This window comes from Budvicia aquatica DSM 5075 = ATCC 35567 (assembly GCF_000427805.1).
Classification (GTDB): domain Bacteria; phylum Pseudomonadota; class Gammaproteobacteria; order Enterobacterales; family Enterobacteriaceae; genus Budvicia; species Budvicia aquatica.
In genome coordinates, this window is the sequence record NZ_ATYS01000005.1 from 1 (window position 1) to 57,671 (window position 57,671).

The window sequence follows — 57,671 nt, forward strand, 5'->3', positions numbered from 1 at the left end:
CGTAAAAAAACCTGCTCGAAAGCAGGTTTCTTAAAATTGGTCGGCGAGAGAGGATTCGAACCTCCGACCCACTGGTCCCAAACCAGTTGCGCTACCAAGCTGCGCTACTCGCCGATGAAGCGGGGCGAATGTTACTGCTGCTTTATCTTAACGTCAACCTCTTTCCATATTCCTACTGGCGATCGTAGATAAAACCATCAAGATGGTTATATATAGGTCAAATAAACAATGTATCCCCAGAAAAAATGAGGGTTAGGTCTTGATAACAAAATTATTTTTCACTGTAAATCTCTCAGAATTGTCACGAATAAATGATACTCTTCAGCCTCGGCTCAGCTAAAAACAGAATCTCGAGCCAGTAGTAACAAATAAAAGATAAAGTCCTAAACAAAACGTTCTCTAAGAGGAATAAGTTCATGGCTGATTGGGTTTCAGGTTCCGTAGTACACATCGACAACTGGACAGATGATTTATTTAGCTTACGCATTCATGCACCGGTACGCCCTTTTACCGCCGGGCAATTTGCTAAACTTGCTTTAGATATCAACGGTGAACGTGTACAACGAGCCTATTCTTACGTGAACTCACCGGATAACCCCGATTTGGAATTTTATCTGGTCACCGCATCCGGCGGAAAACTCAGCCCTAAGCTGCATCAACTCAAGGTCGGCGATCAATTATTGATCACTCAAGATGCGGCCGGATTCTTTGTCTTAGAAGAAATTCCTGACTGCGAGACCCTGTGGATGCTATCTACCGGAACAGCCATTGGCCCGTTCTTGTCCATTCTTCAGCAAGGCATTGACCTGGAACGCTTTAAACATATCGTTCTCGTCCATGCCGTCCGCTACAGCAAAGATTTAAGCTATCTGCCGCTAATGCGTGAGCTGGAGAACCGATATAACGGCAAGTTACGCATTCAAACGGTGGTCAGCCGCGAACAGGCAAAGGGTTCACTGGTTGGAAGAGTACCCGCCCTGATTGAAGATGGTCAGCTAGAGTCCAGCATCGGTTTGCCCATCAATGCTGAAAGCAGCCATGTGATGTTGTGCGGTAACCCGCAAATGGTAAAAGATACCCAACAATTGTTGAAAGAACAGCGTCATATGACAAAACACCTGCGCCGGAAGCCCGGGCACATAACCAGTGAGCAATACTGGTAAGTAGCTATCGGATGATGGTGGTCACTAAAATTGAATATTTTATGGCCGTATTTTGACAAGCTACTGACAACCGGTTTTAATCAGTATCAGGTATAACGTTCATTCGATCGGGACAAATCCTTTGGCAAAATCCGTCATCTGTAGTGCATGTAGTGCATGTAGTGCAATTATTCTGGCTGTAACGTTCAGTACTGCCGTGCTGGCGGATAATACTCCCGTGTCCGAAAAGCCTAAAGCAGCCACCAGTGCAGAACAGGTTGTCGCGCCTTATCTCAGAGAGGATGCTCCGGTTTTTAATCTCACTGCCGCCCAATTCAGAGAAAAATTCAATGCGGCTTATCCTCATATGGCACTGGCCGAGTATAAACCAATAAAAACACCGGAAGTGAAGTCCCCCCTGACTCGGGCAGCCAGCAGAATCAATAGCACCCTGTATTCATCAGTGGCACTGGATAAAAATCAACGTACTATTCGTAGTTTACAACTGACCTATATACCCGCAGAGCCGACGGAAGAAAAAACTGAAAAAGCCGAAACATTGGCTAAAACTGAAAAAATCAACAGGGCTACTTTAACAAACTACATTGCGGCATTTATCAATTTGTTTGAACCCACTCTGACCGCAGAAAAAAGCCAGCAGAAAGCAACAGAATTACTGGCAAAAGGCAAAGGTGCGCCCTTTTATCAGCAAACTGAAGGTACCCTACGCTTTGTTATAGCCGATCATAATGAAAAAGGTATAACATTCGCTATTGAACCGATTAAGCTGTCGCTATCTGACAAATAAGTAAGGTAAAGATGCACTAATAAATAAAAGCCAAGCCTTATGCTCTGAGTCGCTCTATACTGTAAAACAGCATGGACACCGTCCTGACAATTAATTTTATATCTGAAACATCTAACCCACTGTAATTTAAGTATTACTGTACAATCTGATTGGAGAAAAAATATGCGTCATCCATTAGTTATGGGCAACTGGAAACTCAACGGCAATAAAAATATGGTCAATGAGTTAATTACCGGTTTGCGCAATGAACTGAGCAGCGTCGATGGCTGTGATGTTGCTATCGCCCCGCCGTTCATTTATCTGGATCAGGCTAAACATCAGTTATCCGGTGGAAGAATTGTACTTGGTGCACAAAACGTTGATATCAATCTGTCTGGCGCATTTACTGGCGAAACCTCTGCCAATATGCTGAAAGATATTGGTGCAAAATTCATCATTATCGGTCACTCAGAGCGCCGGACTTACCACAAAGAAAGTGATGAGCTAATCGCTGAAAAATTTGCCGTAGTAAAAGAAGCGGGCTTAGTTCCGGTTCTGTGTATTGGTGAAACTGAAGCAGAAAATGAAGCAGGCCAGACTGAAGCCGTCTGTGCAAAACAGCTGGATGCGGTATTAAAAACCATGGGTGCTAAAGTATTTGAGAATACTGTTATTGCCTATGAGCCAGTATGGGCTATCGGCACGGGTAAATCAGCAACGCCTGCGCAAGCGCAGGCTGTTCACAAATTTATCCGCGATCATATTGCTAAGCACGATGCGGAGACCGCAGCTAAAGTTATCATTCAATACGGCGGCTCAGTCAACGCAGACAATGCTGCAGAACTTTTCTCTCAGCCAGATATCGATGGCGCATTAGTCGGTGGCGCATCATTAAAAGCTGACGCGTTTGCTGTGATTGTAAAAGCAGCCGCAGCCGCTAAGAAAGCGAAGTAATTCTCTACAATAGTAAAAGCCCCGCAATGTGAATTGCGGGGCTTTTTCATATCTGTTTGATATTAACAGGCCATAAAACGATGGTTTAAAATAGCTTCTTCGCGGTTTTCAGCCAGTCGCCTTTAAACGGACGCTTCATATTTTCAATGGCATCGATAATGTCATGATGAACCATTTTTTCATTCTGGATACCAACACAACGACCACCGTAGCCCTGAAGCAGAAGCTCAATGGAATAAGCCCCCATACGTGAAGCTAAAATCCGGTCATAAGGAACCGGTGAGCCACCGCGCTGAATGTGACCTAATACGGTCGCTCGGGTGTCGCGCTGAGTTTTTTCCTGAATATAACGGGCTAACTCATCGATATCGCAAATATGTTCGGTAATTGCCACGATAGCGTGCTTTTTACCTTTGCTGATTCCTGCCATGATTTCACAAACTAAATCATCGCGATCAAACTCAATTTCAGGCAGAACAATAAACTCACAGCCACCGGCAATAGCCGCAGCTAGAGTTAAATCACCGCAGTGACGCCCCATCACTTCAACAATAGAGATCCGCTGATGCGATGATGAGGTATCCCGTAGACGGTCAATGGCTTCAACCACGGTGCCCAAAGCGGTGAAAAAGCCGATGGTATAATCGGTTCCTGCAACATCATTATCTATTGTTCCCGGCAAACCAATGCACGGAAAGCCTTCTTCTGTCAGAAGTTTTGCGCCCATATAAGAGCCGTCACCACCGATAACGACCAGTGCATCAATTTCTCTCTTGCGTAAATTAGCAATACCTTTTTCACGCACGGCAGGATCACGGAATCCAGGGTAACGAACAGAACCTAAAAAAGTCCCGCCGCGGTTGATTACGTCGGATACGCTATAGCGATCTAACTGTTCCATACGGTCTTCACACAGCCCTTGATAGCCATCATAAATACCGAAAACTTCTAAACCGTCAGACAGCGCAGCTCTTACTACACCACGAATGGCTGCATTCATCCCCGGTGCATCACCACCACTCGTTAAAACGCCGATTCTTTTGATCATGACTACCTCTAAACTAACAGCTGTTATTTTTAGAAATCATTTTACGATAATGCCATGACGTGCATGGCGGAGAGACTGAGTAAACGTAAATCAGGCCTAAATACTGAGGCTCACTGCAACAAGCCAAACATACCGGAACAATTTGTAGGGTAATTCCGGTCAGATAAGCTATCAGGCCTTATTTCAGATAGATACGTTATCACCAACTCTCAAAGAGTATAGCAAAAACCCACTGCTGAATTGATTCAGTTTATGTTAAAAACAGTAATAATTTATACCAGATAATAATAATTAATGCTTTTACTTATCTGGCTATACTTCACTAATAATAGTACAAGACGGAAAAGCGATAGCTCAGCTTATCTTACTGGGCAATAACCGAGTAGGGATCCTGATGGATAATAACTTCGGAATTTGGAAAATGCTTAAGAATGTCCTTCTCAACGTTATCCGCAATCTGATGAGCCTCAATTAAAGGTAACTCATCTGCCATTTCCACATGCATCTGAATAAATCGAGTCGGCCCAGATTGTCGGGTACGCAGATCGTGAGCGCCGATAATTCCGGGCCAGGATAGCGCAATTCTCATAATTTCTTGCCGTTCTTCGTCAGGCAGGGCCCTATCGAGCAAGGTCTGTACCGCATCGTAAGCCATACGAAGTGCGCTATATAAAATATATACGCCAATAGCCAGAGCAAAAATAGCATCTGCATGAAGAAAACCATACATACTCAGGCCTAAAGCAATAAGGATCGCACCGTTCATAAAAATATCAGACTGGTAATGCAACATATCTGCACGAATAGCCTGACTCTCCGTCTTTCTTACTACCCAACGCTGAAATGTCACCAAACAAAGGGTTGTGACTAAAGAAATAAGAGTGACGGCAATACCTACACCGGCGAATTTTATCGGCTGAGGATTAACTAAATGCTGGAAACCGGTTAAAAATAGAAAAATCGCACTACCGCTGATAAACATGCTTTGTGCCAGCGCGGCTAATGATTCAGCCTTACCGTGACCAAAAGTATGCTGATGATCGGCAGGCTGCAAGGAATAGCGCACAACCAGTAAATTTGTTAACGAAGCGGCGATATCAACAAACGAGTCAACTAAGGCCGCCAGTAAACTGACTGAACCGGTTAACCACCAAGCGATAACTTTAACTAATAGCAAAACAGATGCTGTCAGAGTGGCACATATTGCTGCTCGCCTGACTAATCGCCCGTATTGTTCAATCACTACCTAATCCCCAAACCTGACTTATTTAGCCGTTAGTATAGCGATTTTTAGACAAAAAAANCCCCGCCGTCAATGGCGGGGAAGACATGGATGGTGTCTAAGGCAAGGAAAAACATACATCATAGGATACTACATACAACTACATACAATTACTGCGGGTTTGGTTCTTGGTACTTCAGCATTTGGTCTAAATTCTTTTGCATCTTCACCATCATTTCTGCATGGTTTTGATTAAATTTAGCCTTCTGCTCCGGCGTTAATAAGTTATAAAACTGATTATTAACTTTTGCCGATGCTACCTGCCGTTCTATTTGTGCTTTAGCTATGGTCTCAGCCTGTGCACGAACAGCATCTTCATCAAATTTGTCAGCGGTGATAAATTTATGCATCGCTTCTATGTTGTCCATATGCATCTTTGGCATCGCGTCGTGATAATTCTGACGCATCAGGTCACGCATTTGCTGACGTTGTTTTTCGGTTAGATTTAAACCGTCAAACATGCCATGCTTATGCATCACTTTGTGATGCTTCATTGCTTCACCGTTATCCGTAGAAACAGGACTAGAATTTATTAGCTCAGACGGTTTTGCTTCTGCAGCCAACACTGTTGATGTGCTCAGTGCTAACATTGATGCCATAATTAAGGTATTTACTTTACGCATCATACTCTCCGCAAACTTCGCTATGTTGAACCGATGAAGAGAGTCTACTGCACCGGATGAAAACTAGCGTCAGTGCATGTAAATGTGTGTAAAGTCATGGAATACCGCCATCTAATCGAGTAATTTTGCTGCCGGAGGAAACATTATGAGTAAAATATTGCTTGTTGATGACGATCGTGAAATCACGTCATTATTAGAAGAATTGCTAGAGTTAGAAGGATTCGACGTTATTGTTGCTTATGATGGTGAACAAGCAATAAGTATGATGGACGATAGTGTAGACCTACTGTTACTCGATATTATGATGCCAAAGAAAAATGGCATTGATACATTAAAAGAGTTACGCCAAAACTACCAAACTCCGGTCATTATGCTTACGGCCCGCGGCAGTGAATTAGATCGCGTTCTGGGCCTTGAACTGGGTGCCGATGATTACCTGCCAAAACCGTTTAACGATCGTGAATTAATTGCTCGTATTCGTGCAATTCTAAGACGTTCAAACTGGAGTGAGCAGCAACAAGAACCTGAAAACAGTTCTAATACATTACAAGTTGATAAACTGCGTCTGAATCCGGGGCGTCAGGAAGCCAGCTTTGACGGCGTAACGTTGGACCTCACCGGTACAGAATTTACTTTACTCTATCTGTTAGCACAGCGCTTAGGTCAGGTTGTTTCCCGCGAATATTTAAGTCAGGAAGTGCTGGGGAAACGATTAACCCCGTTTGACCGCGCCATTGATATGCATATTTCAAACCTAAGGCGCAAACTCCCTGAACGCCATGACGGGCTACCTTGGTTTAAAACCCTGCGCGGGCGCGGCTATCTGATGGTGACCGTAACATGATAACCCTTAATAGCCTGACAACCCGCATTTTTGCGATTTTCTGGCTGACATTAACGCTGGTGTTAATGGTGGTATTAATGGTGCCTAAACTGGATTCCCGCCAGTTGGCACCAGTGCTTGATAACGAACGCCGCCAGGGAACAATGCTAGAGCAGCACGTTGAAGCTGAACTGGCCAGTACGCCAAACAGCGACCTCATGTGGTGGCGCAGATTACTCCAAACCATTGAAAAGTGGTCTCCACCCGGTCAGCGGATGCTTTTAGTCACCAGTGAAGGCCGGATTGTCGGCGTTCTCAAACGTAATGAAATGCAGATGGTGCGTAACTTCATCGGTCAGGCCGATAACGCTGACTATCCGATGAAGAAAAAATATGGCCTGCTCGAAATGCTGGGCCCGTTCTCTGTCCGCGATAGAGAAGAGCATTATCAGCTTTATTTAATGCGCCCGGCTAACAGCCCTCAGTCCGATTTTATTAACCTGTTATTTGACCGCCCGTTACTTATGCTGGCAGTTACCATGGTAATCAGCATTCCGCTGTTATTGTGGCTGGCATGGAGTCTGGCAAAACCGGCTCGCAAGCTTAAACAGGCCGCCGATGAAGTCGCCAGAGGTAACCTTAAAGAATCGCCCGAGCTGGAGTTTGGCCCGCTGGAATTTCGCGCGGCAGGAGCCAGTTTTAACCAAATGGTCAGCGGTCTTGATCGAATGGTAAAAGCCCAACAGCGTCTGATATCCGATATTTCTCATGAGCTACGCACTCCGTTAACCCGCCTTCAATTAGCCACAGCCTTAATGCGCCGGCGTCATGGCGAATTCAAAGAACTGGCCAGAATAGAAACTGAAGCTCAGCGTCTGGATAACATGATCAATCATCTTTTGGCTCTTTCACGCAATCAGTATAAAAGTGAAATCTCCAGAGAACGCCTGTTAGCTAATGAGCTATGGGCTGATGTACTGGATAATGCAAAATTTGAAGCTGAACACACCGATAAAAAATTGGAAATAGCCGTACCTCCGGGGCCATGGCCAATTTTTGGCAATCGGACTGCGCTAGACAGCGCCCTGGAAAACGTTATTCGCAATGCATTCCGCTACTCGCATAATCATATTGTCGTGACTTTTCACTGTGACGATCAAGGCATTGAGATTCATGTTGATGATGATGGTCCGGGTGTTGCAGAAGAAGACCGCGAGCAGATATTCAGGCCGTTCTACCGCACGGATGAAGCACGGGATCGTAACTCCGGAGGCTCTGGTTTAGGCCTTGCCATTGTCGAATCAGCCATCAGCCAACATGGCGGATGGGCTAAAGCGGATAAGAGCCCCTTGGGCGGCCTGCGTTTGACTATTTGGCTACCACTCTATTCTCGCTAGTTCTAGCGATGCTTAATTTCTGTTATTCTGCGCCTCTCTAATCGGGGGGCGCATGTTAAATATCGTTTTATTCGAACCAGAAATACCACCAAATACCGGTAATATTATCCGCTTATGTGCCAATACTGGCTTTCAGTTGCATCTGATTGAACCACTAGGTTTTACTTGGGATGATAAAAGGCTCCGTCGTGCCGGGCTGGATTACCATGAATTTGCAGCCATCAAGCGCTACAAAAACTATCAGGCATTTATCTTAAATGAAGCCCCTGCACGCCTTTTTGCGCTAACGACTAAAGGAACGCCTGCACACAGTGCGGTTACTTATCAGGCCGGAGATTACCTGCTGTTTGGCCCGGAAACTCGGGGGTTACCGATGGAGATACTGGATAGCCTGCCGAAGAATCAAAAAATTCGTATTCCTATGCAACCGGATAGCCGCAGCATGAATTTATCAAATGCGGTCTCAGTGGTTGTATATGAAGCGTGGAGGCAATTAGGTTACTCAGGCGCCCTGCATAAAGAGTAATGCGTTCTAGATGAATTACAGACGCGTTGGAAGGGAATAACACAACGACGCTTAAGCTAAGCGTCGTTGTCAGATTAGATATCTTCTTTTAGGCCATTGAAGTTCTGGTCCATTTCCATTGATGGTTTATCACTGCCTGATTGACCAACAATGCGCGCAGGAACACCCGCGACGGTAGTATGGGGAGGTACTTCCTGTAAAACCACGGAGCCAGCACCAATCTTAGCTCCGCGACCGACCTCAATGTTACCTAAAATTTTAGCGCCGGCGCCAATCATAACGCCTTCACGAATCTTAGGATGTCGATCTCCGCCTTCTTTACCGGTACCACCTAAAGTCACTGACTGTAAAATCGATACGTCGTTATCAACCACCGCCGTTTCGCCGATAACAATACCGGTGGCATGGTCCAGCATAATGCCGCAGCCAATACGAGCAGCCGGATGGATATCTACGCCAAATACGACAGAAACCTGATTTTGAAGGTAAATAGCCAGGGCTTTACGATTCTGCTGCCAAAGCCAATGACCTACCCGATAGGCCTGTAAAGCATGAAAACCTTTCAGATAAAGCAGCGGGGTGGAATATTTATCAACCGCAGGGTCACGCTGACGCACGGCTAAAATATCGCGTGCCGCAGACTCAATCATATTACTGTCTGACTTAAAAGCGGCTTCGATAATCTCTCTGACGGAGATTGCCGGCATGGTTGCACTGGCCAATTTATTGGCCAAAATATAGCTAAGAGCATTACCCAGAAATTCATGATTCAAGAGCGTCGAATGGAAAAAGCTGGCTAATATTGGTTCACACTCCACCAATTTCCGCGCTTCAACTTTAATTTCATTCCAGACTTGTGTTGATTCTAATGACATTCCGGCTCCTGCTCACACCATTGACGCTGATAAAGTAAAACAGGTCATGATATAAATTAATTTGTTGTTTTTTCGTCTTTACTGGTTCGGCTAAGTAACGCTATCGCCGCTTCACGAGCATCTTTGCCAGCGTAAAGTACTTGATATATTTGTTCTGTAATTGGCATTTCTACGCCGTAGCGTTGAGACAATATCCAGACCTCTTTAGTATTCCTATAACCTTCAACCACTTGCCCGATTTGCTTTTGAGCCTCATCGACGCTTTTACCTTCGCCCAGCATAATACCGAAACGACGGTTACGGGATTGATTATCAGTACAGGTCAACACCAAATCCCCTAAGCCAGCCATGCCCATAAATGTGGCAGGTTTAGCACCTAAGGCTTCTCCCAGACGGCTCATTTCAGCCAATCCACGAGTGATCAATGCAGTACGAGCGTTAGCACCAAAGCCAATACCATCTGACATTCCGGCGCCAATTGCGATCACATTTTTTACCGCACCGCCAAGCTGCACCCCGATAAAGTCAGGATTACTGTACACCCTGAAGCTCTTACCGCAGTGTAAAAGTTTTTGCAGATCGTCAGTAAAAGTAGGATCCGATGAAGACACCGCGATAGCCGTAGGCAAACCTGCAGCCAGTTCTTTGGCAAACGTGGGCCCGGAAATAACGGCGAGCGGGATAGCATCGCCCAAAGCTTCTCTGGCGACCTCTTGCAATAAACGGCCGGTATCCGCCTCCAATCCTTTAGTTGCCCAGACAATACGAGCATCAGATTTTAAATAAGGTTTAATCTGACGAAGAACATTCCCAAACACATGGCTTGGTACAACCACCAAAATGTCACGACTGGCACTAATAGCCAGTTGGAGGTCTGTTTGAAGCTGTAGATTATCGGGGAAGGTTACGTCTGGAAGGAAAGCCTGATTTTTTCTATCTTGTTGTAGCGTATTAATATGTTTGGGATCGTGCCCCCACAACACGACAGAGTGACCATTACGCGCTAGCGTAATGGCTAATGCGGTGCCGTATGAACCGGCACCGATTACAGTCATATCGACCTGTTTCATTACGCGTCCTGACGCGGTGCAGCTGCACCTTGTTCGGCCTCGGCTTGCTGTTGTAAATAATTCATGAACAGCGCATCAAAATTAACCGGAGCTAAATTTAACTGAGGGAAGGTTCCGCGAGAAACTAGGCTAGTAATACATTCACGGGCATAAGGGAACAGAATATTCGGGCAATATGCACCTAAACAATGTGCCATTTGTGAATCATCAAGGCCTGTCACATTGAAAATACCAGCTTGCTGCACTTCACATAGAAAAGCAGTATCGTCGCCCAATGCTGAAGTCACGGTAACGCGAAGAACAACTTCAAATACACCATCAGCCAGCTGATTAGAGGCCGTATCTAAATCCAACTTCACTTCCGGTTCCCACTCTTTTTGGAAAATAAGCGGTGCGCCAGGAGCTTCAAAAGAGACGTCTTTGGTGTAAATACGCTGGATTTGAAAAGCCATTTCTGGGCTACTTTGTTCTGACATATGAATATTACCTTGTAAGTTAAATGTCCTTTTAATGTTGCCGTAAGGCTTTAGCCTAAAGCAACCATCCGGAATGTATTAAAAAAGAACGCTGGACTGCGCCTGCACAAATTTATTATTTACCACGAACTAACGGTAAATTATCTGCGGTCCAGCCAGACAAACCATTCTTCAGTATATAAACCTGTGTAAAACCTTCTTTCACTAACGCATCAGCCGGCGCTCTTGCACTGGTTCCATTAGCACAAAGAACGATAACCGGACGCTCTTTATGTTTATCTAAAACGGCTAACGTACCGTTTTTGATATCCGTTGGCGTTAAGTTAATAGCACCAACAATGTGCCCTTTACGGAACTCATCAATAGTACGGGTATCAACAACCACAGCCTCTTCGGAATTAATAAGGCGGGTAACATCTGAATTACTCACTTCCTTTACTTTTGAAAGTGTAGTCTTAAATGTCGTAAAAATTACGGCGACCAGTAACCCAACCCAAGCAAAGCTCAATATTGGGTGGGCAGTAACAAATTGAATAGCTTGTTCCATCATGGAGGATAACGACTCTCGCTGTTTTGGGATTTATAATTAAGGTTATGGAGTATACCTGCGCACCGCATCAATTACAGCCAAATATACCGACACTATTGTAGAAAATACGGTGCATCTCTAAGAATTTTATCAAGAGTCAGGACTACATACATTGAAAAATAGCAAAAACAGATACCAATGTCTGATTTTTACGCTTATTTTTTTCTGACTGTAGTAAAATTAATGTAAATGACGATGTCTATAGCACCTATCGTTACCTCCTATTTCTTAACGTGGTATAAAGATACTACGAGCCATAAACTTTAATATGATGTTATTTAAGAGGTTATTGTAATGTCGACCGTAAAAAAACCAATAGTACTCGTGATTCTTGATGGTTACGGCCATCGTGAAGAGCAACAAGACAACGCCATTGTTAATGCAAAAAAGCCGGTCATGGACGAATTGTGGAAAAATTATCCACACACTCTCATCGCGGCTTCGGGATTAGACGTTGGTTTACCTGATGGCCAAATGGGTAACTCTGAAGTAGGTCACGTTAACCTTGGCGCCGGTCGTATCGTTTATCAGGATCTGACCCGTTTAGATAAAGAAATTAAAGATGGCGACTTCTTCACCAATGCCACATTAACCTCAGCCGTTGATAAAGCGGTTGCTGCAGGCAAAGCCGTGCACATCATGGGCTTAATGTCACCTGGTGGCGTACATAGCCATGAAGACCATATCTTAGCGATGATTGAACTGGCGTCAAAACGCGGCGCTAAGGCTGTCTACCTGCATGCATTCCTGGATGGTCGCGATACCCCACCCCGTAGTGCGGAATCAACACTGAAACGATTCACTGATGAATTTAAAAAACTGGGTACTGGCCGGGTTGCCACCATCATTGGCCGTTACTACGCAATGGATCGTGATAACCGCTGGGACCGCGTACAGTTAGCCTATGACCTGATGGTTGATGCTAAAGGTGAGTTTACTGCAGATAATGCAGTAAGCGCATTACAAGCAGCTTACGCGCGCGATGAAAATGATGAGTTCGTCAAACCAACGGTAATTCAACAAGCAGGCGAACCTTCTGCAGCAATGCAAGATGGTGACACCTTAATATTTATGAATTTCCGCGCCGACCGAGCACGCCAGATCACCCGTACATTTATTAACCCTGACTTTGACGGTTTTAAACGTAATCGCGTGGTTAACTTTGGCGAATTTGTGATGTTAACTGAATACGCGGCGGATATTAAAGCCTCGTGCGCTTACCCACCGGAATCACTTAACAATACGTTTGGTGAGTGGTTAATGAAGCACGATAAGACCCAATTACGTATCTCTGAAACTGAAAAATACGCTCATGTCACCTTCTTCTATAATGGTGGTGTTGAAGAACCATTTACTGGTGAAGACCGTATTCTGATCAATTCCCCTAAAGTCGCGACTTACGATCTCCAGCCGGAAATGAGTTCAGCTGAGCTGACAGAAAAATTGGTTGGTGCCATTAAGAGTGGTAAGTACGACGCGATTATCTGTAACTACCCAAATGGTGATATGGTCGGACATACCGGTATTTATGATGCGGCAATCAAGGCAGTTGAAACGCTGGATGCATGCGTTGGCCAAGTAGTTCAAGCGGTTAAAGAAGTCGGTGGTCAACTACTAGTAACGGCAGACCATGGTAACGCGGAACAAATGCGCGATCCTGCAACTGGTCAGGCTCATACGGCTCATACCAGCTTGCCAGTTCCGCTTATTTATGTCGGGAAACCGGCTAAAACACTGGAAGGTGGCAAGTTATCAGACCTTGCTCCAACCATGCTAAGCCTGATGGGTATGGAAATTCCACCAGAGATGACTGGTAAGCCGCTATTCATCGTGGAATAATCCTTTCCTATGAAGGAAAAGATTTTTTACTGTCCACAAATGATTTGGGGGTCGATGGTGCAAGTATATAATTGTCACAATGCACTATTCACATCGGCCCTCCATTTTGGTTTTTCGGTTATTTGCGCCAGTGCACTTTATGCTGGCGCGCTTTTATATCCTCAGGCCGCACACGCCGAAGATAATAAGCAACAGCTCAATACCATACTGCAGGACATTGCAGAAAAAGAAAAAAACGTTCAACAACAGCAACAAAAACGAGATTCACTGCAAGAGCAGTTGCGGGAACAAGAAAAATCTATAGCCCAATCCAGCTTAACCCTGCGTAGTACCCAATCCGACCTCACGGCCATTGGCGGTGAAATTGGCTCACTAACGTCAAATATCAAAAAACTTCAGAAACAACAGAATATCCAACAGGATTATCTGGCTAAGCAGTTAGATGCCGCATTCCGCCTTGGGAAAAGCTCCGAGTTTCAGCTCATCCTTGAAGGTGAAGACAGCCATCGCAGTGAGCGAATTCTGGCTTATTACGGCTATCTGAATGAATCACGTCAAAACGCCATCAATGAACTCAAAGAGACTCAAACCGATTTGGCGCTTGAAAAAAATAAATTACAACAAAAGCAAAGCCAACAGAAAACCTTGCTGGATCAGCAGAAACTGGCGCAAGAAAAACTTGAATCGGCCAGACAGGCACGTAAACAAACGCTGGGAGAACTCGATGTCTCTATACAAGCCGACCGTCAAAAGCTGGCTGAGTTAAAGAAAAATGAGTCCCGCCTGAGAGATCAAATAGCCAAGGCTGAACGTGAAGCAAAAGCCCGAGCAGAAAGAGAACAAAAAGAAGCTGAAAAATTAAGACAAAAACAGCAGCAGGCAGTAAAAAAAGGATCTTCCTACAAACCAACTGAAGAAGAGCGGGCATTAATGTCCCGTACTGGCGGACTAGGTCGACCAGCAGGACAAGCAATATGGCCGGTAAAAGGCCAAGTCAGCCACCGATTTGGTGAAGCATTACAGGGTGAATTACGTTGGAAAGGCATGGTCATCAATGCTCCGGAAGGCAGTGAAGTTCGGGCTATTGCGGACGGACGCGTGCTACTTGCCGATTGGTTACAGGGCTATGGCTTAGTGGTCGTTATCGAACACGGCAAAAGTGATATGAGCCTGTATGGCTATAACCAAAGCGCCATTGTCAGTGTCGGAGCTCAGGTCAAAGCAGGGCAGCCTATTGCGCTGGTCGGTACCAGCGGCGGCCAAGGTGAACCTTCTTTATACTTTGAAATTCGTCGTCAGGGTCAGGCGGTTAATCCTCAACCATGGCTGGGCAAATAGTTATGATTAATATTAGGCTCGCCATCCCTCTGCTATTAGCCATGCTGAGCCCGAATGCACTGGCAACCCCGGCTAAACTGGCTATTGTTATTGATGATTTTGGCTATCGTCGGCATAACGAAGAGCAAATTTTACAGCTCCCGGCGGCAATCTCTGTCGCTATATTGCCCAATGCGCCGTTATCTAAAGAAATGGCTAAGAAAGCGCATCAACAAGGTCATGAAATTTTGATTCATATGCCGATGGAACCCATCAGTAAACAGCCATTGGAACGGGATACTTTACGCCCGACGATGAATAAACAGGAAATTCAGCGAATTATTGCCCAAGCTATCCATAACGTCCCTAATGCAAAGGGCATGAATAACCATATGGGAAGCGCAATGACTTCAGATCTCGCCGCAATGCAGCGAGTAATGGGGACGCTTAGCCATTATCAACTTTACTTTCTTGATAGCATGACGATTGGTAGCAGTAAGGCCACTCAAGCGGCACAGGGTACCGGAGTACAAGTTGTGAAAAGAAAAGTTTTTCTTGATGATGACCAAAGTGATGCGGCAGTGCTAAAGCAGTTTAATCTTGCCGTCAAAATGGCGCAGAAAAATGGTTCAGCCATCGCCATAGGTCACCCACATCCAAGTACTGTACGCGTTTTGCAGAATAGGCTACCCACATTACCGGCTGACGTGGTGCTGGTTCCCGTTAGCGCCCTCTTGCCTTCAGCCCCACCAATCACACTACCTTCGCATGAGAATACACAGCAAAAGCTTCCTGAGCTGACAATGGCTCAACGTTGCCCTAGCCCGGAATCAATCAACACAATTAATCCTACGGCTACCTATGCGACGGTAAAAAACACCGTGGGCGCGTCTCCTTTGGCGCTGTCAGTCTATTCTTATTTAGCCTACTGTAGCGCCTCTTATCAAAACCTATCACCATCTAAACCGATGGTAAAAAAGTAACCACTCACCTATTCTTGCATGCCAATTAAGCATGGTTAATTGAACAAAAACAGTCTCTACGTTACTATTCGCTCCTCTCTGTTCAATGGCGGTCTGTCTATGTTTTCTTTATCTGTATGCGTTTTGACGTTTAATTCTGCGCGCTTATTAAAAGACGTCTTATCGCCGTTAGTTGATATCGCTGATGAACTCATCATTGTCGACTCAGGAAGTTCTGACGACACCTTAAGCATATGCCAAGAGTTCAGCATAACCCCAAGCTACCGGGCTTATACTACGCATGGCGAACAGATGAACTTCGCCATCTCACTGACCAACAATTCGTGGGTCCTCTGCATGGACAGCGATGAAATCATTGATAAAAAAAGTAGAGAGATCAAAAAGATAGTTTTCTGTATGTCACTCTGTTGGTTCGTGCTTGATAAGTTATAAAAGAGTTCCCCTTTCTCTTGTTCGTGGATCCTTCAGCACACTTAGCTTGCTCTCGAAATAACATATGTTCAACAGTGGCTGAAGAGATGGCAAAGTTGATATAATCACAGGTACTTATGCCGTTGCCTATAGCTTAATGAAATACTTGAAAGCCTGGTATCAACATGACGGCAAGCGTAAGTAATTAACTGAAATTTATCATATTCAATAGAACTACTCATTCTAGCCTGGTGTCTATTGCTAGGCGCGTTATGCCATTGAAGTATGGCTAGTAGTATAATAATCGCTCATGAAGGTGTAGTCTCCGGCTACATCAGATAAGTACTTATATCGGAATAAATGGTGAGACCATGATTATCGTTACCGGCGGTGCTGGATTTATTGGCAGCAATATCATTAAAGCATTAAATAAAATGGGCTATCAGGACATTCTGGTTGTCGATAACTTAAAAGATGGAACTAAATTTGCCAATCTGGTTGATTTAGAAATTGCCGACTACATCGACAAAGAAGACTTTATTGCCAATATTATGGCCGGTGATGACCTCGGTGATATCGATGCAGTCTTCCATCAGGGCGCTTGTTCATCAACCACAGAGTGGGATGGCAAGTATATGATGGATAACAACTATCAGTACTCCAAAGATCTGCTCCATTATTGTTTAGATCGTCAAATTCCATTCCTCTATGCTTCTTCAGCAGCAACCTACGGCGGACGTAGCGATAACTTTGTTGAAAATAGAGAGTTTGAACAACCGCTGAACGTTTACGGGTACTCTAAGTTTCTTTTCGATCAATATGTTCGCCAGATTCTGCCACAGGCTGAATCACAAATTTGTGGTTTCCGTTACTTCAACGTTTATGGGCCAAGAGAAAACCACAAAGGCAGCATGGCCAGCGTTGCTTTTCATCTGAATAACCAGATTAACAATGGAGAGAATCCAAAGTTATTCTCAGGAAGCGAAGGCTTTAAGCGCGATTTTATTTACGTCGGTGATGTGGCTGATGTTAATCTTTGGTTCTGGAAGAACGGTGTCTCAGGTATTTACAACTGTGGAACCGGCCGCTCAGAGTCCTTCCAGGCCGTTGCTGATGCTGTTTTAGAATTCCACAAAAAAGGTCACGTCGAATATATTCCATTCCCGGAAAAACTAAAGGGCCGCTACCAGTCCTTTACTCAGGCTGACCTGACTAAGCTAAAAGACGCCGGTTATAACGCGCCGTTCAAAACCGTGGCAGAAGGCGTTGCCGAATATATGATCTGGCTGAATAAAGATAACCTATAAATAATAATTCGTTGCCAGATACTGATACAAAGCCTGAGTTAAAAACTCAGGCTTTGGTTCTAATTTAAAATATTGTTATAAAGAGCTGAGACTGTGTCATCGGAGCAAAACAGAGCATGAAAACGCTGATTATAGGGCCATCCTGGGTCGGTGACATGATGATGTCCCAAAGCCTTTATCGTTCACTGAAAGTTCAAAATCCTGATGTTGTAATAGACGTCATGGCCCCGGCGTGGTGTCGCCCGCTGCTGGCTCGCATGCCGGAAGTTAATCAAGCACTACCCATGCCCCTGGGGCATGGTGCCTTGGCTATTGGACAGCGTTATCAGCTAGGAAAACAGCTTCGCGACCAAAGCTATAAACAGGCTATTGTCTTACCCAATTCATTTAAGTCTGCGCTAGTCCCCTTCTTTGCTCAAATCCCAAAACGAACCGGCTGGCGCGGCGAGATGCGTTATGGCCTGTTAAATGACGTTAGGGTATTAGATAAAATCGCTTTTCCTTTGATGGTTCAGCGCTATGCCGCGTTGGCATACGATAAAAACGATATTCATAGTGCAGAAGATATACCTCAGCCTATTCTTTGGCCTCAGCTACATGTTAATCAACAAGAGATCGTTGATACCACGGCTAAATTCAATCTTTCAGGCGACCGTTTAACCATTGGCTTTTGCCCTGGAGCGGAATTCGGCCCGGCTAAACGCTGGCCGCACTATCACTACGCGGAGTTAGCCAAAAACTTAATCGACCAAGGTTATCAAATCGCCCTGTTTGGTTCGGCAAAGGATAAAGAGGCCGGAGAGCAGATTCGAAGCGCCCTTCCGCAGGATTTACAGCCACATTGTTATAATCTTGCTGGAGATACTCAGCTAGAACAGGCGGTTATTCTTATTGCGGGCTGCGCTGCTGTGATAAGTAATGATTCAGGTCTGATGCATATTGCTGCCGCACTCAATAAGCCACTGATTGCGCTATATGGCCCAAGCAGCCCAGACTTCACGCCACCATTGTCACATCAGGCAAAAGTTATTCGCCTTATCGAAGGCTACTTTAAAATTCGTAAAGGTGATGCCCAGCAAGGTTATCACCAAAGCCTGATAGATATCCTGCCTGAACGGGTTTTGGTTGAACTCAATATGTTATTAGCCAATGAAGGTCCTAAATAATGCGGGTTCTGATCGTCAAAACTTCATCTATGGGTGATGTCCTGCATACGCTACCCGCACTGACGGATGCCCGGCTGGCAATACCTGATATACAATTTGACTGGGTAGTTGAGGAAGGCTTTTCTCAAATACCTGGCTGGCATTCTGCCGTTGACCGTACGATTCCTGTAGCCATAAGGCGCTGGAGAAAATCGTGGTTTCATTCAGATACCCGTAAAGAAAGAAAGGCGTTTATTACCAGCCTGCAACAATATCAATACGATGCCGTTATTGATGCTCAAGGTTTGATTAAGAGTGCAATATTAGTCACGCGTAAAGCCAGAGGCGTAAAACATGGGCCAGACTGGAACAGTGCCAGAGAGGCGGTAGCCAGTTGGTTTTACGATATTAAACATTCAGTGGCTAAAAACCAACATGCGGTAGAGCGAACTCGGCAACTATTTGCAATGAGCTTGGGCTATGAGATACCAACCCAAAAAGGTGATTACGGTATTGCCTCGCGTTTTAACGCAACGCCTTGTGAAGATGCTAATCAATACTTAGTTTTCCTGCATGCGACAACCCGTGACAATAAACACTGGCCGGAGCAGCACTGGCGAGAGCTAATCGCTCTGACAGCGGTATCAGGACTAAAGATTAAGCTTCCATGGGGAGCTCCCCATGAACACGAAAGAGCAATACGTTTAGCCGAAGGCTTTCAACATGTCGAAGTTTTGCCTAAACTATCCCTTGGAGAAATAGCTCAGGTCTTAGCTGGCGCAAAAGCCGTGGTTTCCGTGGATACCGGCCTAAGCCACCTAACCGCCGCTCTGGATCGTCCGAATATTACGTTATACGGGCCGACAGATCCGGGGTTGATTGGGGGGTATGGGGAGAATCAGGCTGAAGTACGGGCGCCTGATAATAATTTATCATTGCTGGAAGCTCCAGCAGTTGAAACAAAGTTGAGAAAATTCATACAATGAAAACACTACATGTTATCAACTTAGGTAAGCTCGGTGGCGTTGAGAGACTTTTTCTTGAATATATCAATGGTGAAAATGCAAAGAATGACCAAATACTTTGTATTGGCGATCATATTGGTGAAGAAATATTCAGTCAGTTAAAAAATAAAAACATCCGTTTCGCGAATCGAATTTGTTCTACTTTAAAAATTAAATACCCTTCGTTTATTAGAAAGTATGTTCTAAAAAGAAAAATTGAGCAGGCCAATGCAGATTTGGTTATTGTATGGGATCTCGTTCTCAGCCTTCCGGCCAAACCTTCAAAAGGCAAAATAGTATATTATGACCATGGATGTTCATGGCGGTATAAGCATAATAAAAAGACGTTACAATTTTTTGCTATGTTAGATGGCTGCCTTGCTGCATCAATCGCATCAAAAAGAGTGATGCAATTAAGATTTAACTTACCTTGTGATATATACGTTATTGCCAATAGAATTGTCGTTCCACAAAATATTGATCATTCACCGAGAAATATTGGGCACCAAATAAGGCTAGGAACGGCATCCAGACTGGTTGGATTAAAAGGTATAAGCGTATCTATTCTTACAATCAAGGAATTAGTTGAACGAGGTGTGGATATTTCATTGGTTATTGCTGGGAAAGGTCCTGACCAAGAACATCTAGAAGAGCTAGTAAATAAACTTAACTTACAAAATCATGTTAAATTCTTAGGTTTTCAGAGTGACCTATCTGATTTTTTTAATAATATTGATATATACATGAGCACGCCTATAACGGAACCCTTTGGTTTATCCTGTATGGAGGCTCTATATTATGGTGTTCCAGTTATATTCCCGATGATAGATGGGCAGCCAGAAGTTATACTCGATAAATATTGTGGCATTGGGTTAATCCCTAAAGTTACACCTGAAGAACATTATGCAGATACAGGTATTAATGTTGATTTCCCACATGAAATCTATGATCCAATTAATGACTGTTTATCTGAAGCACTCGTTCTTTCTCATATTGAATGTGCAGATGCCATTGAAAATATAATTAACAATCATTATAAAGAATATAGAAAAAATGCATTTAATTATGTAGATGAATCTTTTCAACATAACAAATTCAAAGATGAATTACGCACTGCATTAATTACTATAAATCAGAAAAAAGAAAAAAGAAAACAAATATAATGATTATTAACATTAGTAGAGTTAGATCTATTTTATACACAACTACTATAATCTGTTGTTTATTAGCTTTAGTACTAGCCCCATTAGGCATATCTATCGGGCGAAAAATATTTTACTGGTCCTTTTATATTTCTCTAGCTGGTCTTTTAATAAATATCAATAAATCTTTTTATGAAATAAAAAAAGAAGATATTATCATTAGCATTTCCATACTATTATTTGGTCTAGTAAATATTTTATGGGTTTTTATCTATAAACCTATAGATGGCAATAGTCCAATTTATCCTATTCTTATAAGGATAGGGAAAATACTAGTTATGTCATCTTTTTTATATTTGTTCTTATCTAGTGAAAAGTTAAAGTTTAATATAAAAAACTATATATTATTAATAAGTGTTATTATAAATTTGTATGTTTTTTATGAGCATTTTTCCTTAGGAATTAGACGAGCTGAATTAGGAACCGAACGAGCTACAATTGCAGCCTATATAATTAGCATTATAAGCTCACTAACACTTTCAATTATATTTAAATTAAAAATAAGCTTCAAACCTTATATTGCGTTATGTTATTTTATTTTTAGCCTTTCTGCAATAACACTAACACAGACTCGAGCTGCTATTATTACATTTCCATTATTATCTTTATTAATGATAATAATGGACAAGGACATATCTAAAAAAAATCTAGCAAAAACCTTATGTATTTGTCTAATCCCATTAATAGGGCTATGTTTTTTATTTAAATCAACACTAGAATCCCGTTATAATGAAATGAAAAATGACATTTTTTTATATCAACAATCAAACAGTAATTCTTCAATCGGAGCTCGATTTGCAATGGTCATTTCAGGATTAAAAACTGGCCATGATAATATATATGGGCAATCGGCAGAAAATAGAACCAAAGAAATTAATCAATTAATCACCAATGATGGTTCTTTATTTGGAGCGGGAATATACACAAACGTTCATTTACATAATGAAATAGTAGATAATTTATCTATTAAAGGTATCTTTGGCGTTATCTCATTATTGCTTATCTATATGTCTTTATTATACTCTTCATTAAGAAATGGCATGAACATATCAACATTCATTATAACGTTAAGTATCATAATATATGGACTAAGTGATGTATTGTTTTTTAGTAAAGAATTCACATTTACATTTATATTATGCCTAATAATAAGTAATCTATTGGGTAACAAAAAGCCAAAGATTAATTATAATGAGAAATAACTTCTCACTTAGCATTATAATAGCGAGAGAGATATAATATCATACTTAAACTCGATAGTTTCTCAAGTGAATCATCATGTTCAAATTGTTATTGATGATGATTCCACTGGTAATTATGATGATATGTTAGAAAATAATTATTGGTCTGTTCTTGAGCCAATAATAGACTCAAGAAAACATGACCTTATTGATTTCAATTACCATCGTTTTTTTGATAAAAATGGGAAATTTAATATATTAAAAAAAATAAAATAACCAAGCAAGTAGATTCATTATCTGAGTGGCATGTATGGACTCAAATAATAAGAAAAGATAGAGCTAATTTTAAATAGAGAAGCGTTATGAAGATATGCTTTATACTCCTTATGCATATCTGCGTTCTGAGAGAACATTACCTCTAAATAAGGTGTTTTATTTATATCGAGATATCCCTGATAGTATTACTAGTAATGTTAAAGAAAGTAATATCCATAATGTTGTTTTTTCTGTACAAAAAATGATTAATTACATCAAGAAGACTGTTCAAGGGGATAGTCAGTATCTAAAAAACTAACAATACATATGTTAATTAATTATTTCAAAGAAGTAAGAAAGATGTAAAATAAGTTATATGGTCACTATAATTATAAAGAAGAAACCAGTAAAGATATAAGTAGATCACTATCACACTATGATATGAAATATATTAATTTCAAGACATATTTACAAATGAAATATAACCGCATAGATAAATTTACATCATGGATAAGATATATTTTAAAGACACACTAAACTCACAGTATATACATATACGATTGGGAGTTTAACTTAGCCCATTAATTTATACTGATAAAACTCAGCCATCGTCATCCCAATACAACGCTGGCTTAACCACTCGAATAATTCATCAAGATCTTGATAAAGCTGCTCTATAGCAGCCTGATCTTTAAACGTCGGGCTTCCTCCCGGCATAAACTCGGATGAGTGAAGCATAAACTCGACATAATCTTTGCCTTCATCAAGACACTGCTGGGCAACGAGTTTCATATCCGTGACGTTATTTCCACTAGGCCGAAGCCAGCGTGTAGAAGGCGGGCGCTTTTTTCCACGTAAACGATCGTAAATCAGCTTAAAGCCGTTATGAAATGCGCCATACTTTAGACGAGTACTCATCGGCACCTGTAGGAGAGTTGATGAACCGGGCTTAGCAATGTTATCCAAATCCATAAAATAGGCACCATCAGGAAACTGGCTGTAGTCCGTTCCACCATTCCCTTGTGGATTACCTTTAACACCACTCCAATCGACATAAGGTGTCACCGAGCAGTCAACCAGATAACCAAGCTGATGCAACAACTTGGCGTAATAAGCATTAAATGCCCAGCGCCCAGCCCGATGACTTAACATTTTTATACCAAATGTATTTTCCAATAACTCAGTCATAAAGGTGACTTTTTCCAGAATGACATTTTCAGGATACTCTATCAAATAGGGTTTATGGCGATTATCATCAGGAGTTAATGGATATATTGGCGGGCTATTCCATGCATGTAAGTGCATACCGACTTCTCCCTGATTGCGTTCAATAACACCTTTAGCAAAAGAGATATACTCGGGAGAAACGGCCATTTCATAGTTAGTCAAATAGGTTGGTTTGAATCCGTACTTTTCACAGATATCCTGAAAACGCTGAAGATATTTAGCATTCTCAGTAGAGATAACCTCAGGGGATCCCCATAAGTTATCACCTTCAGTATCGATTGAGATAAGAAAAGCCGGTTTTTTCATGAGAGTAATCGTTCACTATATCTAAAAAATAATGGGTTCCATGCTACGCATACCGACCATCCTATGCAATAACCATAAAATGGGGAATATTTGTCTACATGCTTATTTGTTATGACCAAGCATATACTTATAAGCTAGATTATGTATGAATATAGCTAAACCATTTTGCTACCATACATAATGTAATGGTTAAAAATACTCTGTCTATTCCCAAAAGGAGCTGCGCTTAATGAGCCAAATTCGCCTCGCTATTGTTCGCCAAAAATATCGCCCGGACGGCGGAGCTGAGCGATTCATTTCCCGCGCGCTGTCGGCACTCAATCAGCATAATTTATCCCTCAACGTCATCACTCGTGAGTGGCAAGGTGAAAAGAGCCCTGACTGGAATATCCTTACATGTAACCCGATAAAATGGGGACGCATTAGCCGCGAAAGGGGATTCGCTTTCGCCGCCAGAGCGATATGGGAACGAGAAAAATTTGACTTAGTACAAAGCCACGAACGCATTGCAGGTTGTGACATTTATAGAGCCGGAGATGGTGTTCACCGACAGTGGTTACAACAGCGGGCAAGAATTTTACCGAACTGGAAACAAAAATTGTTGTTTACCGATCGTTACCATAGATATGTCATGAACGCTGAACAAGAGATGTATACAGCGCCAGAGCTAAAAGCTGTTATCTGTAATGCTGAGATGGTCAAACAAGAGATCATCCAAAATTTTAACCTGCCAGAAGATAAAATAACGGTCATATACAACTCAATAGACCACAATCATTTTACTCCAGGTTCTGAGATTAATCGAATAGAGGTCCGGAATAAGTTATCGATCCCCTTAACAGCATCCTGTCTGATTTTTGTCGGTTCCGGCTTCGAAAGAAAGGGGCTATCCGCAGCAATTCAAGCTATCGCTAAGACAGATCATTATCTGATAGTCATCGGCAAAGATAAGAAAAGCAGTCAATATGAAGCTCAAGCGAAAACCCTTGGATGCCATAATAGAGTCCGGTTCTTAGGCATGAAAAATGAAACCCTGCCCTATTATCAGGCGTGCGATGGGCTCTTATTGCCGACACTTTACGATCCTTTCCCTAACGTTATTCTCGAAGCTCTGTCATGTGGACTACCCGTCGTAACCAGTACGACCTGTGGCGGTGCTGAGTTTATTAATCAAGGACATGAAGGCTACGTTTGTGATGCCCTTGATATTAATGCATTAAAAGATGCAATTACCGCTTTACCTAAAGCCGCCGATGCCGAAAAAATGTCACAAGCTGCGAGATGCCGAATTATGGATTATACGCCAGAAAATCTATCGCGCAGTTTGATTAATCTTTATGAAAAAGTACTACAAAAATGAAGCAACATATTTTATTTATTATTGACGGTCTCCCCGGTGGCGGAGCCGAAAACGTTACCTTAACCCTTGCTGCAGGACTGAGCAGTAAAGACTTCAATGTTTCATTAATATCCTTACAAAATAAATTGGATTATGTGATTCCCGATAAGGTTAACTACCAGCTTGTACCAGACGATTATCGAGGTCCGTTTAGAAAATTAACTGAGCTATCTCGCCGAGCAAAACAGCTTGATAAGGCGCTGGAATTAATAGAACTTAAGTATGGAAAACCAAGTTTGGTTGTTTCAAGCTTACACAAAACCGATCGTATTGTTATCAAATCACAAAAGTTAGCGACCTATAATGTCTGGCATTGTATACATGGGATGCTATCTAATTCTTATCTTGCTAATAGAAATAAATTTAGCTATTTACTCAAGAAATCAAAAATAAAACGCGTTTACAATAACCGGAATATTATTACTGTTTCATCCTCCGTTGCTGAAGATCTAATCAATAAATTTGACATTAAGCCTAAGTCAATAAAAGTAATATATAACCCGTTTGATATAGAAAAAATCAGAAAACTATCATTAGAAAATAATCCATTTGAGTCCGAAAACTATATTATTCATGTAGGTAGATTTCATTCAGTTAAGCGTCATGACAGATTATTAGAAGCCTATAGCCTGACAGATATTGCTGCAAAACTGATCATTCTTGGTAAAGGGGACTCTAGGGCTGAGGAATCGATTAAACGTAAAATTACTGAGCTAGGTTTAACCGACAGAGTCATTCTAGCTGGTTTTCACAGTAATCCATTGCCGATTATTCGTGGTGCTAAAGTCACAATAATCAGTTCAGATAGTGAAGGATTACCGACCGTTTTAATCGAATCACTAATATGTAATACCCCGATTGTTAGTACTAACTGCCCTGGAGGGGTCAGTGAAATCATGGTTGGTAATCTTAGCTACTATTTATCAGATATGAATGCGAAAAGCCTCGCCGAGAAAATATCTTTAGCCTATAACAACCCACCGGTTATTGAGGATAATATGATAGAAAAGTTTAGTTATGATAAAATACTCAACCAGTATATTTCCTTAATAAAATAATTAGATGCGTCAATTATATTCAGTTCTACTCTACTTGCTCCAACCCCTAATCTGGCTCCGGTTATACCTACGGGGCAGGAAGGCTCCTGCCTATAGAAAGCGCTGGGCTGAGAGATATGGTTTTTGCCGTGGAAAAGTTGAACCGGGCGGCATCATGCTTCACTCCGTTTCCGTGGGCGAAACGTTAACGGCAATTCCATTAGTCAGGGCGCTGCGTTATCGCTATCCGACCCTGCCAATTACAGTGACAACCATGACACCTACGGGCTCAGAGCGCGTAATGTCAGCATTTGGCGATGATGTGCACCATGTCTATTTGCCTTATGATCTCCCCGGTTCAGTCAATCGCTTTTTAAATCAGGTCAGCCCTAAGCTAGTCATCGTTATGGAAACGGAGCTTTGGCCTAATCTGATTCATCAGCTTAATAAGCGTAAAATCCCGTTAGTCATTGCTAATGCCCGACTATCAGAGCGCTCGGCAAAAGGCTACGCGAAGCTGGGCAAGTCCATCCGGACCATGCTACAAAAGATCACGCTGATTGCTGCACAGAATAGCGAAGACGGCGAGCGTTTTATCCAGCTAGGCCTCAAGCGTTCTCACTTAACCGTTACCGGAAGTTTAAAATTTGATATTTCAGTTACGCCGGAACTATCGGCACGGGCATTAACGCTCAGACGCCAATGGGCTTCCCATCGCCCGGTCTGGATTGCGGCCAGCACGCATGATGGTGAAGAAAGTATTTTGCTGGAAGCCCATGCGAAGTTACTGCAACGCTTTCCGGATTTGTTATTGATCTTAGTTCCTCGTCACCCGGAACGTTTTTCAACGGCACAGCAGCTAACAACTCAGGCAGGAATGCGCTATATCACCCGCAGCAGCGGCGAAATTCCTTCAGAGCAAACTCAGGTGATTATTGGTGACACCATGGGCGAGCTCATGTTGCTATATGGAATTGCTGATTTAGCCTTTGTTGGTGGTAGCCTGGTTGAACGTGGAGGCCATAATCCACTGGAGCCGGCAGCTCATGCGGTCCCGGTTCTTATGGGCCCCCATATCTTTAATTTCAAAGATATCTGTAACAAGCTGGAACAGGCTAATGGCCTGATTACCATTAATGATGTTGACTCGCTGGCAGAACAAATTACGCTATTACTGAGTGATGAAGAGTACCGCCAACATCGCGGGCAGCAGGCTGTCAACGTGCTGTTGCAAAATCAGGGGGCTCTGGAAAAGCTATTAGGGCTGCTAGAACCTTACTTACCTGCCCGGAGCCATTAACTCGTGGATAAGAAACGTCTGTCTGTAGTTGTTATTGCTAAAAATGAAGCAGAGCTGATTAGCGATTGTTTAATTTCTGCTGAGTGGGCGGATGAAATAATCCTGCTGGATGGCGGCAGTACTGATGATACAGTGCAAATAGCCCAGCGGCTTGGTGCAAAAGTCTACACAAATACACAATGGCAAGGTTATGGTAAACAGCGCCAGATAGCGCAAAGCTATGCCGGCGGTGACTATATCTTTATGATTGACGCCGATGAACGTATTACGCCGGAGCTACGTCTCTCTATAGAAAAAATCATCACGAGTCCGACACAAGAAAAACAGGTTTACAGCTGCGCCCGCCGCAATTTTTTTCTTGGCAAATTTATGCGCCATAGCGGCTGGTATCCGGATCGAACCATCCGTCTCTATCAAAATAAGCTGTATGGTTATAATGATAACTTAGTCCATGAATCTTTGGATTATTCAGATGCTCAGGTTATTCGCCTTGACGGAGACCTGCTGCATTTAACCTGCCGGGATTACTTTGTTTTCCAACGCAAACAGTTCAGCTATGCTGAAAGCTGGGCGTTTCAGAGCTATCAGCGTGGAAAAAGCGCATCAATGACGTCGGCTGTGGGCCACGGCTTAGGCGCATTCTTCAAAACGCTGGTCATCCGACGCGGCTTTGCTGATGGCAAACATGGATTCCTTCTCGCCTGTATCAACGCCCAATATACATTTAATAAATATGCGGCTCTTTGGACTTTAGGCCAACAAAAGAAGGCTGAAAAATGACCACTCATCAGGCGGAATTTACTAAAGCAATCTACCCGGGTACTTTTGACCCAATGACAAACGGTCATCTGGATATTATTACCCGCAGTGCCCGCATGTTCGATCACCTGATCATTGCTATCGCTAAAAGCCCTAGCAAAAATACCCTGTTTACGCTTGAAGAACGGGTGGCGTTAGCTCAGTCAGTAACGGCCCATTTATCTAACGTTGAAGTTGTTGGTTTCAGTGAGTTAATGGCTCATTTTGCACAAAAACAACGGGCAAACGTATTAATTCGCGGGCTTAGAGCTATATCTGATTTTGAATATGAACTGCAGTTGGCCAGTATGAACCGTCATTTGATGGCCGATCTGGAAAGTATTTTCCTGATGCCGTCAGAGAAGTGGTCATTTGTTTCTTCTTCATTAGTGAAAGAAGTTGCCCGTCATGGCGGCGATGTAACATCATTTTTGCCGCCAATTGTGGCACAGGCGCTGAGTAATAAACTCGCTTAGTCAGCGTTGGCAATGACGGCAAAAAAAGGTTGTCCTTTGCCCGTGCTTCTCACTTTCAATCAGTTCCCCACAAGCATGGCAGGGTTCTCCGGTCCGACCATAGACCTGTAATTCTTGGGCAAAATAACCGGGTTTACCATCAGCCTGAAGAAAATCCCGTAACGTAGTCCCGCCCTGCTCAATTGAACGCTGTAGAACCCGCTTAATCGTAAGCGCCAGATTATCTGCCTCAGACCCTGTCAAGGTACCAGCGGCGCGCAGCGGCGATATTCTGGCTTCAAACAGAGATTCACTGGCGTAAATATTCCCTACCCCAACCACCAGTTTATTATCCATCAGCCAAGGCTTAATTAACGTCTTTTTGCCTTGAGATTTTTTTAGCAGATACGCCCCGCTAAACTCATCGCTCAATGGCTCAGGGCCTAAATGCTTCAAGGCGCTACAAGTCTCTAAATCATCAGCCCATAGCCATGCGCCAAATCGCCTTGGATCGGTATAGCGTAGAACCTTCCCGCCGGAAATCAGAAAATCAACGTGGTCGTGTTTACCCGCCTCCAGAAACTCTGGCAGAATTCTTACGCTACCGGACATGCCTAAGTGGCCAACAAGCCAGCCGTCAGGCAACTCAATAAGTAGATATTTTGCCCGCCGCTGAACGCTTAATACCGGCTGATTTTCCAAAGCAATAATCTGCGGTGAAACCGGCCAGCGTAATTTAGGCTGGCGGACAATAGCCTTAATAATTTTATGGTTAACCAAGTAGGGTTCAATACCACGGCGGCTAGTCTCTATTTCCGGTAATTCTGGCACGAAGAAATATCCTCTGATAATTAAGCTGATAGTTGAATCATACACGCAAAAGACAAAGTGATGGAAGGTATCACCACCAACCGGGCGATCGCTAATTTTAGGCGATAAAAAAACCCGGCCTAAGCCGGGTTTTGGTATCGATTTGTATAAGAAATTAAAATTATTTAATTTTAGCTTCTTTGTACAGAACGTGTTGACGGACCACTGGATCGAATTTCTTCAGTTCCAATTTCTCCGGCTTAGTACGCTTGTTCTTCGTGGTGGTATAGTAGTGACCTGTACCAGCTGAAGAAACCAGCTTGATTTTCTCGCGAATACCTTTAGCCATGGTTCAGTTCCTTAAAACTTCTCACCGCGGGCACGAAGATCGGCTAACACCGCATCGATACCCTTTTTATCAATTACACGCATACCTTTAGCAGATACACGCAAAGTTACAAAGCGCTTTTCACTCTCAATCCAAAAACGATGTGAGTGCAGGTTAGGCAGAAAACGACGCTTAGTCGCATTCATTGCGTGAGAGCGGTTGTTACCACTCACTGGGCGCTTGCCGGTAACTTGGCAGACTCGTGACATGTCAAAATTCTCCAAAAATCAAATCAGCTCGAGCTTCGTTAGGATGTTGGCTGCCTCGTCAGGCTTTTAGAGCCAATCTCAGCAAATTCCGCTGAGATGAGACGCTGAGTCAGGTTGTTGGAACCTGCTGAGATAGGCTCTTAATACCGCACCCGTGATCCTCAAAGGTGGCGTAGTATACGCTCTTAGCCTTTAGGGCTCAAGTGCCGAACGGACAAAGATCCCTCAAGATCGTAAAAAAATCCGTTAAATCCACCCGCGCTCAGCAAATGAGACGTACTCGCCGCGACCAATAACGATATGATCGAGCACCTTAATATCCAATACCGAGCAGGCTTTTAACACTTGATCGGTCACGCTACGGTCTGCCTGACTGGGCTCCACAACGCCGGATGGGTGATTATGCGCTAATATTACCGAAGCTGCATTAGACTTTAGCGCTTCACGTACAATTTCTCGCGGGTGTACTTCAACACAGTTAAATGTTCCGGTAAACATCTCTTTGTGATAAATCACCCTATTTTGGTTATCTAAGAACATCACAATAAACACTTCGCGATCCCGTTGGGCTAATAATCCCTGTAAATACTGACGGGTAATCTGAGGATTTTTAATGGTACATTCCTGCGCTAACTGATGACCTAAGAACCGCCGCGATAGCTCTACTGCCGCATGCAACTGAGTATATTTTGATAGCCCTAACCCCCGTTTCTGGCAGAAAGAGATATAGTCAGCAGACATTAATGCATACAAAGAACCGAACTCTTTTAACAGCTGCCCCGCCATTTCAGACACATTAACTCCCGGCAGGCCTGTTCGTAAAAATATTGCCAACAGCTCTTGGTCAGACAGCGTAATTGCGCCAAGCTTGAGTAATTTCTCCCTCGGGCCCTGCCCCTCCGGCCAGATATCTGCTCCGTTTTTTGCCATAATGTCCTCCTGTTTATCGGATACTGACATCTTGGTGAATAAATTCCGAGGTAACACAACGAGTTGTCTGTTATTCATTAGAAACGTTCCGCAAAAATAATTTTATTAGCTACACCCTGTGCGGTTTTTCTGGCATATAGATCCCCTTTGCTGAGGTTATGATAAAATCCTCACACTCATTTTAAGAATCTGCGTCATCTTCTGTTAAAAAATAGGGCGGTCACATGTCTATGCTAAACGGTAAGAAAATAGTTCTGGGTATCAGCGGTGGCATTGCTGCTTATAAATGCCCCGAGATTGTGCGCCGTTTGCGTGACAGAGGAGCTGAGGTTCGCGTCGTTATGACCGATGCAGCCAAAGCTTTTATTACCCCGTTAACACTACAGGCCGTATCCGGTTATCCGGTTTCTGATGACTTACTAGATCCGGCCGCAGAAGCCTCAATGGGACACATTGAATTAGGTAAATGGGCCGATATGGTATTATTGGCGCCGGCTACTGCAGATTTATTAGCCCGCTTAGCCGCAGGAATGGCAAACGATTTGCTAAGTACCCTCTGTCTGGCAACCAGTGCACCTATTGTGGCTGCGCCAGCGATGAACCAACAAATGTACCAAGCGAAACCAACTCAGCACAATCTCCAGTTACTGGCTTCACGGGGTATTCATCTTTGGGGCCCGGACAGCGGTAATCAGGCCTGTGGAGACGTTGGTCCGGGAAGAATGCTAGAGCCGCTGAATATTGTTGCCCGCTGTGTCGACTTCTTCTCCTATACTCAGGATCTCGCCGGAATAAATATCATGATAACCGCGGGGCCGACCAGAGAAGCATTAGATCCGGTACGATTTATCACTAATCACAGTTCGGGTAAAATGGGCTATGCGATAGCCAAAGCGGCGGCCGATCGCGGAGCGTCTGTCACCTTGGTCAGCGGGCCGGTTGAATTAACAACGCCTGCAGGCGTCGACAGAGTGAACGTCATCAGTGCGCTAGAAATGCGCGCAGCCGTTATGCAGCGAGCGGCTTCACAAAATATTTTTATTGCCTGCGCAGCCGTTGCAGATTACCGTGCAGAGCAAATTGCCAGTGAAAAAATAAAAAAACAGGGCGACGATTTACTGTTAAAAATGGTAAAAAACCCGGATATCGTTGCCGAAGTTGCGGCAATGACTGAAAACCGACCTTTTGTCGTAGGATTTGCCGCCGAAACACAAAATGTGGAAGAATACGCACGGTTGAAATTAGCCCGTAAGAATCTCGATCTCATCTGTGCTAATGATGTATCACTGTCAGGCCAAGGCTTTAACAGCGATACGAATGCCTTACACCTATACTGGCCAAATGGCGAAATGAGTCTGCCGCTGAGCGACAAATCTTTGCTGGGTCAAAAACTGATGGACGAAATAGCCAATCGCTATGATGAAAAAAATTGACGTAAAAATTCTGGATGCCCGTATTGGCAGCACATTTCCTTTGCCAACCTATGCGACTACCGGCTCTGCGGGTCTTGATTTAAGAGCTTGCTTAGATGCTGCAGTAACATTAAATCCGGGTGAAACTCAGCTATTGCCAACCGGCTTAGCTATTCATATTGCCGATGCCAGCCTTGCTGCGGTCATTTTACCGCGTTCAGGCCTGGGGCATAAACACGGCGTCGTGCTGGGTAACCTGGTTGGTCTGATTGACTCAGATTATCAAGGGCAATTAATGGTTTCTGTATGGAACCGTGGCCAGACAGCATTTGTTATCGAACCCGGTGAACGCATTGCTCAAATGGTCTTTGTTCCGGTGGTTCAGGCCGAGTTCAATATTGTTGATGACTTTGAAAGCAGCGATCGTGGTGAAGGTGGTTTTGGTCACTCAGGTCGTCAATAACACGTTTCTTTTCTGAATATATACCCAAAATCATTTATGGTGCAGGAAGGCGGCAAGTGAGTGAATCTCGATGAGCTTGCTTAGGTAAGTGATTCGGGCAAACGAATGCAGCCAACGCACCTGCAACTCGACGAATGACGGGTATAAAAATAAAATAGTGTGAATCAGCACCATCGCTGATTGCTTAGGAATGGGTGAAAGCCTGTTCCTTATTAGGATGTCATTAGGCATGGTAGAAAAAGTAAAGAAAAATCGCAGGGAAGACATACTGCAGGCTCTGGCACAAATGCTGGAGTCAAGTGACGGTAGTCAGCGAATCACTACGGCAAAGCTTGCCGCAAACGTTGGGGTTTCAGAAGCGGCACTTTATCGCCACTTTCCCAGCAAAATGCGCATGTTTGACAGTCTGATCGAGTTTATTGAAGACAGCCTGAATAGCCGTATTAACCTGATCCTGCAGGATGAAAAAGATACGTTTAATCGCGTACGCTTAATCATGCTTCTGGTTCTTGGCTTCGCTGAGAAGAACCCCGGCCTGACCCGCATCATGACCGGCCATGCGTTGATGTTTGAACAAGACCGCCTGCAAAGCCGGATTAATCAGCTGTTTGAGCGTATAGAAACTCAACTTCGCCAGGTATTACGCGAGCGTAAACTGCGCGAAGGACAGGCCTTTGCCTATGATGAAGGATTAATTGCCAGCCAGCTTCTGGCCTTTTGTGAAGGTATGATGTCCCGGTTTGTGCGATCGGAATTTCGCTATCGGCCTACGGAAGAGTTTGAAGCCCGCTGGCCAATGCTTGCCTTACAGTTACAATAACGACGAGTCTGCAAAGCAAGTATTTCCCGAGCAATGAAAAGGCCAACAGGTTTATCCTGCCGGCCTTTTCTATTTTAGCTAGCTAAAGAGAAGAATAGATTACTCCGCTTTAGACACCGCCCCATAAGCAGCGGCTTTCACATCACTACGTACATCCGCAACCTGTTTTTCCGTTACCGGAGAAGCCTGATTCCCCCAGCTATTACGAATAAAGTTAACCACGTCAGCCACTTGTTTATCCGTTAACCGGGTATCAAACGCAGGCATATTATAAGACGTAGGTGCTTTAAAGGTTGAGGGTAACGTATCCCCTTTCAGCACGATGTGGATCAGCGAAGTGGCATCATTACCAAGCAAGACCGGATTACCGGTAAAAGCAGGAAAAACCTCAGCATAACCTTTACCGTCAGTCCGGTGGCAGGCAGCACAGTTATCAACATAGACACTGGCACCAACGGCACTATCATCACCGTTATACAAGGCGTTGTAAGCCGCATCGTCGTATTTAAACGGAGTCTCGTTATATGTTGTTCCCGGCAACGTTTTGAGATAACGGACAATAGCCGTTAAGTCATCATCAGTCATATATTGCATGCTCTGGACGATAACATCACTCATTCCGCCAAACACCGCAGTGTGCTCAGTCCGGCCGGTTGTTAAAAACTGCACCAATTGAGCTTCAGTCCAGCTTCCCAGCCCATCCTTCAGGTCTCCGCGTAAGTTTTTAGGCACCCAACCGTCCATTGGCTCACCGCCGGATAAATACAGTTCCCCGTCTTCAGCCGTTAACGCTTTTTCCTGCATTCCGATACCGCGCGGGCTATGACAGGCACCACAGTGACCAAGCCCTTCAACCAGATAGGCACCGCGTGCAACAACAGGATCTTGATCAACCGGAGCCTTAAACTCTTTCACTTCAGGTGCAAAAGTCCAACGCCAGAAAGAAAGAGGCCAGCGCATTGAAAGCGGCCAGACAATATCGGTCGGTTTATTGGCCTGATTAACCGGTTTTACACCATGCATAAAGTAAGCATAAAGAGCCTGCATATCCGCATCGGTCACTCGGGCATAAGACGGATAAGGCATCGCCGGATACAGCGTAGAATCTTTGCCGATACCGTGACGAACGGCATTATCAAAGTCAGTAAAGCTATAATCTCCGATACCGGTCGACTTATCCGGCGTAATGTTAGTAGAAAAAATGGTTCCTATCGGTGATTCAATCGGTAATCCACCGGCAAACGGCTGACCGCCGGAAGCGGTATGGCAAGCCACACAATCCCCCGCACGCGCAAGATACTCTCCCTGCTTGATAAGATTTTCATCCTGATAGTTTACTGTTTCTGCGGCAAATGCCGGAGCTGCGAGGCCCATCGACAGGCCGGCAGCAAGAAGAAATTTTTTCATTTATCTGTCTCCTGTTATGCCTGCACCATTGGGCCCGGATTTGGGAGGTATTGCTCACGGATTGCTTTAGCTGACCAGTAGGTCAATGCTCCGATAAGACCGGTCGGGTTATACCCAAAGTTCTGAGGAAAAACACAGGCCCCCATAACAAATAGGTTAGGTACATCCCAGCTCTGTAAATACCGATTAACTACGCTGTTTTTAGGATCTGTCCCCATAATCGCCCCTCCGGTAGTATGGGTGGTTTGATAAGGACGAGTGTCGTAAAGTGCGCCGGGCTTTTTAGCATTGACCTTATAAGACTCCGGATTCATTGCCTTGGCTATCTCTCCCGCTTTACCGGTTGTGTACTGGGCCATTTTAATTTCATTATCGTGCCAGTTAAAGGTCATCCTCAACAACGGCTGGCCATTGCTGTCGGTATAGTTAGGGTCTAAATCGAGAAAACTGTCCCGGTAGGCCATCACTGAGCCGGATGAACTGATACTCATTGCTCGCTGGTAGCTATCCTGAACCGCCCCTTTCCACTCAGTTCCCCATGAAGGAGTCCCGGCGGGCACCGTTGCCTGCTTAATTGGTCGGCCTCCCGAGCGGTGGTGGTTAATATTAGCACCGCCGATAAAACCTAATGGACCATGGTCAAAATTATCACCGTTAAACTCATCAATAGCCTGACCGCCGGCACCGGTACCAATAAATGGATTAAGGGTGGTTCCCTTTGGCATCATAACGCTGACGGATGTCAGCATCTGATAGGCATAGTTTTTCCCTACCACGCCTTCATTAGTGATCGGGTTATAAGGTTGACCGATTTTCGATAGCAACAACAGGCGAACGTTATGCATCTGGAAAGCGCTCAAAATAACGATTTTAGCCGGCTGTTCAACTTCACGTCCCTGAGCATCGATATAAGTCACTCCGGTCGCTTGCTTGCCGGTTGAATCTAAATTAACCCGAATAACCTGAGACTGAGTACGTAGCTCAAAGTTAGGTTTTCTTAATAACACCGGCAGGATCGTAGTTTGAGGAGAGGCTTTCGAATACAGGTAACAGGCATAATGCTCACAATAACCGCAATAGTTACACGGACCGAGTCTGACGCCGTAGGGGTTAGTATAAGCTTCTGAAGCATTCGATGCAGGGATAGGGAATGGCTTATACCCTAACTCCGTAGCCGCTTTGGCAAACATCTGGGCGCTATAAACATCTTTTAATGGTGGAAGGGGGTAAGGTTTACTTCGGAAAGCTTCAAACTGATTTCCGCCCTCTTGCTTCTCACCGTTAACATTACCGGCTTTCCCCGATACACCACAGACATACTCGAACTGGGTAAAATAGGGCTCCAACTCTTCATAACTGACACCAAAATCCTGAATTGTCATACCGTCAGGAATAAAGTCTTTACCGTAACGTTCTTCATAGTGGCTACGAATTTTTAGCTCTTCAGGTAATGCCCGCCAGTGGAGACCATTCCAGTGAAGGCCGGCGCCGCCAACGCCCGTTCCCAGCAAAAAGGAACCGTGCTGGCGATAAGGCACGGCCTGTTCGCTCATGGTATGGCGGATAGTCACCGTCTCTTTAGATAAATCCTGAAATAGCTTACCGCGCACTGAGAACTTCAGTTCATCCGCCACGTTAGGGTATTTCCCGGCGGTGGGGGTATCCTGCATTTCACCGCGTTCCAGCGCTAATACATTTAATCCGGCCTCGGTCAGTTCCTGCCCCATAATGGCACCGGTCCAGCCAAAACCAACCAGCACGACATCAACAGCTTCTTTTTTTATTGTCATTTTTATTATCCCCGTTCCCCTGAGATAGATACCGGGCCTAACGGATAAGGCCGGTCAGAATGGTCTACCCAATCCATAAAGTCGGCCCGGGCGCCAGGGAATCCAACCATCTTCCACCCCACCATATGACGATTACCACCATACTGCGGATCGGCAAAAAAGCCTTCTTTAGTATTCGCTAACAGATAGGAAAAGAACGTTTTAGACGGCACTTCGCCCAGTTCGATTTTTCCGCCTTCCAGCTGTTTAAGAACCGAAACCTGCTGTGCTTTATCCAGTTCGGCAAAGGTTTTTTTAAATTGTTGCTGACACCATTTGTCACATCCGGAGATACCAAGGCGGTATAAACTCCTCGGCGCCAGCTTAAGCTGATAACCGAACTCAGGCGCGGACTCCGGGTGGAAAGGCCCCTGCATATACCACAATTCTCCCCGGCCATAAGGGGTATCCATTTGACGATCGATAAATTCAGGCACGCAGGCCTTAATTGCGCCAGCGCCGTATTCATCTTCAGGAATTAATAAATCACAGGCTGACTGAATAAAGGCCCATTCTTCAGTGGTAAAAAATGTGGGATTGTAGTGAGTGGATGAAGTCGATTGAGAGTCTGCCTGTACAACCTGAGTCACTAAGCTACCGCTGGCGATAGCAACAACAGGTATAACTCCCAACCCCTTGCGTAAAAATTCACGTCTTGAGTTGGAGTATTTTTTACCAAACATATGCTTCCTCAATATTATAAATTTTTATTAGCTTATTTTATGAGCTGCAATCATGATAATTAACATGAAATCTCAAATATAATAACGTTTTCATTACAACCCAAAAGAACACATTGTGCGTATTTCAGCAAAATAACCAGATTAATTGCATGGGATTGAAAACGATGAATAAAAAATAGAATTGAGGAAGAGTGAGTATTAAATAATATTTAATACAATAAGTTAAATAAAGATAATGATTTATGAGAGTAAAGAAATAGGCCAGAAAACGCCTCAGCCATCGAGCTTAAAAGCCAAATGGCTGAGAAATTTAAACCTATCTGGCTAGCAATCGCTATCAGGAAGCCTTGCGGGTCATTATCTCAATAATCTGAGTATCAGTCTGACACATACTTCCGCAGGCTAATGCGCCAAGATTAGCAATCGACTTATCCACGTCGCTTTCAACAATACCTTCATTACCGGTGACACAGCACCCGTCCAGCGCCATTAAAACGGCCTTATAGGCCGAAGAGGCACTGGTCGATACTTTCATGGCACAGCTGTTAGAGGCGCCGTCACAGATCATGCCGCTGACATCACCAATCATGCTTGAAATCGCCATTCCTACCGTATCAAAACGATCGCTTAGCAGCCATGCCATACCGGCAGCAGCGCCCATCGAAGCCGTGGTTGCAGCACACAGGGCCGACAGCTTAGGCAACTTAGTATGAATATAGATCGCCATCAGATGAGACAGCATCAGCGCCCGAGCCAGCTTCTCTTTATCTGCACCAACAAATTCAGCCACCACCACCACCGGCATCGTTGCCGCAATCCCCTGATTACCGGAACCGGAATTACTCATGGCCGGTAACAGTGCGCCCCCCATTCGGGCGTCAGAAGCCGATGTAGTCCGGATCATTATCTGAGTTAATAAATCGGGCGAAAGCAGCCCCAGCGACATCTGCTTTTGCAGAGTGGCTCCAATATGCAGTCCATAGCTGGACTTAAGTCCTTCAACCGACAGAGCACTGTTTAAGGCCGCAGCCTGCAGGATAAATTCCAGATCCTCAAACGGAGCATTGATAGCAAATTGATAAACATCATCTGCCCGGGCAGACTCCATACAATATCCCTGCTGATCCAGTGAGGTACCGGTCCGATCGGTTTCAAACAGCAACCGATCATTTTTCTCAATGCGTACGACATGAGTGTGGCTATCAGCAATACACACCCGAACTTTATCACTACCAGCATACAGGGTTGCTTCGGAATAAAGCGTTTGTGAGCACTCAGCAATACACACCGAGACCCGACCTTCTGCCAACATCACTTTCCCTTGGCTGACTGAGTCAGGGCTAAGATGCTTAAGGACTTCCAGACCGGCCTTAGCGTCACCGCCGATTGCACCCACTGCGGCAGCGATTGGCAACCCGACCATTCCGGTACCCGGCACGGTAACACCCATACCGTTTTTCATTAAGTTCATTGAGACTTTGGCCTCAATGCGCTCAGGCTTTTGTTCCAGATAAGAGGCAGCAATTGCAGAAGCCAGCGCCAGTGATATCGGTTCAGTACAACCAATCGCCGGAACAACTTCCTGCTTAACAGCCTTAATAAATTCGGCCCACAGAGCGGGGCTTTGTTGCTGGCTCATAATCTCTACCTTCTACAAACTACTTTTACAAAATCAAACATCGTGGTTAAACACACTCGTTTCCTGCCATCTGCCCCCTCTTAGTTCTTACTGTCAGAACCAAGAGGGAGCCAGAAACTATTTCTAGGTAAAGGCCAGGAATGGCGAGATGCACAACAGCAGGCCAGTGATGATAATCAGCATCAAAGACAGCCCCTTATACTTATGCAACGCCGGAACCCGATACACCAGATAAGCAGGGATGAGACAGCCGACCATACCGAAAATCGGGCTACAGATTGAGGTAAAGCTCAGAACAGGAGCATTCAGTACAATGGCGCTCCAGGCCAGCAATACCGCGAAAATCATGATGCCGTTCTGTACCCATTTTTCACTAATACGCTCTACCGGCATCATGCGCTGCAGAATGTTCATCACAATGCCCTGACAGGCCTCGCGGAAACCAAGATAGACACCAAAGAACGCGGTCATTACGGCGAAAATATTCAGTACTACGCTAACAACCGTAACCCACCCGCCGGGGAAGAACTGGGCAGCAATGGCCAGCGCAGAAATATTTTGCTCATAAGCTTTTACTGCCTCGTCGTGCCCCATAGCTAAGGTGAACGAAACCGCATAGAAAAATACGGTACAGAACAAGATACCGAAGGCGATATTCATCGCTCTCAGTGCCTTATGGCGGGCAACTTCTACCGATTTCTCTCTGGCACGATAGGAGATCACCATCGGGCTAAGAGTTTGAATAAACAGGATTGAAGTGAGGGTAAACGGCAGTGTAATAATGGCATTTTTAATCAGCAAGCCCAGAGGCGGGAGCTCACCGGCATTGTATAAATGCCACATTCCCACCATTGATACACCCAATGCCGCCACCACAAAAAGCTTGGTCAGCACCATAAAACTTGAGACTTTAAACAGCAGCTTTTCACCCCGGGATGAAATCGCTACCAGAATACAGATCAGCACTAAGCCATAGAATGGGTTTTCAGACAGCAGCGAATCAGTAACGCCGAAAGTATGCAGATATGAAGCACTGTCGTTGGTAATTGCGGTGGAATAAACAAACATCCAGATAACTAACATGATGAAATAAAGTGCACCGAGCAAAATTCCCCAGTTCTTACCTAGATATCCGGTAATGACGCTAGGGTAATCTTTACATTCCGGTGACTCCGCCAGCGTATTGATAAATAACCGTTGGAATAAATACATCGCAGGATAGCCAATAACGGATGAAAGCAGGAAAACCCACAGCCCCATCAAACCAACCTGCACCGGTAAAAAGACGATACCGGCACCGATAGCCATACCGATACTCATAATGACCCAACCGGCATCGGTACTGTCAAACTTAATGGCTTCACGCCACTCTTGTTCACTCATTCCTGCTCGACGGGCTGCCGCACAGGGCTCGCCGACAAGAGCATCATTTTGATTTGTTACCGTTTCCATTTCACACTCTCTTATTATTGGTGTTATTAAGATAGCTTCTTCTTAGTTTTGATAACTCTTTCTGCTTATTATCAATAAATTAGTGTTAATTAAAGCAGTCATAGGGGAGATAATAAATTTAGTTCTGTGTCTTACTACCTAATAAATGTTACTCGCCTGCTGATAGAAATTTCTTCCCTAATTAATAACCATGCTAAACATAAGGAGAATATATTTCTCCAATCAGAGCAATATGTCAGAAATATTTTCCATGAATTGGCAGATGAAGAGGTAATGAAGATGTTAAAAGAAGGCCGGTATCGACATCCACTTGAATTATAAAGAATTTATTATTTTCACTATCTACCAGCCGGGCATTAAATAACCTTTGATAACGCCAATATAAAAGATAAACAGGCGAGCTAAAGCAAATAATCAAAATGGGTTAGATGAAATTTACCGATAACTTTTGTCAGACCGATCACACTAAGATAGGTCAAAAATTACGCAACAACAGTTTATCCTGAAGTTTCACTCATCGAGAACGGTTATCAGCATAAAAAACTAGTGCCCGAGAAGTTACCGTCGGCATAGCCATTGTATGCTTTGAATTCCATAATAAAAAAGCCCTGAAGGTGTAATCCTTCAGGGCTTAGGCCAAAATAACTTTTAGCTATAACATCAATCTGTTACTTAAATTTCTGGAAGAAGTCATTGCCTTTATCATCAACCAGAATAAAGGCCGGGAAGTCTTCAACTTCAATTTTCCAGATGGCTTCCATATCCAGTTCAGGATACGCAATACATTCCAACTTCTTGATGCTGTTCTGTGCCAGAATCGCAGCCGGGCCACCGATACTGCCTAAATAGAAACCACCGTGCTTCTTACAAGCATCCGTAACCTGCTGGCTACGATTACCTTTAGACAGCATAATTAAGCTCCCACCGTGTGACTGGAAAGCATCAACGTAAGAATCCATACGACCCGCCGTTGTCGGGCCCAATGAACCGGATGCATAGCCTTCAGGCTTCTTGGCCGGTCCGGCATAATAGATTGGGTGATCTTTAATGTACTGCGGCAGGTCTTCACCTTTATCTAGCATCGCCTGTAACCGGGCATGAGCGATATCACGACCCACAATGATAGTACCGGTTAACAGAACGCGGGTAGAAACCGGATACTTCGACAGGTCTGCCAGAATCTCAGGCATCGGACGATTCAGGTTAATATGCACCGCATCGCCTTCACCAACGTTGCGGTACTCTTCCGGAATATATTTACCCGGATTATCTTCCAGCTTCTCGATCCAGATACCTTCTTTATTAATCTTCGCTTTAATATTACGGTCAGCAGAGCAAGATACTCCCATACCTACCGGGCAAGAAGCTCCGTGGCGCGGCAGACGGATAACGCGAATGTCATGCGCAAAATATTTACCGCCGAACTGAGCACCAATGCCCAGATTATGAGCCGCTTTTAATAGCTTAGCTTCCATATCCAGATCGCGGAATGCCTGACCACCTTCATTACCCTTAGTCGGTAGCGAATCGTAATACTTAGCCGAAGCCAGCTTAACGACCTTCAGGTTAGTTTCAGCAGATGTGCCACCGATAACAAACACCACGTGATAAGGAGGGCAAGCCGCAGTACCCAGGCTCTTCATTTTTTCAATCAGGTATTTTTCTAATTTCTCAGGCGTCAGCAGGGCTTTAGTTTCCTGGAAAAGCGCCGTTTTGTTAGCAGAACCGCCACCTTTAATGACACACAGGAACTTATACTCATCGCCTTCAGTGCTATATAAATCAATCTGTGCCGGCAGGTTGCAGCAGGTGTTGATTTCGTTATACATATCCAGCGCGGCGTTTTGCGAATAACGCAGGTTATCTTCAACAAAGGTATTAAATACGCCTTTAGATAACGCTTCTTCATCATTACCACCGGTCCAGACTTTTTGTCCTTTCTTACCCATAATAATGGCAGTACCGGTATCCTGACAGAAAGGCAAAATACCTTTAGCCGAAATTTCAGCGTTACGCAGGAAAGTCAGCGCTACATACTTATCATTTTCACTGGCTTCCGGATCCGCCAGAATTTGAGCAACCTGTGCCTGATGCGACGGGCGCAGTAAAAAAGAGGCATCGTGTAAAGCATGCTGAGCAACTAACGTCAGCGCTTCGGGATCAACCTTAAGAATTTCATTTCCTTCAAACTCACCGACTGAAACATGATCCTTAGTCAGTAAGTAATATTCTGTGTCGTCTTTTCCTAATGGATAAGTGTCCTGATATTTAAACTCAATCGTTGACATATGCTTCCAGCCTTTTATGTTTTTTGAAAAAATTAACCCGACATTGATCGTTATTTCTGATGTCTGAACGACGCCGACACCATAAGACAAGGTAACTATTTATACAATAATTTAACATTCAGGATGTGACAGGTGTTGTTTGAACAGTCTGAATACTCTGATTATTTTTCCTGACTTTTTCATTATGCGTCTGGCCAAGGCTTGATTCCATGATCCCGAACCAGACAACAACCATATACCCTAAATAATTCGAGTGACTAAGCGCAGATACGGTTTGAAATAGGAAGGGTATAAAAAGCGTGCGCCGGAGCGTCCCTAGCGCACGCTATTTTGCGGTTATAAGAAACCGTACATTCCGGCGAATATCCAACCAAATACGCAAGATACGCCAACCCCGATTAGGCCCGGCAGTATAAAGCTATGGTTGATAACGAAGCGGCCGATTTTAGTCGTTCCTGAACGGTCAAATTGAATCGCCGCCAGATCGCTTGGATAAGTAGGCAGAATATAGTATCCATAACAAGCCGGAGCAGAAGCCACGATATAGGCAGGATCAACGCCAATCGCTAACGCAACCGGAACTATCGCCGCCAAAGCGGCAGCCTGTGAGTTAACAAACTTCGAAACCAGCAGCAGGACAATGGCATAGGCCCACGGGAACTCCTTCACCATATCGCCTAAAACAGCTTTAATCTCTGTCATATGGGCGCCGAACATGGTTTCGGCCATCCATGCAATACCATATACCGCGACGATTGCGATCATGCCTGAACGGAATACTTCATTCTTAGAGATAGAAGCGGCATTCGTTTTAGTAATGATGATAATCAGAGCACCGGCTAACAGCATGAACATCTGAATGACCAGCACCATAGAAAGCGGCTTGTCATCAAAGGTCGGACGTAAGCCTTCAAATGCACCAAGAATAGCAACAACGGCAATTGAACCTAAGAAGATCCACATTGCCACCCAGTTTCTCATGGGTAATTTTCGGTCTAACAGTGTCGCAGTATCACCATAAACGTAATGTTTGTTCTCAGGGACAGCAATAAATGCCTGGAACTCTTCATCCTTATCAAGATCTTTGCCTCTGAACCAGCTAAAAATACCAATCGCCAGAATACCTAACAGCGTAGACGGAATGGTAATTGCCAGCAGGTCTAAAAACTGAAGATGCTTGCCATCAAAGGTGAAGTTACCGAGCATCGCAACCAGCGACACCACGGCAACCGACACCGGACTGGCAATTATCCCCATCTGAGACCCCACGGAACTCGCCGCCATTGGTCGCTCAGGCCGGATATTATTTTTAATTGCAACGTCATAAATAATAGGCAGGATGGTATAAACCACGTGGCCCGTACCACAAAGAATGGTCAAAACACAGGTCACAAAAGGCGCCACAATAGAGACATACTTTGGATTCTTTCTCAGTAATTTCTCTGCAATTTGTAGCATAACATCCAGACCGCCCGAGGCCTGTAAGGTTGCGGAAGCTGCTACCACCGCAATAATCACCAGCATAACGTCGACTGGTGGTTTACCCGGCTTAAGATGGAAAACGAACACCAAAATAACTAAGCCAATACCCCCTAATAAACCGAGAGCGATTCCGCCTTTACGCGCACCGTAAAATAGGCAGATCAATATAATGATAAGTTGTAAAGCAAATTCCATGAATACCCCCGCGAACATCAATAATGATTAAACTAAAAAAGAAAAAGATTTCTTAATACTCAATATTTTATTATTTTATTGTATAAGTGATATCTATCACGTTATTAACTTTCGTTTTCATTTATGGGTTGGTGATATCTTCTATCACTATCATATTAATTATCTAAGCAATGACGCAAAGAATCATTAAATCCAATGATTTACCTAGAGTTTAATAACATTATGACTATATAGCGTTTATTTAAATGTTTTATTGATACAGATAAAGTTTCTGTTATTAATTCTTAAAATATAAATACCATACTATTTTAATGAGATTAATTTAGATTGCAGTCTCAATTAAGGTGGGTTAAGGCGTTGTTAATGGGATGTTTTAATTAAACAGGTGAATAAACATAATAAATAATACAATTGACTGCTGAGAATGATAATTTCCGCAAATAATAGTGAAAGAATTAAATAATAAAATCTATCGAGTTAATTTTCATAAAACAGAACATGTTTCTTTTACATAAAAAGAAACCACCCGAAGGTGGTTGCTAAAAACGTCACGAGTATTAAAACGACCGCTAAATCTTGCAACCTTCACAATCATCTTCGCCGGATGTTATCTCAGGCACTTCATTTACTTTTTGCTCAGCTTTCTTCTCTGCGGCTTCCAGCTCAGCATCGATATCAAAATCGAAAATATCATCACTCATTGTTCATCCTCCCGGCTTGTAGAATTCGAATTATAGCGCACTATGGTGTCCCTACGAATAGCAAAAAGAAGGCAATCCTAGCCTGCTGAAATCGTGGGTAATTTAAACCATTTGTTTATACTCAAAGGGCCATATAGTATGCCCTTTCGACAATATTCATTTTAGAGAGCGCAGCATTTCAACATGGCACTGTTACTAAAATCCCTAATCGGAGCGGTGGTCGTTATCATCATATCTCTGCTGTCTAAATCAAAGTTTTACTATATTGCCGGGCTTGCTCCGCTCTTTCCAACTTTTGCACTTATCGCTCACTACAGCGTAGGGTCTATCCGCCCGACGGCCGACCTGAGAGAAACGATTCTGTTCACCGGGCTCGCCACTCTGCCGATGCTGAGCTATTTAGTTTCACTGTACATTCTGGTCGGCCACTTTCGGTTAATTCCATCATTATTAATGGCCTGCGTAGTTTGGGGCATAGCTGCATGGATATTGGTGACGCTATGGGGTTATGCCCACGCACAGTGATTTTTTTGGAACAAACAAAAGATGAAAGACCTCTCAACGCAAAACCTGCTTAAGCAAGCTTTAGCGTTACTTGCTGAGAAAAAACAGATTGATGTCAATGGATTACTGGTGATGCTTGAGCAAAACAACGCTAAGCATTGCCTTGAGCTATTGATTCTACTCATCGAGGAAAGTGAGTTATATCTGCCCACGCCAATGCGCATATCATTATCTGATATCGCAGCAAAATTGGGTTTAGACGCCAGTTATCGTAGCCTTATCGAGCGAACTGAATATAAAAAACACTTAGCTGAATACAGAAGCCATACTCCTACATATAGTGCTGTAGTCGGCGGCAGGTATTTTCAGGCAGTCTCCCATGCTTACCGCTATTTTTTGGAATACGGGCGACCTGAGGATACGGCTATTTCACTAGAAGACTATGAGCTTCATTATAACGTTTTTGAAAAGTATCACTGGATTGAAATCAGTATCATGCCAAGAATAAAACCGGGTCAAAGTTGGATGGATATCCCACAGGGTGGCCCGGGTATGACGCTACTTCTGTCATTAAAAAATTATCAACTCATCGAATTCTGGGGATTCAAATAATCCCCAGATAATCGGTCAGAACAATTGAATGCTAAACGGTTGCTACAACACCATAACCATCTCATGCCACGACATTCCGCCGTGATCTGACTCAGACTGTTTCACATAGCCGAAGCCGAACTTCTCATACAGTCCAACGTGTCGCTCTTTACACATCAGGTGAATAGTCTGTTTCCCCAGCCCTTTCATATGCTCAATAAAAGCCGTCATCAGCAAACCGGCATAGCCTTTTCCCTGATAGTCAGGATGGACCACAACCGACATAATTACCACGTTAGGTGCATCAGGATCGTGACCGACTAACTGTTTAAATTCTTCATCTGACATCACCACATCGTGGGCACAGCCGCTGTTAATAAAGCCGGCAACGCCATTTTCATTTTCTAAAACGATAAAGCCCTGCGGATAAACCCGGCTTCTTTTAGCTATTTTCTCTTTGGTCGCTGCTTCATCACCTTCATATGAGACAGTTTCTATCTCATAGCATCGGTCTACATCATTTTCTGAAACCGTTCTGATGACAGTTTGTTCCACAATCAATATCTCCCTTAATTTATGGTTTATTGCGCGTTAAACGCGCCATGCGCATTGCATCAACATAGTGCCCGTTTCTAAACGCGTAATCCTTAGCAATACCTTCATCTATAAAGCCAAATTTTCGGTACAGGCCAATCGCCGGTTGATTATCGGCATATACTTCCAACTCAATTCGGGTAACGGCCATCCAATTCTCGGCCAGATCGATCGCCGCAGCAAGCAGCACAGAACCGACACCCTGACCAAAAAAATCTTCGCTGACGCCCATGCCGATAGTCGCCACGTGGCGGCGACGCACCGCCGGTGATGCTGCCAGATAGATATGGCCAACAATCTCCTCGTCAACCAAAGCCACCAGGCTATGGCTGCCAGCGTCGGATGACTCACTCAGACGCTTTTCCCAAACGGCCGTCGCCGGGTATGGCAATTGTAAGGTTGCGGCATAAACTAGTGGCTGGGAATAGATGGCGGCAATGGCCGCGGCATCTCCATACTGAGTATGTCTGACGCTAATATTCAACTCGATACCTCCCGTTTGCTATGCAAACTCCAGCACCGTTCCAACGCCCACTTCATCAATGTCAACTCGTTTGGCTAAGGCCAGTTTAGCGTTCAGATCGGTACAGTGGCAGGGATAAAGGTGCTGAGGATTAATCTGGCTCAAATGGTCTGCCGTTTTAGTTAATACGTTTTCATTGGCATTCAGCAAATGGAAGCCACCAATCACCGCCAACACTCGGCTATCCCCGGTGACGCTGATGGCATAATCGACAATATTACAAATTCCCGAATGTGAGCAGCCGGTAATCACCACAATACCTTCCGCACTGGTATATACAATGGCACTGTCATCCGGTACCCAGTCGCCTACCCGCTCACCGCAGCAGTCAAGCGTTTCTCCCGCCGGCCGCAGGCCTTCAAAATCATTTAACCGCTTAATTTCACGGAGAAAAATCAAATTATCCGCGATGTAATAGGGCTGCTTAGTCTCAACCTTATTCAAATACAGGCTGTAGCAATCGGCAGGGAAATTAGCACCAATCGATTTATTACCGTCAAACTTAGGGGAAAATGCTGCAGGGTGAGCAACAAGATTAATTTTAGGTGCCGGGTTAAAGCTAATGCGATCAAAATGCTGCATCAGGTAGCCTAATCCCCAACTATGGTCATTATGTCCGTGAGATAAAACGATGGTATCAACCGCTTTTAAATCAAGTCCGAGGAATTCTGCATTTTTGATAAAGATATCTGAATATCCGGTATCAAAAAGAATATTACGCCCGCCAATTTCAATGTGATAACACACGCCCGGCTCGCCAATCAGGTACCGATCGATCAGCGTATTATTATCAAGTAAAACCGTTAATTTCATCATATCCCTCAGATTTATCATGACTGACGACAGCAAAAAACGACGCCCGTCTTATGAACCATTTAAGGCAATATAAAAACTATAGCGACTGTGCACAAGCAATAAAAAAGAAAACCCCGCGAGGTATATGCACGGGGTTGGTTTAACGCTTAACCAAAAGAATATCACTACAGCTTAATTTTTCGGCGCAATCTCTTTGCTATCTTTTACGTTAAAGTTTTCATTTTTATATTGCAGCGTAATCACCTGCATTCCCTGACTGTCTTTTAGCTGATAATCAGGAATACGCTTATTAAGAAAGGCTTTTAAGATTAACGGATGGGTAAACACCGCGACTTTACCGTTGCTGAATTCATATTGATAACCGATAGCGGATAAGAATGAATCCAAGCGATATGCGGCAATATCACCGCGCTCACCATCATCCGGTGACACAAATTGAATCACCTTATCTGATGAGAACAGATTAGCTGCCGCAGGCGTGCCGCTGCCTTTAATGGTCGCTACCTTCTCGGCTTCCCAATGGCCCAGAAAAATTTCATTCAGGTTTTTATCTTCAACCAAAGCAACGCCACTTTCCGGCAATACCGCCTTGGCGGTTTTATAACCTCGCCCAAGTTCGCTACTGTAAGCACCGATAAACTGGGTATTCTTTAAGCTGGCTTTCAGCTGTTGATTTGCCTTGTCGCCCGCAGGCGTAAAGTCTGAATCCGAGGTGCCTTCCATCACGCCTGCGCGGTTTAGTATGGTCAACGGATTCACCACTACGGTAATTTCGAGAGGCGGTAATGCCTTCTCTTTGGCATAGCCTGACTTCAGATAGTCACTATTATTAAAGTCCGTTAAGGTAAACTCACCGTCTTTAAGTTCAAGCACTGAAACGCTGGTATTAGACAAACCTGATAATGGCTGACCGGCACGATACTTCTGCAGGTAAAATGCCATGGATGAATGAGCCGTCACTAAAATATTACCGCTCTGCCCTTTATGGCGCTGAGCGATATCCCGCAGCGCGCCGTCAAAACGCTGAGAAAATTTATACATATTCTCGGCGTTAACCGGAGACTTAAAATTCGGGTCATTGTAGTGACCAAAATAGTACTCAAAATCATTACCTGAGTGGCCGAATTTCCCGGTTAGCTCTTCGATTCGTCCGCCTTCGGCATCGCCCCACGAGATATCCTTAAGATCTTCAATTTGGGTTACTTTCATATCCCGCCCACGCAGGATTTGATTAGCCGTCTCATAAGCGCGGCCAAGCGTACTGCTATAACCGGCAATAAAATCAACCTCAGACAAACCCAACCCAAGGCTACTGGCGTCGTAACGCCCTTTTTGGGTCAACTGCGCATTACCACCGCCGCCGATGGTCATCTCTTTGATATTAGAATAAGTCTGACCATGCCTGACTAAATAGAAACGCAGCACCTTTGACTGGTCAGTCGCTGCCTGCCCTTGGCCTGCACTACCAGAAGGTTGAGAAAAAGCAGAAGCCGGAGCCCATGCCACCGTCATAACAAAAATAAGACTAATCAGCGATTTTATTTTATTTTTCACCTGTTACTCCTTTTGATACTCATGATGACCATCAGATTGTTGATCATTTCTTGATTCTGATATTCCCTGCCTTGGTGATAAAAAAGGGTCCTTTAAGCTGACCGACAGGCATATCACCAGAAACGCCTGTCGGCTGAGGTTAACCAAACAGAAAGAGGAGTTACGAAGCCATCCCCATGCCGACAATATTGGCCGCCAAGATAATCACTAAACAGCCAAGACACAGTATTCGCACCGGCTTGCGCCCTACGCCTATCCACTCTTTGAGCAGCAGACCAACGATACCGCCGCACAGCACGTAGAAACTCATATGCAGCATCCAGCTCATATAGCCGTACTGCTCAGGCACGTTGGCGTGGCCCCATGCATAGAAGAAGAACTGGAAGTACCACATAGCGCCGCCGAGAATAGAAAACAGCGCATTGGTGATCAGCAGTTTTTTAGCCACTGAGAGGTCAGCTTTAATCGACAGATTTGATTTCACGGCCAGCCGGACAAAACAGAAACCGAGGTTAACAATCGCACCGCCGCCCATAATCACCACATAGCTAGGCAAGGCGACATAAAGCGGGCTAACGCCTACCTGCTCAGCGGCCTGATGCATGGGTTTAGCCGCATCCATTGCAAACGACATACCGGCAGAGAAAATGCCGCACATCACGGCCAGAATCAGACCCTTCTTTAAGTCGAACTCTTCCGCCTGAATACCCAGTGCACGTTCTTTAAGCAGGCCGGCATAGCTCACAATACCGACACCAACAACCGCTACCGCAACGCCAAGCAGCGTCATCTGGCCGCCGGACGTTGTTAGCAACAAATCGAATTTACCCTGTAGTACCGGCGTCATCAGCGTACCGATAATTAGCGTCACACCAATGGCAATACCGATACCCAAAGACATTCCGAGGTAACGCATGGTCAGGCCATAGTTAATATTACCGATACCCCACATCGCACCGAACAGGAACACCGGCATCAAGGTGGCAAAAGAGAAAGAACCGTAATAGGCCCAGAAGTCAGGCAGTAACAGATAGCTGACCGTCCAGGGCAGAATAATCCATGAGAAAAAACCACCGAGAGACCACATAGTCTCCCATGACCAATTTTTTACCTGTTTAAACGGTGCATAAAAACACGCCGCGCTGGCAGCCCCGACAAAATGCCAGAAAATACCAAGGAGAATAGAACCACTCATACTGGTAACCCTTTATTATTAAATATTATTAACAGCAGGGGCCGTAATCTGAATTACGGCATTATGAGTTCATGAGGAAAGCCCCATAACCACAGTGGTTACAGTTTAAAAATGAATCAATACCCTCAGCCTTTACGTGAGTGCCACTGTCGGTGAGGTGTTGGCAAAAATCAAAAGATAGGGGTGAGCGAAGTCACAAATTAGTGAATTAAAACAATAATTACTCCGAGAAAGGCAATTTCAAGGCTTGGATAAATGAAAAAACGCCATGTCATTTAATTCAGATTCAGCGTAAGTTTCATTTTGGAAAGAGTGTCTAAATATTCTATTTTCAACTGTCAGAAGTGCGGTTCAAGGTACCCGATTAATGGCACCTTGAAGACTGCGTATATTAAGGGTAACCGGGGGATTTACGTTTCACGAGCGAATACTTGACGGCTCCTTATTAAAAACGCTGATGCTAATCCAAATAAAAAACCTGCCTCAGCTCATCGCTGACCGGGCTATTGTCTGCATTCGACGGCATTACGTCCGACATATGTTTCCACCAGCGCTGACACACCTCCGTTTGAGCCACCGCATTCCAGCGCTCTTCTGACTCTATCTCAACGTAACCAAACAGCAGATGGCGTTTTTCATCAATAAAAATACTGTAATGGTGCGCCCCGTGAGACTTCAGCACCTGTGCCAGTTCAGGCCATATCGGGCTATGTCGCTGCTGGTATTCAGCGTGAGCATCCGGATTAACGCTCATCACAAAAGCTTTACGAAACATTTTAACTCTCCCGTTTCAGGCTAATAAAAAGCCGATGGATTCCACCGGCCCGGATTGATGACAAAGTGGTTTAATTTGATTCCATCACAAATTTCGTCCGCATAATCAGCACCGGAATATCAGTTTTTCCTAGCGGCCGAGGGACGACATGTTGAGCCTCATGGGATAAGCCGGTGGACTCCACCGGCCATCTTCACCACTTACAGCGCAACGGCGGCTGCCATCGGCGTAACCCCAAACCGTTTCGCCAAGTCAACCAACTGCTGCGAAGAAATTGTCTGTTTCTTACCGCCCATTGAGCGCACTTTCACCATGATTTCTGCCGACTTCTCGGCAGTATCGATCAGGCCAAAGGCATCATCCAACGTCGGCCCGGTACCAAAAATACCGTGGAACGGCCATAGCACCAGCGGATGATGCGCCATCTGCTCTGCGGTACTGGTGCCGATACCATCGGTGCCCGGCACCATCCAAGGAACAATACCTACGCCGTCCGGGAACACCACCAAACACTCGGTGCTGCCTTCCCAAAGTTCACGGGTCAGGACTTCATTTTTAAGTTCCAGCACATAGCTCAACGCAATCAGGTTGGTGGCATGACAGTGCATAATCACCCGATCGCTGCCATTGCTGAGCTTCATACGCACAATATGTGACTGGAAATGAGCGGCCAGTTCAGACGTCGGTAAACCGCCTTTATCTAAGCCCCATAAAATCTGATAGCCGTTGCCCTGCCCGTTAATCTGTAAAACCACCAGATTTTCAGACGGATTAATCTGCACGTTGCGGAAAAACTTACCCGAACCGGTCACAATAAAATAGGCATTAGCCAGCTCTGGCATCGGTTGAGTCAGCGGCTCCTGACGCGGCTGAGGGTAGAGATCTGACCGATAGGGTGCGACGTCTTCCGGTAATAAACGCAGGCTGATGTTGCCGCCGTTACGTTCATCCCAACCTTTCAGCCACATATCACCGGTGGCTTTAATCATGCCCTGCACAAACCATGAAGAAATAATATTTTGCATAATAAAAAACCTTAACGTTTGCTAAGAACAGATTGTTCGTATTGACGGACGGTCTGTAGCCATTCGCTACCCGCCGGTGTGTTATGGCGTAAACAGTAGGTTTCCCACACTGCCTGCCACGGTAAGCATTTTTGCTCTTCTAACAGGGCCAGACGGGCGGTGTAATCACCGTCAACTTCCAGCTGACGCAACATCTCAGTCGGCTCCAGTAAGGCACGCAGCAGAGCTTTCTTCATATTGCGGGTGCCGATAACCCAGGCCGCAATGCGGTTAATAGAAGCGTCAAAGAAATCCAGGCCAATATGAACGCGGTCAAACAGCTTGTTGCGGATAATTTCGTGGGCAATGGCCTGCGTTTCATCATCCAACAAAATCACGTGGTCGCTGTCCCAACGCACCGGGCGGCTCACGTGCAGCAGCAGATGTTTTACAAACAGCATAACGGTTGAAATTTTATCGGAGATAACTTCAGTCGGGTGGAAGTGACCGGCATCCAGACACAGCGCCGTTTCACGGCTGGCGGCATAGCCAAGGCAGAACTCATTAGAACCCACGGTAAAGCTTTCAGCCCCAATACCGAACAGCTTACTTTCCACGGCATCGATATGGTATTTCTGGTCGATCTTCTCGCTAATCACTTCATCTAACGCGGTCATCAGGCGCTCACGGAAGGCAAAACGGTCGACCGTCAGATCTTTCATTCCGTCCGGAACCCAAATATTCATCACCGATGCAGTACCCAGCTCACGGCCAAAATAGGCAGAAACACGACGGCTGGCCTGACAGTGCTCAATCCAGAACTGGCGAATTTCAGGGTTCGCATGAGACAGCGTAAAACCGTCTGCGCTCAGCGGATGAGAAAAACAGCTAGGGTTGAAATCCAGGCCCAGCCCCTGCTTACGCGCCCAGTCAACCCAGTTGCTAAAATGCTTAGGTTCAATTTCATTACGCGCAACCGGCTCATCGGACTCCAGATAAATAGCGTGCAGGTTAAGGCGCTTCGGCCCCGGAATTAACGCTAGCGCCTGCTCCAGATCGGCCCGGAGTTCCACCGCGCTACGGGCTTTGCCCGGATAGTTACCGGTGGCCTGAATACCGCCGGTCAATGCCCCGCCGGTGTTCTCGAAACCGGCGACATCATCGCCCTGCCAGCAATGCATCGAGACCGGTAGCGTATCAAGCAACTTCAGCACAGACTCCACGTCTACGTTTAGTTCAGCGTAACGCGCCTTGGCCAGATTCCAGGCCTGTTCGGTTGATGTTGTCATAGTAAAAATTCCTCATGAGAGTGGCTAAGCGCCTGAAAACGACGCCAATGTTGAGCAAAATCGGAAGGTTTGTTAGGGAGATAGCAGCAAAGCGGGAAGTTATCAGCCAGCACGCTGCGGTAGCTTTTTACATCGCTGACCTCATTCAGAGCCATAAGCTGACAGCCCAGATTTCCCAGCGTTGAGGCTTCGACCGGGCCGGCAAACACCGTCAGGTCGCACACGTCGGCACATAGCTGATTCAGGAACTCATTCTGGCAACCACCGCCGACAATGTTTAGCCGGCGTACCGGTTTTCCTTGCAGGTCTTCCAGTTCCAGAACCACCTGACGATAAAACATCGCCAGGCTGTCAAAAATACAACGAGCCAGCTCGGCCTGACTTTGAGGAACCGGCTGCTGATGCTCATGACAGGCTTTACGGATTTCATCTACCATCGACGTCGGATTAATAAACCGATCGTCATTCGGGTTGACCAAGTAGGTAAATGCAGGCAGTTCAGCGGCTTCAAGAATTAACGCCGGCAAGTCGGTTATCTGGAGCTCCTGACAAACCCGCTGTAGCAGCCACAGCCCCATAATATTTTTCAGCACCCGGTAAGTGCCGTTGATGCCGCCTTCATTTGTTACGTTGGCGGCCATGGCTCTGGCATCATTAAACGGCTGCGGGCTTTCAATACCCATCAAAGACCAAGTGCCGGAACTGAGGTAAACACAGCCGCTGGCCTTTAACGGTGCGGCAATAACTGCGCTACCGGTATCATGAGTAGCGACTGAGGTCACCGGCACTTTCTGGCCTGAAGGACTGGTCCAATGCCCGAGCTGATGCCCCGGCTGAGACGGTTTGGTAAACCATGAACGGGGAATGCCCAGATATTCCAGCAATTCTTGATCCCAGTCACCGGTCTCCAGATTAAGCAACTGGGTCGTGCTGGCATTGGTATATTCATGATTGAAACTGCCGGTCAGGCGATAGTGAAGATAGTCCGGAATCAGTAATAAATGTTCAACCTGAGGAATTAATTCAGGCTGTTGATCCGCCAGCGCTTTTAACTGATATAGCGTATTAAACGGCAGAAACTGAATTCCGGTTTTGCGGTAAAGGTTTTCCCGCCCGAGCTGATTAATCACCTGAGCCATCACCCCATCAGTGCGGTGGTCACGGTAGGCATAGGGCAACCCGACCCGGCGCCCCTCGCTATCCAGCAGAACGTAATCTACGCCCCAGGTGTCGATACCAATACTGTCGATGCGGATACCGGCACTATCGATAGCCACCAGCCCGTGCAAAATTTCTCGTTCGAGCGTTTCAAGATCCCAAGTGTCGTGCCCGTCTACCGGCGTTAGCCTGTTAACAAAACGGTGAATCTCTTTAAGCGTCAGACCGCGTGACTCAGCCTGCCACGTCGCCAGCATCACTCGCCCGCTGGAAGCCCCTAAATCAATCGCGACGATATTGCGTTCAGTCATAGCAACCTTCCCCTATTTATCTATGGGGGAAAGTCTAAGGAATGTGTTCAATCACCACCTTCCGGTGGTTGCCACTGGGCTACGGGGATTGGCAAAAAGACAAAGGCCTATGTGAAACCGATCACAAAAATAGCAAATGTATGCCACGGTTCGAGGCTGGTGACGTTATGTGACCCCCGCCACAATTCGGCCAAATAATCGCCAAATCTTAGAAAACCGAACGCTTTCGCACGATGTCGCGTCTTAATTTTAAGGCGAAGACAGGTCACTCCCTTCTAAGATGCAGACTCATTACGTTGAAAGGAGTCTCATATGACCTTACTGAAGAGTGATGGTTTTTTTGCGTCAGGAGCTTCAACCATCGCAATAGAAAACCGGGCCCCTCAATGTGTGTTTCCTGAACACAGCCATGACTTTTATGAAATCGTTTTGGTAGAACACGGCTCGGGCGTCCATATCTTTAATGACAGCCCTTACGCCCTGTGCAGCGGCACCGTATGCTTTGTGCGTGACAGCGATTATCATCAGTTCGAAAACGTCGACCAGCTACACCTGACCAATGTGCTTTATCGTTCGCCTAAGTCTTTTCGATTTCTGTCCGATATTGAACAGTTTCTGCCCGGCCATGGTCAGGATGAGAAGCAACAATCCCACTGGCAAATCAACCAGACCGCATTAAAAAAAGCAAAAAGCTGCATTACCTGTCTGGAAGAGAAAGCCGGCAGTACCGAGCTGGATGATATCGCCACCAATGAAGGGGTATTTTTGCAACTTCTGATGTTACTGCGTCAAAGCTGTTTTGAAACCTACAAACACGACAGTCGTGAAGCCTGCGTCGGTTCCCTGCTGAACTGGCTGCGCAATAATTACAGTGAAGAGATTAACTGGGAAGAGCTGGCCGATCGTTTTTCACTGGCATTAAGAACGATGCATCGTCAGGTAAAGCAGTACACCGGTATGACTCCTCAGCGTTACCTTAACCGCCTGCGCCTGTTAGAAGCCAGACACCGCCTATTTCAGACCGACGACAGCATTACCGACATTGCTTACGACTGCGGCTTTAGTGACAGCAATAACTTTTCAGTTCAGTTCCGGCGGGAGTTTTCCCTTTCTCCCCTGCAGTTACGTAACTCTATTCGTTAATCAACAATAACGGTGCCTGTAAACCATCTGCTCTCATAACAACCGGATATTAAAGAACAGATGGTTACCCTGATATTCAGAGCACCGTCAACGTCAGGCGACGGCAAATATGCCACACTGCCGCCTAAGGAGCACTAACAGGAATAATGGATAGCATGTCTCAATTAAAGCTGCATACCAGCGACTTCTTTTTCACTGATAATCATGCAGTTACTGTAGAGGATCGGCTGCCTCAGCCCATTTTTCCGATTCATACCCATGATTTTTATGAACTGGTTATCGTTCTGCGCGGCAACGGCCTGCACATCGTTAATGACGTTCCTTATTACATTACCTGCGGTGACCTGTTTTATATTAACGCCAACGATCGTCATGGCTATGAGTCGGTAGACTCTCTGGAACTAAATAATATTTTGTACTGCCCTGACCGGCTAAACCTATTGTCCGACTGGCCAAGCCTGCTTCCCGGTGATGAAAGCCATCAGGACCAACGCTATTGGCGACTTAGCGTTCAAGGGATGTCAGAAATCAGGCCGGTGATAGATACGCTAACTAAAGAGTGTATGAAGTCAGACAGACTGTCGGTCCAGCTCAGCGAATCGCTGTTTCTCCAGCTATCCCTACTGTTAAAACGCTATCGCCACCCGCCAAACAGCTACCAGTTAGCCGACGGCCAATTACTCGATCTCTTAATGCTCGCCCTGCATTCCGGAATCAGTAAATCCTTTCGCATGGAAGACTTCTGCCA

The 57,671-nt window shown here is 44.8% G+C and carries 55 protein-coding genes, 1 tRNA gene and 1 pseudogene (1 of these 57 running past the window's edge); 27 read left to right on the forward strand and 30 right to left on the reverse strand.

Annotation, left to right across the window (positions count from 1 at the left end; all coding sequences use genetic code 11):
* Window positions 1-37: 37 nt before the first annotated feature.
* A tRNA-Pro gene (locus YWE_RS0103275) sits at window positions 38-114 on the reverse strand.
* Between the two features lie 302 nt (window positions 115-416).
* Here YWE_RS0103275 and fpr point away from each other — a divergent pair.
* From fpr to tpiA, 3 genes are all read left to right on the forward strand, one after another.
* Window positions 417-1,163: a ferredoxin--NADP(+) reductase gene (gene fpr, locus YWE_RS0103280; protein WP_029093232.1), complete on the forward strand. Its 747-nt coding sequence runs from the start codon at window positions 417-419 to the stop codon at window positions 1,161-1,163.
* 121 nt (window positions 1,164-1,284) lie between these two features.
* The gene (locus tag YWE_RS0103285; RefSeq protein ID WP_051323162.1) at window positions 1,285-1,950 is read left to right on the forward strand and encodes a DUF1454 family protein; all 666 of its coding nucleotides are present in this window, start codon (window positions 1,285-1,287) and stop codon (window positions 1,948-1,950) included.
* 162 nt (window positions 1,951-2,112) lie between these two features.
* Window positions 2,113-2,883 (forward strand): triose-phosphate isomerase, encoded by a 771-nt coding sequence (gene tpiA, locus YWE_RS0103290; protein ID WP_029093234.1) that lies wholly within the window; start codon window positions 2,113-2,115, stop codon window positions 2,881-2,883.
* An 85-nt stretch (window positions 2,884-2,968) separates the two neighbouring features.
* Here tpiA and pfkA read toward each other — a convergent pair whose 3' ends face one another.
* The 3 genes from pfkA to cpxP form a co-directional block, all read right to left on the reverse strand.
* Window positions 2,969-3,931, reverse strand: coding sequence for a 6-phosphofructokinase (gene pfkA, locus YWE_RS0103295; RefSeq protein WP_029093235.1), 963 nt, complete (start codon window positions 3,929-3,931; stop codon window positions 2,969-2,971).
* 364 nt (window positions 3,932-4,295) lie between these two features.
* On the reverse strand, window positions 4,296-5,174 hold the full coding sequence (fieF, locus tag YWE_RS0103300; protein WP_029093236.1) for a CDF family cation-efflux transporter FieF: 879 nt from the start codon (window positions 5,172-5,174) through the stop codon (window positions 4,296-4,298).
* 149 nt (window positions 5,175-5,323) lie between these two features.
* Window positions 5,324-5,836 (reverse strand): cell-envelope stress modulator CpxP, encoded by a 513-nt coding sequence (gene cpxP, locus YWE_RS0103305; RefSeq protein WP_029093237.1) that lies wholly within the window; start codon window positions 5,834-5,836, stop codon window positions 5,324-5,326.
* Window positions 5,837-5,981: 145 nt separating this feature from the next.
* Here cpxP and cpxR point away from each other — a divergent pair, with 145 nt between their 5' ends.
* From cpxR to trmL, 3 genes are read left to right on the forward strand one after another with little or no spacing between them, the layout of a single operon-like run.
* Window positions 5,982-6,680: an envelope stress response regulator transcription factor CpxR gene (gene cpxR, locus YWE_RS0103310; RefSeq protein ID WP_029093238.1), complete on the forward strand. Its 699-nt coding sequence runs from the start codon at window positions 5,982-5,984 to the stop codon at window positions 6,678-6,680.
* The gene (gene cpxA / locus YWE_RS0103315) at window positions 6,677-8,056 is read left to right on the forward strand and encodes an envelope stress sensor histidine kinase CpxA (RefSeq protein WP_029093239.1); all 1,380 of its coding nucleotides are present in this window, start codon (window positions 6,677-6,679) and stop codon (window positions 8,054-8,056) included. The genes cpxR and cpxA overlap by 4 nt, the downstream gene beginning before the upstream one ends.
* Before the next feature lie 52 nt (window positions 8,057-8,108).
* Window positions 8,109-8,582: a tRNA (uridine(34)/cytosine(34)/5-carboxymethylaminomethyluridine(34)-2'-O)-methyltransferase TrmL gene (gene trmL / locus YWE_RS0103320; RefSeq protein WP_029093240.1), complete on the forward strand. Its 474-nt coding sequence runs from the start codon at window positions 8,109-8,111 to the stop codon at window positions 8,580-8,582.
* 74 nt (window positions 8,583-8,656) lie between these two features.
* Here trmL and cysE read toward each other — a convergent pair whose 3' ends face one another.
* The 4 genes from cysE to YWE_RS0103340 all read right to left on the reverse strand — a co-directional run bounded on the left by cysE (window position 8,657) and on the right by YWE_RS0103340 (window position 11,550).
* Complete coding sequence (gene cysE, locus YWE_RS0103325) at window positions 8,657-9,457, reverse strand: serine O-acetyltransferase (RefSeq protein WP_029093241.1); 801 nt, start codon at window positions 9,455-9,457, stop codon at window positions 8,657-8,659.
* Window positions 9,458-9,513: 56 nt separating this feature from the next.
* Entirely contained in the window at window positions 9,514-10,527 is a 1,014-nt protein-coding gene (gene gpsA, locus YWE_RS0103330) for an NAD(P)H-dependent glycerol-3-phosphate dehydrogenase (protein ID WP_029093242.1), read from the reverse strand.
* Window positions 10,527-11,003, reverse strand: a complete 477-nt coding sequence (secB, locus tag YWE_RS0103335; RefSeq protein ID WP_029093243.1) for a protein-export chaperone SecB — start codon at window positions 11,001-11,003, stop codon at window positions 10,527-10,529. The genes gpsA and secB overlap by 1 nt, the downstream gene beginning before the upstream one ends.
* 115 nt (window positions 11,004-11,118) lie before the next feature.
* The gene (locus YWE_RS0103340; protein WP_099044314.1) at window positions 11,119-11,550 is read right to left on the reverse strand and encodes a rhodanese-like domain-containing protein; all 432 of its coding nucleotides are present in this window, start codon (window positions 11,548-11,550) and stop codon (window positions 11,119-11,121) included.
* A gap of 336 nt (window positions 11,551-11,886) precedes the next feature.
* Here YWE_RS0103340 and gpmM point away from each other — a divergent pair, with 336 nt between their 5' ends.
* The 9 genes and pseudogenes from gpmM (at window position 11,887) to YWE_RS0103385 (ending at window position 22,002) form a co-directional block, all read left to right on the forward strand.
* Complete coding sequence (gene gpmM / locus YWE_RS0103345) at window positions 11,887-13,431, forward strand: 2,3-bisphosphoglycerate-independent phosphoglycerate mutase (RefSeq protein WP_029093245.1); 1,545 nt, start codon at window positions 11,887-11,889, stop codon at window positions 13,429-13,431.
* A gap of 54 nt (window positions 13,432-13,485) precedes the next feature.
* On the forward strand, window positions 13,486-14,769 hold the full coding sequence (gene envC / locus YWE_RS0103350) for a murein hydrolase activator EnvC (protein WP_309297366.1): 1,284 nt from the start codon (window positions 13,486-13,488) through the stop codon (window positions 14,767-14,769).
* 41 nt (window positions 14,770-14,810) lie between these two features.
* Window positions 14,811-15,731: a divergent polysaccharide deacetylase family protein gene (locus YWE_RS26460; RefSeq protein WP_373875623.1), complete on the forward strand. Its 921-nt coding sequence runs from the start codon at window positions 14,811-14,813 to the stop codon at window positions 15,729-15,731.
* Between the two features lie 99 nt (window positions 15,732-15,830).
* Window positions 15,831-16,091, forward strand: a pseudogene (locus tag YWE_RS31825) (glycosyltransferase); the annotation flags it as partial.
* 422 nt (window positions 16,092-16,513) lie between these two features.
* Window positions 16,514-17,449, forward strand: coding sequence for an ADP-glyceromanno-heptose 6-epimerase (gene rfaD / locus YWE_RS0103365; protein ID WP_029093248.1), 936 nt, complete (start codon window positions 16,514-16,516; stop codon window positions 17,447-17,449).
* A gap of 116 nt (window positions 17,450-17,565) precedes the next feature.
* Window positions 17,566-18,615: an ADP-heptose--LPS heptosyltransferase RfaF gene (gene rfaF, locus YWE_RS0103370; RefSeq protein WP_029093249.1), complete on the forward strand. Its 1,050-nt coding sequence runs from the start codon at window positions 17,566-17,568 to the stop codon at window positions 18,613-18,615.
* Entirely contained in the window at window positions 18,615-19,580 is a 966-nt protein-coding gene (gene rfaC, locus YWE_RS0103375; RefSeq protein WP_029093250.1) for a lipopolysaccharide heptosyltransferase RfaC, read from the forward strand. Before rfaF ends, rfaC begins: the two co-directional genes overlap by 1 nt.
* Window positions 19,577-20,761, forward strand: a complete 1,185-nt coding sequence (locus YWE_RS0103380) for a glycosyltransferase (protein ID WP_029093251.1) — start codon at window positions 19,577-19,579, stop codon at window positions 20,759-20,761. The genes rfaC and YWE_RS0103380 overlap by 4 nt, the downstream gene beginning before the upstream one ends.
* A complete protein-coding gene (locus YWE_RS0103385) occupies window positions 20,761-22,002 on the forward strand; it encodes an O-antigen ligase family protein (RefSeq protein WP_029093252.1) in 1,242 nt (413 codons plus the stop codon). Before YWE_RS0103380 ends, YWE_RS0103385 begins: the two co-directional genes overlap by 1 nt.
* Window positions 22,003-22,809: 807 nt before the next feature.
* On the opposite strand, the gene YWE_RS0103395 is transcribed toward YWE_RS0103385, so the two are convergent.
* Window positions 22,810-23,769 (reverse strand): polysaccharide deacetylase family protein, encoded by a 960-nt coding sequence (locus tag YWE_RS0103395; RefSeq protein ID WP_029093254.1) that lies wholly within the window; start codon window positions 23,767-23,769, stop codon window positions 22,810-22,812.
* Between the two features lie 229 nt (window positions 23,770-23,998).
* Between YWE_RS0103395 and YWE_RS0103400 the strand changes: the two genes are divergently transcribed.
* From YWE_RS0103400 to coaD, 5 genes are read left to right on the forward strand one after another with little or no spacing between them, the layout of a single operon-like run.
* The gene (locus YWE_RS0103400) at window positions 23,999-25,129 is read left to right on the forward strand and encodes a glycosyltransferase family 4 protein (protein WP_029093255.1); all 1,131 of its coding nucleotides are present in this window, start codon (window positions 23,999-24,001) and stop codon (window positions 25,127-25,129) included.
* A complete protein-coding gene (locus YWE_RS0103405) occupies window positions 25,126-26,226 on the forward strand; it encodes a glycosyltransferase (RefSeq protein WP_029093256.1) in 1,101 nt (366 codons plus the stop codon). Before YWE_RS0103400 ends, YWE_RS0103405 begins: the two co-directional genes overlap by 4 nt.
* 4 nt (window positions 26,227-26,230) lie before the next feature.
* A complete protein-coding gene (gene waaA / locus YWE_RS0103410; protein WP_029093257.1) occupies window positions 26,231-27,505 on the forward strand; it encodes a lipid IV(A) 3-deoxy-D-manno-octulosonic acid transferase in 1,275 nt (424 codons plus the stop codon).
* A 3-nt stretch (window positions 27,506-27,508) separates the two neighbouring features.
* Window positions 27,509-28,285 (forward strand): glycosyltransferase family 2 protein, encoded by a 777-nt coding sequence (locus YWE_RS0103415; RefSeq protein ID WP_029093258.1) that lies wholly within the window; start codon window positions 27,509-27,511, stop codon window positions 28,283-28,285.
* Window positions 28,282-28,779, forward strand: coding sequence for a pantetheine-phosphate adenylyltransferase (gene coaD, locus YWE_RS0103420; protein WP_029093259.1), 498 nt, complete (start codon window positions 28,282-28,284; stop codon window positions 28,777-28,779). Before YWE_RS0103415 ends, coaD begins: the two co-directional genes overlap by 4 nt.
* On the opposite strand, the gene mutM is transcribed toward coaD, so the two are convergent.
* The 4 genes from mutM to radC all read right to left on the reverse strand — a co-directional run bounded on the left by mutM (window position 28,780) and on the right by radC (window position 31,095).
* The gene (gene mutM / locus YWE_RS0103425; protein WP_029093260.1) at window positions 28,780-29,589 is read right to left on the reverse strand and encodes a bifunctional DNA-formamidopyrimidine glycosylase/DNA-(apurinic or apyrimidinic site) lyase; all 810 of its coding nucleotides are present in this window, start codon (window positions 29,587-29,589) and stop codon (window positions 28,780-28,782) included.
* Between the two features lie 160 nt (window positions 29,590-29,749).
* Entirely contained in the window at window positions 29,750-29,917 is a 168-nt protein-coding gene (gene rpmG, locus YWE_RS0103430) for a 50S ribosomal protein L33 (RefSeq protein ID WP_029093261.1), read from the reverse strand.
* 11 nt (window positions 29,918-29,928) lie between these two features.
* Window positions 29,929-30,165, reverse strand: a complete 237-nt coding sequence (gene rpmB / locus YWE_RS0103435; RefSeq protein ID WP_029093262.1) for a 50S ribosomal protein L28 — start codon at window positions 30,163-30,165, stop codon at window positions 29,929-29,931.
* 246 nt (window positions 30,166-30,411) lie between these two features.
* Entirely contained in the window at window positions 30,412-31,095 is a 684-nt protein-coding gene (gene radC / locus YWE_RS0103440) for a RadC family protein (RefSeq protein WP_036014955.1), read from the reverse strand.
* A 224-nt stretch (window positions 31,096-31,319) separates the two neighbouring features.
* Between radC and coaBC the strand changes: the two genes are divergently transcribed.
* From coaBC to slmA, 3 genes are all read left to right on the forward strand, one after another.
* The gene (gene coaBC / locus YWE_RS0103445) at window positions 31,320-32,528 is read left to right on the forward strand and encodes a bifunctional phosphopantothenoylcysteine decarboxylase/phosphopantothenate--cysteine ligase CoaBC (protein ID WP_029093264.1); all 1,209 of its coding nucleotides are present in this window, start codon (window positions 31,320-31,322) and stop codon (window positions 32,526-32,528) included.
* Window positions 32,512-32,970 (forward strand): dUTP diphosphatase, encoded by a 459-nt coding sequence (gene dut, locus YWE_RS0103450; RefSeq protein ID WP_029093265.1) that lies wholly within the window; start codon window positions 32,512-32,514, stop codon window positions 32,968-32,970. Before coaBC ends, dut begins: the two co-directional genes overlap by 17 nt.
* Window positions 32,971-33,199: 229 nt before the next feature.
* Window positions 33,200-33,790 carry a nucleoid occlusion factor SlmA gene (gene slmA / locus YWE_RS0103455; RefSeq protein WP_029093266.1) on the forward strand — a complete coding sequence of 197 codons (591 nt, stop codon included), beginning with the start codon at window positions 33,200-33,202 and terminating at the stop codon, window positions 33,788-33,790.
* Window positions 33,791-33,889: 99 nt separating this feature from the next.
* Here slmA and YWE_RS0103460 read toward each other — a convergent pair whose 3' ends face one another.
* The 8 genes from YWE_RS0103460 to YWE_RS31635 all read right to left on the reverse strand — a co-directional run bounded on the left by YWE_RS0103460 (window position 33,890) and on the right by YWE_RS31635 (window position 45,466).
* Complete coding sequence (locus YWE_RS0103460; protein ID WP_029093267.1) at window positions 33,890-35,197, reverse strand: cytochrome c; 1,308 nt, start codon at window positions 35,195-35,197, stop codon at window positions 33,890-33,892.
* 14 nt (window positions 35,198-35,211) lie between these two features.
* Window positions 35,212-36,987: a GMC family oxidoreductase gene (locus tag YWE_RS0103465; protein WP_029093268.1), complete on the reverse strand. Its 1,776-nt coding sequence runs from the start codon at window positions 36,985-36,987 to the stop codon at window positions 35,212-35,214.
* A gap of 5 nt (window positions 36,988-36,992) precedes the next feature.
* Entirely contained in the window at window positions 36,993-37,709 is a 717-nt protein-coding gene (locus YWE_RS0103470; protein WP_029093269.1) for a gluconate 2-dehydrogenase subunit 3 family protein, read from the reverse strand.
* Window positions 37,710-38,046: 337 nt separating this feature from the next.
* The gene (locus YWE_RS0103475; RefSeq protein WP_029093270.1) at window positions 38,047-39,348 is read right to left on the reverse strand and encodes an L-cysteine desulfidase family protein; all 1,302 of its coding nucleotides are present in this window, start codon (window positions 39,346-39,348) and stop codon (window positions 38,047-38,049) included.
* A 123-nt stretch (window positions 39,349-39,471) separates the two neighbouring features.
* Window positions 39,472-40,800 carry an SLC5/6 family protein gene (locus tag YWE_RS0103480; protein ID WP_029093271.1) on the reverse strand — a complete coding sequence of 443 codons (1,329 nt, stop codon included), beginning with the start codon at window positions 40,798-40,800 and terminating at the stop codon, window positions 39,472-39,474.
* A 668-nt stretch (window positions 40,801-41,468) separates the two neighbouring features.
* Window positions 41,469-43,088, reverse strand: a complete 1,620-nt coding sequence (locus YWE_RS0103485) for a fumarate hydratase (protein ID WP_029093272.1) — start codon at window positions 43,086-43,088, stop codon at window positions 41,469-41,471.
* 336 nt (window positions 43,089-43,424) lie between these two features.
* A complete protein-coding gene (locus tag YWE_RS0103490) occupies window positions 43,425-44,765 on the reverse strand; it encodes an anaerobic C4-dicarboxylate transporter (protein ID WP_029093273.1) in 1,341 nt (446 codons plus the stop codon).
* 569 nt (window positions 44,766-45,334) lie between these two features.
* Window positions 45,335-45,466, reverse strand: coding sequence for a hypothetical protein (locus YWE_RS31635; protein ID WP_255324268.1), 132 nt, complete (start codon window positions 45,464-45,466; stop codon window positions 45,335-45,337).
* Between the two features lie 183 nt (window positions 45,467-45,649).
* Between YWE_RS31635 and YWE_RS0103500 the strand changes: the two genes are divergently transcribed.
* Both YWE_RS0103500 and YWE_RS0103505 read left to right on the forward strand, forming a co-directional pair.
* Window positions 45,650-45,991, forward strand: coding sequence for a GlpM family protein (locus YWE_RS0103500; RefSeq protein ID WP_029093274.1), 342 nt, complete (start codon window positions 45,650-45,652; stop codon window positions 45,989-45,991).
* 21 nt (window positions 45,992-46,012) lie between these two features.
* Window positions 46,013-46,582 carry a hypothetical protein gene (locus YWE_RS0103505; protein WP_029093275.1) on the forward strand — a complete coding sequence of 190 codons (570 nt, stop codon included), beginning with the start codon at window positions 46,013-46,015 and terminating at the stop codon, window positions 46,580-46,582.
* A gap of 42 nt (window positions 46,583-46,624) precedes the next feature.
* Here YWE_RS0103505 and YWE_RS0103510 read toward each other — a convergent pair whose 3' ends face one another.
* The 9 genes from YWE_RS0103510 to rhaB form a co-directional block, all read right to left on the reverse strand.
* Complete coding sequence (locus YWE_RS0103510; protein ID WP_051323165.1) at window positions 46,625-47,116, reverse strand: GNAT family N-acetyltransferase; 492 nt, start codon at window positions 47,114-47,116, stop codon at window positions 46,625-46,627.
* A gap of 19 nt (window positions 47,117-47,135) precedes the next feature.
* Entirely contained in the window at window positions 47,136-47,639 is a 504-nt protein-coding gene (locus YWE_RS0103515; protein ID WP_029093277.1) for a GNAT family N-acetyltransferase, read from the reverse strand.
* A gap of 18 nt (window positions 47,640-47,657) precedes the next feature.
* A complete protein-coding gene (locus YWE_RS0103520; protein WP_029093278.1) occupies window positions 47,658-48,491 on the reverse strand; it encodes an MBL fold metallo-hydrolase in 834 nt (277 codons plus the stop codon).
* A 174-nt stretch (window positions 48,492-48,665) separates the two neighbouring features.
* Window positions 48,666-50,048, reverse strand: coding sequence for a histidine phosphatase family protein (locus YWE_RS0103525; RefSeq protein ID WP_029093279.1), 1,383 nt, complete (start codon window positions 50,046-50,048; stop codon window positions 48,666-48,668).
* A 160-nt stretch (window positions 50,049-50,208) separates the two neighbouring features.
* Window positions 50,209-51,243 (reverse strand): L-rhamnose/proton symporter RhaT, encoded by a 1,035-nt coding sequence (rhaT, locus tag YWE_RS0103530; RefSeq protein ID WP_029093280.1) that lies wholly within the window; start codon window positions 51,241-51,243, stop codon window positions 50,209-50,211.
* Between the two features lie 460 nt (window positions 51,244-51,703).
* A complete protein-coding gene (gene rhaM, locus YWE_RS0103535) occupies window positions 51,704-52,018 on the reverse strand; it encodes an L-rhamnose mutarotase (protein WP_029093281.1) in 315 nt (104 codons plus the stop codon).
* Window positions 52,019-52,218: 200 nt separating this feature from the next.
* Window positions 52,219-53,043 carry a rhamnulose-1-phosphate aldolase gene (gene rhaD / locus YWE_RS0103540; RefSeq protein WP_029093282.1) on the reverse strand — a complete coding sequence of 275 codons (825 nt, stop codon included), beginning with the start codon at window positions 53,041-53,043 and terminating at the stop codon, window positions 52,219-52,221.
* 11 nt (window positions 53,044-53,054) lie between these two features.
* A complete protein-coding gene (locus YWE_RS0103545) occupies window positions 53,055-54,311 on the reverse strand; it encodes an L-rhamnose isomerase (protein ID WP_029093283.1) in 1,257 nt (418 codons plus the stop codon).
* Complete coding sequence (rhaB, locus tag YWE_RS0103550) at window positions 54,308-55,780, reverse strand: rhamnulokinase (protein WP_036014961.1); 1,473 nt, start codon at window positions 55,778-55,780, stop codon at window positions 54,308-54,310. The genes YWE_RS0103545 and rhaB overlap by 4 nt, the downstream gene beginning before the upstream one ends.
* Window positions 55,781-56,092: 312 nt before the next feature.
* Between rhaB and rhaS the strand changes: the two genes are divergently transcribed.
* Window positions 56,093-56,923, forward strand: a complete 831-nt coding sequence (rhaS, locus tag YWE_RS0103555) for an HTH-type transcriptional activator RhaS (RefSeq protein ID WP_029093285.1) — start codon at window positions 56,093-56,095, stop codon at window positions 56,921-56,923.
* 155 nt (window positions 56,924-57,078) lie between these two features.
* Window positions 57,079-57,671 carry the 5' portion of an HTH-type transcriptional activator RhaR gene (gene rhaR / locus YWE_RS0103560; protein WP_099044315.1) on the forward strand. 241 nt of this gene lie beyond the right edge of the window, so only the first 593 of its 834 coding nucleotides appear in the window; it begins with the start codon at window positions 57,079-57,081; its stop codon lies off the right edge, out of view.

Excerpts from the sequence above, each read along its gene's own strand:
- rfaF (WP_029093249.1), top strand. The coding sequence starts at position 17,566 with ATGAAAACGCTGATTATAGGGCCATCCTGGGTCGGTGACATGATGATG.
- cpxP (WP_029093237.1), bottom strand. The coding sequence starts at position 5,836 with ATGCGTAAAGTAAATACCTTAATTATGGCATCAATGTTAGCACTGAGC.
- rhaS (WP_029093285.1), top strand. The coding sequence starts at position 56,093 with ATGACCTTACTGAAGAGTGATGGTTTTTTTGCGTCAGGAGCTTCAACC.
- cpxR (WP_029093238.1), top strand. The coding sequence starts at position 5,982 with ATGAGTAAAATATTGCTTGTTGATGACGATCGTGAAATCACGTCATTA.
- fpr (WP_029093232.1), top strand. The coding sequence starts at position 417 with ATGGCTGATTGGGTTTCAGGTTCCGTAGTACACATCGACAACTGGACA.
- YWE_RS0103405 (WP_029093256.1), top strand. The coding sequence starts at position 25,126 with ATGAAGCAACATATTTTATTTATTATTGACGGTCTCCCCGGTGGCGGA.
- YWE_RS0103460 (WP_029093267.1), bottom strand. The coding sequence starts at position 35,197 with ATGAAAAAATTTCTTCTTGCTGCCGGCCTGTCGATGGGCCTCGCAGCT.
- tpiA (WP_029093234.1), top strand. The coding sequence starts at position 2,113 with ATGCGTCATCCATTAGTTATGGGCAACTGGAAACTCAACGGCAATAAA.
- gpmM (WP_029093245.1), top strand. The coding sequence starts at position 11,887 with ATGTCGACCGTAAAAAAACCAATAGTACTCGTGATTCTTGATGGTTAC.
- YWE_RS0103385 (WP_029093252.1), top strand. The coding sequence starts at position 20,761 with ATGATTATTAACATTAGTAGAGTTAGATCTATTTTATACACAACTACT.
- gpsA (WP_029093242.1), bottom strand. The coding sequence starts at position 10,527 with ATGAAACAGGTCGATATGACTGTAATCGGTGCCGGTTCATACGGCACC.
- YWE_RS0103485 (WP_029093272.1), bottom strand. The coding sequence starts at position 43,088 with ATGTCAACGATTGAGTTTAAATATCAGGACACTTATCCATTAGGAAAA.
- YWE_RS0103490 (WP_029093273.1), bottom strand. The coding sequence starts at position 44,765 with ATGGAATTTGCTTTACAACTTATCATTATATTGATCTGCCTATTTTAC.
- rhaD (WP_029093282.1), bottom strand. The coding sequence starts at position 53,043 with ATGCAAAATATTATTTCTTCATGGTTTGTGCAGGGCATGATTAAAGCC.
- trmL (WP_029093240.1), top strand. The coding sequence starts at position 8,109 with ATGTTAAATATCGTTTTATTCGAACCAGAAATACCACCAAATACCGGT.
- pfkA (WP_029093235.1), bottom strand. The coding sequence starts at position 3,931 with ATGATCAAAAGAATCGGCGTTTTAACGAGTGGTGGTGATGCACCGGGG.
- YWE_RS0103480 (WP_029093271.1), bottom strand. The coding sequence starts at position 40,800 with ATGGAAACGGTAACAAATCAAAATGATGCTCTTGTCGGCGAGCCCTGT.
- envC (WP_309297366.1), top strand. The coding sequence starts at position 13,486 with ATGGTGCAAGTATATAATTGTCACAATGCACTATTCACATCGGCCCTC.
- YWE_RS0103465 (WP_029093268.1), bottom strand. The coding sequence starts at position 36,987 with ATGACAATAAAAAAAGAAGCTGTTGATGTCGTGCTGGTTGGTTTTGGC.
- YWE_RS26460 (WP_373875623.1), top strand. The coding sequence starts at position 14,811 with ATGCTGAGCCCGAATGCACTGGCAACCCCGGCTAAACTGGCTATTGTT.
- secB (WP_029093243.1), bottom strand. The coding sequence starts at position 11,003 with ATGTCAGAACAAAGTAGCCCAGAAATGGCTTTTCAAATCCAGCGTATT.
- YWE_RS31635 (WP_255324268.1), bottom strand. The coding sequence starts at position 45,466 with ATGAGTGATGATATTTTCGATTTTGATATCGATGCTGAGCTGGAAGCC.
- YWE_RS0103475 (WP_029093270.1), bottom strand. The coding sequence starts at position 39,348 with ATGAGCCAGCAACAAAGCCCCGCTCTGTGGGCCGAATTTATTAAGGCT.
- YWE_RS0103520 (WP_029093278.1), bottom strand. The coding sequence starts at position 48,491 with ATGAAATTAACGGTTTTACTTGATAATAATACGCTGATCGATCGGTAC.
- radC (WP_036014955.1), bottom strand. The coding sequence starts at position 31,095 with ATGGCAAAAAACGGAGCAGATATCTGGCCGGAGGGGCAGGGCCCGAGG.
- coaD (WP_029093259.1), top strand. The coding sequence starts at position 28,282 with ATGACCACTCATCAGGCGGAATTTACTAAAGCAATCTACCCGGGTACT.
- coaBC (WP_029093264.1), top strand. The coding sequence starts at position 31,320 with ATGTCTATGCTAAACGGTAAGAAAATAGTTCTGGGTATCAGCGGTGGC.
- rhaT (WP_029093280.1), bottom strand. The coding sequence starts at position 51,243 with ATGAGTGGTTCTATTCTCCTTGGTATTTTCTGGCATTTTGTCGGGGCT.
- YWE_RS0103505 (WP_029093275.1), top strand. The coding sequence starts at position 46,013 with ATGAAAGACCTCTCAACGCAAAACCTGCTTAAGCAAGCTTTAGCGTTA.
- YWE_RS0103500 (WP_029093274.1), top strand. The coding sequence starts at position 45,650 with ATGGCACTGTTACTAAAATCCCTAATCGGAGCGGTGGTCGTTATCATC.
- YWE_RS0103340 (WP_099044314.1), bottom strand. The coding sequence starts at position 11,550 with ATGGAACAAGCTATTCAATTTGTTACTGCCCACCCAATATTGAGCTTT.
- rpmB (WP_029093262.1), bottom strand. The coding sequence starts at position 30,165 with ATGTCACGAGTCTGCCAAGTTACCGGCAAGCGCCCAGTGAGTGGTAAC.
- rpmG (WP_029093261.1), bottom strand. The coding sequence starts at position 29,917 with ATGGCTAAAGGTATTCGCGAGAAAATCAAGCTGGTTTCTTCAGCTGGT.
- YWE_RS0103380 (WP_029093251.1), top strand. The coding sequence starts at position 19,577 with ATGAAAACACTACATGTTATCAACTTAGGTAAGCTCGGTGGCGTTGAG.
- rhaB (WP_036014961.1), bottom strand. The coding sequence starts at position 55,780 with ATGACTGAACGCAATATCGTCGCGATTGATTTAGGGGCTTCCAGCGGG.
- rfaC (WP_029093250.1), top strand. The coding sequence starts at position 18,615 with ATGCGGGTTCTGATCGTCAAAACTTCATCTATGGGTGATGTCCTGCAT.
- YWE_RS0103395 (WP_029093254.1), bottom strand. The coding sequence starts at position 23,769 with ATGAAAAAACCGGCTTTTCTTATCTCAATCGATACTGAAGGTGATAAC.
- rhaM (WP_029093281.1), bottom strand. The coding sequence starts at position 52,018 with ATGTTTCGTAAAGCTTTTGTGATGAGCGTTAATCCGGATGCTCACGCT.
- cysE (WP_029093241.1), bottom strand. The coding sequence starts at position 9,457 with ATGTCATTAGAATCAACACAAGTCTGGAATGAAATTAAAGTTGAAGCG.
- slmA (WP_029093266.1), top strand. The coding sequence starts at position 33,200 with ATGGTAGAAAAAGTAAAGAAAAATCGCAGGGAAGACATACTGCAGGCT.
- cpxA (WP_029093239.1), top strand. The coding sequence starts at position 6,677 with ATGATAACCCTTAATAGCCTGACAACCCGCATTTTTGCGATTTTCTGG.
- dut (WP_029093265.1), top strand. The coding sequence starts at position 32,512 with ATGATGAAAAAAATTGACGTAAAAATTCTGGATGCCCGTATTGGCAGC.
- YWE_RS0103470 (WP_029093269.1), bottom strand. The coding sequence starts at position 37,709 with ATGTTTGGTAAAAAATACTCCAACTCAAGACGTGAATTTTTACGCAAG.
- waaA (WP_029093257.1), top strand. The coding sequence starts at position 26,231 with ATGCGTCAATTATATTCAGTTCTACTCTACTTGCTCCAACCCCTAATC.
- YWE_RS0103545 (WP_029093283.1), bottom strand. The coding sequence starts at position 54,311 with ATGACAACATCAACCGAACAGGCCTGGAATCTGGCCAAGGCGCGTTAC.
- rfaD (WP_029093248.1), top strand. The coding sequence starts at position 16,514 with ATGATTATCGTTACCGGCGGTGCTGGATTTATTGGCAGCAATATCATT.
- YWE_RS0103400 (WP_029093255.1), top strand. The coding sequence starts at position 23,999 with ATGAGCCAAATTCGCCTCGCTATTGTTCGCCAAAAATATCGCCCGGAC.